Source organism: Rhizobium sp. 21-4511-3d, assembly GCF_053522545.1.
Map to the genome: position 1 here is coordinate 1 of NZ_JBNWCF010000025.1, position 49227 is coordinate 49227.

Sequence of the window (49227 nt, forward strand, 5' to 3'; positions counted from 1 at the left end):
ATCCTCAACGCCATCATCAGGGACAACAAACCATGGCAAGACGCTTGACGCAGAAGACAGTCGCTCTCCCCTCGGGGAGAGGGTAGGGTGAGGGGGCTCTGGGTGCGGTCTATCAATTGCCGGTTTGTCGCGATCGATGAGGGAAAAGAGCGAAGGTGGTTTAATCCTGCATCCACCCCTTGGGCATCCCACACATCCTCCCTATCTCTCCAGTCACACCCATTGGAGATCCCGATGTCAGGCAAGCCCATCAAGATTCCCGGACCCGATCATCCGATCAGCGTCGAGCGCAATCCGGCGCGCGTTGTCGTCAAGCTCGGCGGCAAGGTGATTGCCGATACGCATGATGCGTTGACGTTGCGGGAGGCGTCCTATCCGCCGGTACAGTATATTCCGCGCAAGGACGTCGACATGTCGCTGCTGTCGCGCACCGATCATTCCACCCATTGCCCCTATAAGGGCGATGCGTCCTATTACAGCATCGTGCCGGGTGGAGAGCGGTCGAAGAATGCGATCTGGACCTATGAGACGCCCAATCCCGCGGTTTCCGGGATCAAGGATCACATGGCCTTCTATTCCGACCGCGTCGATTCCATCGAGGAATTGCAGGCGCCTGAAGCAGGCCAGTTCTGACAGGAAGAACGCGCGGCCCGAGAGGACCGCGCGCCTGACTTAATCGTTGGTGCGAACCAGACAGCGCACCAGGCCTTCCAGCGAGACGCGGCCGGCTGGCATGCCGTTTTCACCGGTGACGGTCGCCTGGGTGACGTTGTTTTCCGTCATCACGCGCATGCCTTCCTCGACATTGTGGCTGCCGGGAATGCGGACAGAAGGTTCGCCTGCGGGATTGCTCAGCGGCTCCATCAGCGCGTCGATGCGGATGACGCGGCCGCGGTTCACTTCCTTGACGAAGGCCTCGATATAGTCGTTCGCCGGGTTGAGGACGATATCGGCCGCCGTGCCCTGCTGGATCACCTCGCCGTCGCGCAGGATGGCGATCTTGTCGCCGAGGCGCAGCGCCTCGTCGAGGTCGTGAGTGATGAAGACGACGGTCTTCTTCAGTTCTTTCTGCAGGTCGAGAAGCACGGTCTGCATGTCGACGCGGATCAGCGGATCGAGCGCCGAATAGGCTTCGTCCATGAGCAGGATGTCCGCATCGTTGGTGAGCGCGCGGGCGAGGCCGACGCGCTGCTGCATGCCGCCCGAAAGCTGGTTCGGGTAATGGTTGGAGAAGCCCTCCAGGCCGACCCGCTTGATCCAGATATCGGCGCGCGCCTCGCGCTCGGATTTCGGCACGCCCTGGATTTCCAGGCCGTAGACGGTGTTCTGCAGCACGGTGCGATGCGGCAGCAGGCCGAACTTCTGGAAGACCATCGCCGTCTTGTGGCGGCGGAATTCGCGCAGCTCTTCCTCGTTCATCTTGCAGACGTCGGTGCCGCCATAGAGCACTTCGCCCGATGTCGGGTCGATCAGCCGGTTGATATGGCGGATCAGCGTCGACTTGCCGGAGCCGGAGAGGCCCATGATGACGGTGATGCTGCCGCCGGGGATGCTGATGTTGATGTCCTTGAGGCCGAGGACGTGGCCGTGCTCCTTGTTGAGTTCGGTCTTCGACATGCCCTTGGTGACGGCTTCCACGAAGTCGCGGCCGCGGGGGCCGAAGATCTTGTAGAGGCTGCGGATTTCAATCGATTGACTAGCCATGCACGATTTCCCGGTGCTTCTGCAGGCGCAGACCGTAAGCCTGGCTGATGCGGTCGAAGATGATGGCGATGCCGACGATGGCGAGACCGTTGAAGACGCCGAGGGTGAAATACTGGTTGGCGATCGCCTTCAGCACCGGCTGTCCCAAGCCCTGGACGCCGATCATCGAGGCAATGACGACCATGGCGAGCGCCATCATGATCGTCTGGTTGATGCCGGCCATGATGGTCGGCAGCGCCAAGGGGAGCTGGACGTTGCGCAGCTTCTGCCAGCTGGAGGAGCCGAAGGCGTCGGCAGCTTCCAGCACGTCCTTGTCGACCATGCGGATGCCGAGATTGGTGAGGCGGATCATCGGCGGCAGGGCGTAGATGACGACGGCGATGACGCCGGGCACGCGGCCGATGCCGAGCAGCATGACGACCGGGATCAGGTAGACGAAGCTCGGCATGGTCTGCATGACGTCGAGCACCGGATTGACGATACCCTGCATGCGGTTCGAGCGCGACATGCCGATGCCGATCGGAATGCCGATGACGATCGAGAGCACCGTACAGACGAAGATCATCGACACGGTCTTCATCGTATCCTGCCACATGTCGAACCAGCCGATCAGGAGCAGGGTGACGACGCAGCCGATGACGATCTTCCAGCTGCGGCTGGCGAGCCAGGCAATGCCGGCGACGGCCAGTATGACCACCGGCCACGGCGCGCCGGTCAGCAGCCGTTCGGCCCAGATCAGGAAGCTCTGCAGCGGGCTGAAGAGGGTTTCGATGCTGTCGCCATAGGCGCGGGTGAAGCCGCGAAAGCCTTCATCCACGACCCTTTTCAGGTCGCGCAGCATGTCGTCGTTCATCGTCGGAAATTTCCAAAGCCAATCCATGTCGGTCCCCATGGCAAAAGCAGCGGCGGCCCATTCTTGTTATGGCCGTCGCTTGAAAACATCGGGCGGGCGGCGCCTTGCTGTCAAGACGCCGCCCGCTTGCGAGATTTGAGGGATCAGAGGGAAGCCTTGATCTTTTCGGCTACGTCAGGGGAGACCCACTTCGTCCAGAGATCTTCGTTCTCCTTGAGGAAGTGCTTCGCACCGTCTTCACCGGTTGCCTGGTTGTCGCTCATCCAGGCGATCAGCTTGTTGACCGTGTCGTTGGTCCAGGCACGCTTGTTGAGGTAGTCCATGGCGGGGCCGGCGCGATCGGCAAAGGTCTTGCTGACGAGGGTCTGGACGTCGTCGGCCGGCCATGCGTTCGGCTTCGGATCGGCGCAGTCGGCGACCGAGGTGCAGCGCTTCCATTCGGCGGCGTCATAATCGACGCCGAAGCCGAGCTTCACCATCTCGTACTTGCCGAGAAGCGAGGTCGGAGCCCAGTAGTAGCCGACCCACGGCTGCTTGCCTTCATAGGCCTTCGCGATCGAGCCATCGAGACCTGCGGCAGAGCCGGTGTCGACGAGCGTGAAGTTGGCCTTGTCGCCGCCGTTCGCCTTGAAGAGCTGCGTGGTGACAACGGTGCCGCCCCAGCCCTGCGGGCCGTTGAAGACAGCGCCCTTGCTCTTGTCCTCAGGAGCCGGGAAGAGTTCGGGATGCTTGAAGAGGTCAGGGATGGTCTTGATATCAGGATGGGCGTCGGCGATGTACTTGGGGATCCACCAGCCCTGGATGGCGCCATCGGAGAGGATCTTGGCAGCGGCGACGACCTTGCCGCCTTCGAGGCCACGCTTGACGAGCTCGGGCTGCAGGCTGACCCAGGCTTCCGGCGCGATGTCCGGCTCGCCCTTTTCAGCCATGGAGGTCAGGGTCGGGACGGTGTCGCCGGTGACGATTTCGGCGGTGCAGCCGTAACCGGATTCGAGAATGACCTTGTCGAGATTTGCAGCAACTTCGGCAGACTGCCAGTTCATGCTTGCAATGGTGACGTTGCCGCATTCAGCAGCGGAAGCCGCGCCGCCCATAGCCATGAGGCCGGCAGCGAGGACGGTTGAAGCCAAAAGTGCTTTCATTTTTTTGTTCCCTCTGGTCGCGGTGTGACGTGAACCCGGGCGCTGGCAGCACCGCGTCCGCCAGCAGGTCTATTGAGCCTGCATAGGGCGTCCAAGCGCCATTCCGATTGCGTCAGAATATGGCGCATTGACGCATTCTTTCAACGATTGCTTAAATGCCTTGTCGCGATCGGAACAATCGTCCCGTATGCCCCGAAACGGTGGTGCACTTTCGCCGCAGTTGACATCCCGTTCATAGAGGCAGAACAGGGGCTTATAAAATTCCTATCAATGGCCCGTGGGTTCCGCCGGCCGGAAGTATCCAATGGACACAGTTCACGCTCCTCGGGATAGCGTTCTCAAGCATCCCGGCTATCTCAATTTCGCCGCCTCCCGGGTCTTCTCGTCGCTTTCCTTCCAGTGTGCCGCAGTCGCCATGGGCTGGATGATCTACGACAAGACGCATAGCGCCTTTGCGTTGGCGCTCGTCGGCTTCTGCCAGTTCCTGCCGATGGTCATCCTGACCTTCGTGGTCGGCCATGTCGCCGACCGTTTCGACCGCCGGCGCATCGGTCTGATCTGCCAGCTGATCGAGGCCGCGACGGCCGCGGTGCTCGCCGTCGCCGTCTGGCAGGACTGGCTGACACCCGCCGGTATCCTCGTTGCGGTGACGATCATGGGCGCCACCGTCGCCTTCGAGCGGCCGACGATGGCAGCACTCCTGCCGAACATCGTGCCGTCCTCGATGCTGCAGCGGGCCGTGGCGACCTCGACCTCGATGATGCAGACGGCGCTGATCATCGGTCCGTCGCTGGGCGGTCTGCTCTATGGCGCCCATCCGGTTGCACCCTTTGCCGTCGCTGCGGTGATGTTCACGGCCGCCAGCATCAACGTCATCTCGATCCGCATGACCTGGACGCCGTCGAAGCGCGAGCCGGTGACGCTGAGCTCGGTCTTTGCGGGTGTCTCCTTCATCAAGAGCCGGCCGGTGATGCTCGGCACGATCTCGCTCGATCTCTTCGCCGTCCTGCTCGGCGGCGCCACCGCGCTGTTGCCGATGTTTGCCCGCGATATCCTGCATGCCGGTCCGTGGGGCCTCGGCCTGCTGCGCGCCGCACCGGCGATCGGGGCGCTCGCGATGTCGATCGTGCTGGCGCGCCGTCCGCTGACCAGCAACGTCGGCATGAAGATGTTCGGCGCCGTTGCGGTCTTCGGTCTCGCGACGATTGTCTTTGCGGTCTCCACCAACATCGCGCTCTCGGTCGCCGCACTGCTTGTCGTCGGCGCCTCCGATACGGTCAGCGTCGTGGTGCGCAGCTCGCTCGTCCAGCTCCTGACGCCGGATGAGATGCGCGGGCGCGTCAATGCTGTGAACTCGCTGTTCATCGGCACGTCCAACCAGCTCGGCGAATTCGAATCCGGCATGCTGGCGGGCTTCATGGGGCCGGTCGCGGCCGGGATCATCGGCGGCGTCGGCACCATTGCCGTCGTGCTCCTGTGGACGCGTCTGTTCCCCGATCTCGCCAAGGTGAAGACGCTGCAGGGATAGCCGTTCCGCGTTTTTCTTTTTCCGGCCTGTCGGTTTGACGGGGCGTCATTCGTCCTATGTCCATCGACAGACGAAAAGGAGGAAGAGACATGGCTTATGTGGATGGCTTCATCGTGCCCGTGCCGAAGGACAAGCTTGAGGCCTACAAGGAATTCTCCGCCTATGCCGGAGCGATCTGGAAGGAATTCGGCGCCCTCGAATATGTCGAGTGCGTCGGCGACGACGTACCCTATGGCGAGGTGACGTCCTTTCCGCGGGCGGTGCATCTCAAGGAAGACGAGATCGCCGTGTTTTCCTGGATACTCTATCCGTCCCGCGAGGTGCGCGACGAGATCAACAAGAAGGTGATGGCCGATCCCAGGCTCGAAGGCGACAAGTGGCAGATGCCATTCGACGGCAAGCGGATGATCTATGGCGGCTTCAAGGAGCTGCTGCGCCTCTAGACGCCATTGACATCGGGCATGCGGCGCGACAGGTGACCCGGAGCTGATAACCGGAGCCTGCCGCATGCCAGTCACCTCGATCACGGTCGCGACCCGCGGCCAGGGCCTCTACGAATTCACCGATGAGGCGGCCGCCTTCGTGCGGGCGCAGGACGCGGAGGAGGGGCTGCTGACGGTCTTCGTGCGGCACACATCCTGTTCGCTGCTGATCCAGGAAAATGCCGATCCGGATGTGCGCACCGACCTCAAAGCGTTCTTCGCGCGCCTCGTGCCGCCATCGTCCGATCCGTCGATGCGCTGGATCGTTCACACGATGGAAGGGCCTGACGATATGCCCGCGCATATCAAGTCGGCGCTGACGCAGGTGTCGATCGGGATCCCCGTTCTCAACGGCAGGTTGGCGCTCGGGACATGGCAGGGGATCTATCTTTTCGAGCATCGCGACCGGCCCCATCATCGCGAAATCGTGTTTCATTTCAGTGGCTGAACTGAATCTGAATGCGCAATTCGAACACCATTCAGAATTAGCTCTCTATTGTCGAATCATCCCCGCAAGGGAGTTCGACTGCACATTGAAACGAGGAAAACCCCACATGACCAACTTTATTGCCAAGGCTTCCTTCGCGGCATTGCTTGCCATCGCCTCCATTCCGTTCGGCACGACTGCTGCGTCGGCAGCAAGCCCTGACCGCGGCGCTATCGTCGATGTCCAGTATCGCCCGCCGATGCGCGGTTGCTCGCCGATGGAAGCCGTGCGCAAGGCACGTTGGACCGGTCTGCGCGATGTTCGCGTGACCGCCGTGACGCCTCGCCGCGTCGTGGTATCCGGCCGTGACCGCCGCGGCTGGGACAGAATGACCTTTGCGAACGTTCGCGGTTGCCCGCTGATCCGCCGCTAACAGTAGCAGCCGCCGGTCTCCCCGGATGCGGCGGCACAGAACCGCCCTTTGCCAAGGTCTCCCCGGATTGCGGCAAGGGCGGTTTTTTTTATGCCCTGAAACGAAAAAAGCCTCGCACGGGCGAGGCTGAGTTCTAGGCCGCCTCGGGGAAAAGAAGAGGCGACGGGGAGTTATCTAGTACCCCGCGGTACGGTTGCAAAGGACACTTTTGTCTATTCCGGTACGCTTTTGCTTCATTCATTCTGATGCTGGTATCAAGAATGCTGATAGCTCCCGGAAGCCGGGCTTTACGCTCGAATGAACAGGGCTCCGACGAGCCCGAAAACCGCGATCGATTGCAGGATGAACATCGGCAGCTGGTCAGACATGGTTCCCTCCCGTGGGGCGATGCGGAGATGTTCTGTTTGTCGGGAGACCCGGGCTCCGCTTCTGCCGGGCCTCCGTCATGCCGTCAGCGGCAGCGCTTGACCGTCTTGGTGACGGTGCGCTCGCCATTGTCATGCGTGACGCTCTTGGTCACGCAACGATCGCGTTCGCGGTAGGCGCCGATGGCGACGCCGCGGTCGCTGATCCTGATGCTCGGGCGGACTTCGCCGCGGTCTTCCGTATAAACGCGCTTCTTGACCGTGACCGTATCGGCCATGGCCGGAACGCTGAAGGTGAATGCTGCCACCGCAGCCATCGTAGCACAAATCATCTTTCGCATTATCGAATACCTCCGTCTTAGCGATGAAGAGGGAACGGCGGGTGCTCCTGTCGGTTCCGGGCGGCGGATAACCTTCGGGAACAGGCTGTTACGGAAATTTAGGGCTGCAGGAGGGAACCCGGATTGATCGCTGCAGGCGAAAGACGGCGCGAAACGCTTGTCCGCGGCGGTGCGTTGGTGATAGCGTAATATTTCTTGGAATATAACGCTTCGGGTTCGATATGCCGCCTCTGGCCGATTACAGCCGACCAAAGACAATCTCGTCCAGCGAGCTGTCGCTGCTTGCCGGGGGCAGGCCGCAGGCGCCAAGTGCCGTGAAGGCGCAGCGACGCAAGACCTGGGAGATCTCGCCGACCTTCCATTGCTCGATCATCGGAACCTGCCTGACGGCAGCCGAATTGCGCCAGCTGATCGTCAAGCTCGGCGATGCCGACGCGAAGACGGCCAGCGATCACGCCCTGCATGGCCGCGGCGTGCGTGCCGCCGGTCAGCGCGATATTGCCGGCAAGCTGTTGAACAAGGCGCTGGACCGGCGCCATGAGACGGTGCTCAAGCGCTTCGCGCGGCTGACGACGGCGGCGGAGCTCCGGGCGATGTGGGATGCCTGCCTCGACGAGGGCGAGATCTCCGGCGCCTATTGGGCCGTCATCAGCCATCCCGCCACCGATCATGCGCTGCTGCAGGACGTGTTCGGCGAGGTGCATATGCTCTCGCATCTGGTCGGCAGTTCGAGCCGTCTTGATTTGGCGCGGCTGCGCGCCCTGCAGAATGAAGTGGCCGTCAAGGACGAGAAGATCGCCCGGCAGGAAGAGCGGCTGCGGTCTTCCGCCGAGGAACGGAGCGTGCTTCGGCGCAGGATCGATGCGCTGGAGGATATCGTCGTCAGGGTCAATGCGGTGAAGGCGAGTCAGGCTCCGGAAGCGGCTGGTGCCGTCGAGGCCGCGGTACTGGAAAAGCTGGAGGCTGCGCGCGAGCGGACCGAGGCGCTGGAGCGGCGTCTGGCGGAGGCGGAGGCGCAGCTGCGCGCGGCGGCAAAGCGCGAGGCTGCCGCTGCCGAGGATAATGCCGCGCTGCTGCGCGAGAACCATGGCCTTGAGCAGGCATTCTCCGGCGTTACAGAACACGGCGCCACGCAGTCCATGTCGCTGGCTGGGACGGTCGTGCTTTATGTCGGTGGGCGCAAAAGCCTGTTCGACCGGCTGCGGAGCTTTGCGGCGCGGGCAGGGGTGGACCTGCTGTTTCATGATGGGGGCATGGAGGAGGCGACGTCGCTGTTGCCCGGGCTCGTTGCCCAGAGTGCGGTGACGGTGTTTCCCGTCGATTGCGTCAGCCATTCGGCAGCGGGCATCGTCAAGCGTCATTGCCGGGATGCGGGCAAACCGTTCCTGCCGTTGCGCTCGGCCAGCCTTGCGAGCTTCATTGCGGCGCTCGGCGACATATCGGATGTGATCGCCGAGAGCTACGAGGCCGATGCGCCGCGCCGGAGCGCATCGGCATGAGCAATCTCGGACTGAGCCTGCCGCGAAGCATTTCGCTTCGGGAGCAGGTGACGGATACGCTGCGTCACTCCATCCTGTTTGGCACGCTGAAGCCCGGCCAGAAGCTGATCGAGCGGCAGATCTGCGAGGAGATGGGCATCAGCCGCACCGTTCTGCGCGAGGCGTTGCAGCATCTCGATGCCGAAGGGCTGCTGATCAACGGGCGGCGGGGCCGCTCGGTCGTTGCCATCGGTATGCAGGAGGCGCGCGAGATCGACGACACGCGCCAGGCGTTGGAGCGGCTGATTGCCGAGAGCTTTACCCGCAATGCCGGGAAGGCGGAGATCGCCGAGTTGCGCGTGCTGCTTTCCGCCATGGAAACGGCGGATGACGAGCGCGAGGCGCTGATCAAGGAGACGGAATTCTTCGCCCGGCTGGCCGATGGCTGCGGCAACAAGGTGGCTGCCGGGTTCTTCCGGCAGCTTAGCGGCCGCGTGGTGATGCTGCGCGGTGTTGCGGAACGGGACGGTGCGGACCGGAGGCAGCGGACGGCCGGAATCCGGGCGATCGTCGAGGCGATCGATGCCGGTGATGCGGAAAAAGCCGGCACTCTTTGCGCATCGCGTGCGGCGGCGGGTGCCACTTATCGGTAAAGTGGAACCTTTTGACGCAGTTCGCGTTATTCCTCGACAGGAGGACACCCATGACAAACGACTTCAACAGACCAAACCCGACTTCGCCTCCGGGCGAACGCCGTTCGTCGATGACGATGTGGATCGGCATTGCCGCGGCGATTGTGATCATTGCACTGGCTGCGACCTACTGGCCGCGGTCGGGTCCGGCACCGGCGACAGCGCCTGCCGGGGAGACGTCGACAACGACGACGCCTGCTGCACCGGCGACCCCGCCGGCCACCTCGACCGCGCCGGCAACGCCGCCTGCGGCAGAGCCTGCAGCCCCGGCAACGCCGCCGGCCGCCGCACCGGCGCCCGCAGCGCCTGCTCCGGCAGCCCCCGCACCGGCAACGCCGCAATAACCCCGCAAGGCAACGCCTTACTGACAATGAAAAGCCCGGTCTCAACGCCGGGCTTTTTCTTTCTCCACGCTCAGGCGGTGGTTCGCCATTTCTGCCAGAAGGGCAGGATATGATCCGCCGTCAGCGGCGCCATTGGCAGGTCGCCCGGTGCGGCCGGTGACACCCAGGCGATTTCCTCGATCTCGCTGCCAGCCGAAATTTTCGGATCGTCTATGGTGATCAGGAAGAGATCGGCATGGACGCGATGATGCGGTTCGTTTGCTGCGATCGCCTGGAATTCGCCGATCGGCTGCAAGGCATCCTGCTCGACCCTCAGGCCAATCTCCTCGTACAGTTCCCTGATCAGGGCCGCCTCCGGCATCTCGCCGGGCTCGATCTTGCCGCCGGGCTGCATGAAGACCTCGGTGCCGTTCTTGCGCACCAGGAGCACGTCGCCATTGCGGCGTGCGATCAAGGCGGCGGCGATCTTGATGACTTTCATCGCTTGCTGTCTCCCGGCTCTATCGTCTCGTCCTCTCCGGGATAACCACTCGCGGCGGCTGACGCAATGAGGTCAGGCGTTTTGACAAGGGCTGGCCGCCGCGGCTAAGGTCGCCGCAAATCACGGAGGAAAACCCATGAAAATCAGCGCGCGCAACCGTCTCAAGGGCAAGGTCGTCGAAGTCACCAAGGGTGCGACGACGGCGCATGTGCGGATCGATATCGGCAATGGCGCCATCGTGACCGCCTCGATCACCAACGAGGCCGTCGACGAGCTCGCCCTGAAGGCCGGCGGCGACGCCTATGCCGTCGTCAAGGCATCCGACGTCATGGTCGCCGTCGACTGACCGGCGTCAGGCTTTCTGGCAATAATGCGCACTGCCGCTGTCGCCGGTTTCGAAGTCGCCTTTCTGCGGCGGCGCGATCGGTTTGAACAGCGTGCGGTCCGGCTTGAGGTCGAGGAGCGGCGTGCCGTCGAGGCAATCGAGGCCGCGCACCAGAAGGGTGCCGTCTTCGACGCTCTCCAGCTTGACGATGGAGGTGCCAATCGGGTTCGGCCGCACCGGTGAGCGCAGCGAGAATGTGCCGTGCACCTTGCCGTTGCTCGCCGGGCTCTGCAGCACCAGATCGCGGCGGGACCGATCGAGCCAGTAAAGCACTTCCAGCCGCTCGAATGCCTCGACGCCCTTCAGCGCCGGGATCCATGGCTCGAAGATTTCGATCCGGCAGACGGGGCCGTCATGGCGGCCCTGCCGCGGCGTTTCCATGCGCGAGGTCCAGGGCGTGCGGATGCTGCCGATGAAGACCAGACCGGCATCGCGCGCCTCCGGCGGATCGATCGCTACTTCGTTTTCCCGGAGTTCGTTTTCGCGGACCATCGTCTTTCCTTTCTAAAGCGAGAAGCGGTCGAGGCGTGGGGCGCAGATGCGGGCGCTGCCCTCGAGCTCGCCGATCACGACATCGATATCGTAGAGTTCCTTGAGTGCCTTCGGCGTCAGCACCTCGGCGGGCGGGCCGAGTGCCGCGAGCTTGCCGCCATTGAGAAGCGCCACGCGGTCCGCAGCCAGGAAGGCGTGATCGGGATTGTGGGTCGAGAGCACGATCGACAATCCCTTTCGGGCAAGGGCGCGGATATGGGCAAGCACCCGCATCTGGTTGCCGTAGTCGAGGCTTGCCGAGGGTTCGTCCATCACCAGGATTTCGGGCTCCTGCGCCAAAGCGCGGGCGATCAGCACCAGCTGCCGTTCGCCGCCGCTGATCTCGGTATAGGGCTTGGAGGATAGGCCAGACATGCCGAGGCTTTCGAGCGCACTTGTCGCCACCTGCCGGTCGTGGCGCGAGGGCATGGCGAAAGGGGCGATGCGGGCGGCACGGCCCATCAGCACGACATCGACAACGGAGAAGGGGAAGAGCGCGGCATGGGCCTGCGGCACATAGGCGATGCGCGTGGCCCGCTCCCGTCGCGGCCAGGCGGACAGTGGCTTGCCGTCGAGCAGGATCTCGCCGGCCTTGACCGGCAGGAGGCCGAGCATGGTCTTGAACAGCGTCGTCTTACCGGCGCCGTTCGGGCCGAGCAGGGCCAGCACTTCGCCCGTCATCAGCGACAGCGTCAGATCGCTGCCGACGATCCTGCTGCCATAGCCGAAGGCGAGGGACCGGAGATCGAGGCTCATTGCCAGCCTCGCTTCCCAGATGTCAGCAGCCAGAGGAAGAAGGGCGCGCCGACGACAGCGGTCAGGATGCCGAGCGGGACTTCGATGGTGGCGATGCTGCGGGCGAGCATGTCGACGACAAGCAGATAGGCGGCGCCTGCGATCATCGAGGCCGGCAGCAGGCGGCGGAAATCGGGACCGACCAGCATGCGGGCGATATGCGGGATGATCAGGCCGATCCAGCCGACGATGCCGGTGATCGAGACCGTGGCTGCGGTGATCAGCGTGGCGCCGCAGACGAGGGCGAGGCGGGTGCGTCTGGTATCGACGCCGAGCGTCTGCGCTTCCTCGTCGCCGAGCGTCATGACGTTCATCCGCCAGCGCAGCAGCACCAGCGGCAGCAGGCCGAGCAGGACGGCCGGGAGGATCGAGAGCACGTCGAAACGGGTGATGGCGGTCATACTGCCGAGCAGCCAGTAGGTGATCGCCGGAAGCTGGTCATAGGGATCGGCGAGGATCTTGATCAGCGAAATCCCGGCTCCAACAAGCGCCTGGATGGCGATGCCCGCCAGAACCAGCGTCAGGGCCGGATCGCGGTGGCGGACGGCCGCACCGATCGCATAGACCGCGGCGACCGAGAGCAGGCCACCGGCGAAAGCCAGCGCCTGGATGGCAAGCACCGGCAGCGAGAGGAAGATGCCGAGAACGGCGCCGAGACTGGCGCCGACCGAGACGCCGAGAATATCCGGTGAGACCAGCGGATTGCGGAAGATCCCCTGATAGGTGGCGCCAGCCGCGGCAAGGGCCGCGCCAACGACGACGGCGGCGGCGACGCGCGGCAGGCGGACATTCCAGAGCACGGTTGCCAGCATCGGATCGTCGGTCTTGCCGCCGAAGAGCGGTTTCAGCGCTTCGGTCAGCGGCTCGGGTCCGCCGCCATATTTTCCGGTCATCATTGAGAGCAGTGCCAGCAGCAGGAGACCGGCGAGGCTGAGCCAGAGCCAGCGATGGCTTGGTGCCTCCGTCACTTCTGCTGCTGTTTCTTCCGCTGTGGTCATTTCGATTGCGCGCCGGAGCCCTTCAGCAGCATCGCCAGCTGATCGTCCGTCAGGTCCACCTGATAGAAGAGCGTGAAGAACTCGCGCACGTCAACCTTCAGATCTCCGGTGAACTGCTTGGGATAGAAGAGATGCTCGAGCCAGCTGATGCCGATCAGCCGGTTGATGCCGGGCGGGGAGTCGAACCAGCCGAAGGGAAGGTTCGGGGTGACGAAGACGCGGTTGTTCTTGACCGCATCGAGGTCCTTCCAGAGCGGGTCGGACTTGACGCTGGCCGCGAATTTTCCCGAAGCGGCGAGGATGGTATCCGGCTTCCACGAGAGGATCTGTTCGAGCGACACCTGCGTCAGGCCGCCTTTACCGGCAGCCGCGGCGACATTGATTGCACCGGCGGCGCCGAGGATTTCGAGGTTGATCGAGCCCGACAGGCCGGTTTCCAGACCTTCCGGTCCGCGGCCATAGTAGACGCGGGGGCGATCGCTTTCCGGGATCGAGGCGAGCTTGGTGTTGAGGTCGGATATCTTCGCCGCGGCATAGGTCGCGAGCTTTTCGGCACGGTCGCCGGTGCCGAGGATGTCTCCGGCCTCGCGCAGCGTTTCGGCGCTGCGGGCAAAGCTGCCGTCGATCAGCACATAGGGAATGCCGGTCTGCGCCTGCACCTTGTCGGCAAGCGAGGCATATGTCGGGTTGACGGTGCCGACATCGATGATGATGTCGGGCTTTGCGGCGAGCACAGCTTCCATATTGGCCGTGCCGCCCTTGCCGGTCAGCTGGCCGAAGGTCGGGAGATCGCGGACAGATGGCATCAGGAACTGCTTTTCGGCATCGCCCGGCTGACGCACCCAGCCGGTGAGCTTGTCCGGCGCCAGCACATAGACGAGCACCGAAGCCGGCGGCCCGGCGGCCAGCACGCGCTTCACCGTATCGGGGATTTCGACCTTGCGGCCGGCGGCATCGGTAATGGTCCGGGCCTGGGTTTCGGCCGCGGTCAGGCTGAGCGCGGCGAGGAGGAGGGCGGCGAAGAACTTCATGGCGGTTGGCGGCTCGCTTGGATCGGAACCGCACTATGGCATAGCGTTATATCTGTTGGAATATCTCCAGTTGCCGTGGAGAGACGTCGACCGGCCTTGAAGCGCGGGCGGGCGCGCGCCTATATCTGGCGCAACAGGAAGGCAGGCATCAGATGTTTCAGACGGCAACGATCGATCACGCGAACAAGGCGGAATTCTACCGCGAGCTGGCGCAGCAGCTGGAAGCGCTGCTGACGGGCGAGAGCGACATGATCGCCAATGCGGCGAATACTTCGGCACTGATGTTCCAGATGATGCCGGAGCTGAACTGGGCGGGGTTCTATCTTCTGAAGAGCGAGGGCGAACTGGTGCTCGGGCCGTTCCAGGGCAAGCCTGCCTGCGTGCGTATTCCGGTGGGCAAGGGCGTTTGCGGCACGGCGGTCGAACGGAAGAGCTCCGTATTGGTCGAGGACGTGCATGGCTTCCCAGGCCATATTGCCTGCGATGCCGCGTCGCGTTCGGAGCTTGTGGTGCCTTTGATCCATGAGGGACGCGTCATTGGCGTCATCGATCTCGACAGCCCTGTGCCGTCGCGCTTCGATGCCGAGGATCAGGCCGGCATCGAAAAGCTCGCGGCAATCTTCATCGCCGCGAGCTTCTGATTTTTACATCCGCCGCTGGCGGCTGAGGGATGAACCGTTGGCAAGGCGTGCGCCATCCGGCGCGCGCAGGCCGCGGTGCTTGCTTGTGAACACCCATTCGACATTGCCGGGCTCGAACGGCCGGCGCGGATTGCGCAACGCCAGCTGGCGCTCGGCGAGGCGGCGGGGCAGGCTGTCCATCATATCGTTGATGAAGGCGTCCGGGGATTCCCGCCAGCGGGGCGCGACAGCCACGTCGAGGCCGCCATAACGCGAGAAATCCGGGTGTCTCGGGGAATAGCAGGCGCCGATCATCCACGCATGCTGCGATTTCAAAAAACGTTCTTTCAGGGTCATTCCGTCGTCTTTTTCGGCCGAAGCCTTATTATGTCATGTGTCTATTTGTCCGGCGCATCGTCAACGACATCGGCTTGCGGGCGGTCACCACCGTTCGCAAGTTCTGTCGTCCACGTGCCGTCCGCACGCTGAAAGGTAATCTCCGCATCCTGACCGCCAAGCTGCTGCCGCTCTGCGGCTTGCTTTGCCGCGGCCAATGCGAGTTCGTGAGTTGGAAAGGCTTCAGACCAGACATCACCCAGGCGGTAAGCCCAGGCCTCGTCGTGTTCGCCGACGTGGTACGTAATCGACATCGGATTTTCCTTCAAGTGTTTAATGGTGATTTTTTCGGGGCAGCTGCCATGCGCAGGGATGAACGCTTATGGGCCAGCCTTGTTCCGGGCGCGAGGCATGCGTGGGGCTGGATAAGTCGGGAAGGGCGTCTTGCGGTGGCGTGGAACGCTTCGTAGGCTGAGTGCGTTGAAGGATTCGCTTCAATAGATTTCAACAGGACCCCTATGCGCGCTCAATCGAAGCCGTTCATCGTAGAAGTCAAATCGTCCCGTCGCGTCGATCGCAGCAAGGAAAAGTCGATTTGGGGCAATATCGATCTGTCGGCGATCGCCGGCGAGGTCGCGCCCGAGGCCGCCGAGGCACCGCACGCCGCTTCCGAAGAAGACGGACGCGCAGCACTGCGCTAGCGGGCGCCCGCCGGCAATCATCATTTCTTGTCGGTTGGCTTCTTGTCGACGCGGCCTGGAGAAATCGGATCGCTCGCCGGGAAGGTCTCTTCGAGCGCTTCCTCGAGATAGTCATCCTGCTCCTTGACGGTCTTCTGTTCCTTGGCTGGCTTTTTCTTGTCGGTCATGGCGCGATCCCTTCTGATATCCTCAGCAGATAGGGCGCATCAGGCCATCGCCAAGCAGCGAGGCCGGTGATGTGCCGGCCCCGTCTTGCCGCGTAGTCAGTGGTCGCGGCGGTAGCCCGGCGCCATCTGGTCGAAGTGATAGGCACGGACGCGTGACGAGCCGTGGCTGTCGTCGCGGGCGCCGATCGCCGGATTTTCCTCAGGGAAGGCTTCGTCGGCGACGGCGAGATCGTCGGCGGCATTGCCCTTGTTCGCCATGCCGGCAAACGAGCTGTTGCTGGCTTCCCAACCTTCGCTGCGCCACATGTCGGCGCGTTCGTCCATGTCGATGCTGCCTTCGTCATCGAGAATGTCGTGGGCCATATCGTGCTGGGCGTCGTCGACGCTGACGGAAACGAGGAAGCCGCCGCGGTGCAGGCCTTCGGCATAGACGGTGCGGTCGTCATCAGGGAAGAACCAGTCTTCGAGAGCGGCCCAGAAGCCGGAGCGTTCGCTGACGCCGGCTACCGCCGCATTGTCGGCTTCGTAGCCGGGCATGAAGCGGATGTTGTTGCTCGCAATGCCGGCATCCTGCAGGCGGCTGACGGCCTTTTCTGCATCGGCGCGGCTGTCGAAGAATGCGGTCAGAGTATTATAGGCCGAGCCCCTTTGGCCGGTCGTCAGATTGTCGCTGTAGAGATTTGCCATTGCCGTTCTCCTCCGGTTTTGCCGGAGCCGCGCCCGATGCGGGCTCCCGGCTTACCTGCCGGGTCTAACGGGGATGATCGGGCATTGTTCCCTCTGCCATCTTCTCCACAAAGATGAATGCTAGATGAACGGAATGCGCCATTGCGCGTTTCACCATCAGGAGGAACACGACGATGTTCAGCTCATTCATTCAATCCAGCAAGCTTGTCGGCGCCACATTGGTTGGAGCGGCCGAAAGCGTGTCCTCAGCGATCGCCTACGGTGCCGGCATGGAAGATGCCCATATCGAGGTCGTCGAGGAAGCCGGAACGATCTTCCTCGAAGGCACGGCGCCGAGCGCCTCCGTCATCGAACAGGCAGGCGAGATCGCCCGCTCGATCGTCGGTACACATGTCTGCAATCTTGTGAGAATGCCTTAGCAGGCAGGGCGTTCAGTGAACGGGCGACGAGACGCTGATGCTTCCCGTCGTCATCGGTTCGGTCAGGTTGCGGCCGAACGGGTTCAGCATGACAAGGCCCGCCATGATGACGGCCAGAACTGAAACCACGAAGACCGGCGACTTGAGCAGCATCTGACTGTTCCCCGAAGTAAGCTAGAACACATGCGGCGGCCTAAAGTTCCCGCTGGCCGGGAGCATAGCGCATTTTTCCGCCGTGTCATGATGGAACATCATAAAGATGATCGGCAAAGGAAGCGTAAACCACCAGCGACAAGCTGCGAAAACCAAACTGCAACTGGGCCGTTTACCCCCAGGAGGTTTTCGCCATGGACAAGAATTATTGGCCCGATCCCGTTGCCCTGAAGCTCCCCGAGCTCGGCATCCGCACCGTCGAGAACACGTATGACGCAGCCGCCTATCTGATGGAGGAATGGCCGGTCGATCACGGCGAGGCCTATGACCGGGCGCTGCGCATGTGCCTGCTCTCGATTCGAGGAAAGAAGCAGCCGGCCACCGCACGCCGCGCCTTCATCGATGCGGCAAATGAGGCACATATCCACATAAAGCTTGCGGCCTAAGACTTATGGTGATGCTGCACCGCAAAATTTAGTGGGTGCATCGCGAAAAAGCTGCGCGGGAGAGTCGGCATTACGCCAAAAGAATCAGTGGCGAAATAACACACCTTTTTGACGGATATGTCATGTCCCCAAATTTTCCGATACCGCTTGTCGGCGCAATTCGCTAATATAGCAGATAGTTTGGTATGAGCCTCGACTACGGTGAATGCACGTAAACGTGCATTGAAATGGTTGACCGTCAGGTGTCCTATCAATTCACGAAACATATGATTTCCCAACGGGATGCAAGATCGCGGCATGCGTGATCGGGCACCCTGGAGGCTGTGGCACAACCCGCAATGGAGGCCCCATGCTGAATGAATCGTTGTTCGATGCGTTTGCGAGGAGTTACGAAGCGCGACGCGAAACGGATATGTCGATCGCCGACTATCTGACCCTCTGCAAGAAAGATCCGATGGCTTATGCCAACGCCACCGAGCGGCTGCTTGCAGCGATCGGCGACCCTGAAATGGTCGATACGGCAAAGGATGCGCGTCTCGGACGCATCTTCATGAACCGGACAATCCGCAGCTATCCGGCTTTCAACGGTTTCCACGGCATGGAAGAGACGATCGAGCGGATCGTATCCTTCTTCCGGCACGCGGCCCAGGGGCTCGAAGAGCGCAAGCAGATCCTTTATCTGCTCGGCCCTGTCGGCGGCGGCAAATCCTCCCTTGCCGAGCGGCTGAAGCAGCTGATGGAGGCTCACCCCATCTATGTGCTCAAGGCCGGCGATGAAATAAGCCCAGTCTTCGAAAGCCCGCTCAATCTCTTCGATCCCGCCACCATGGGCGAAATGCTGCTGGAGCAGTACAAGATCCCGACACGGCGGCTGACGGGGCTGATGAGCCCCTGGTGCCTGAAGCGCCTCGACGAATTCGGCGGCGACATCTCAAAATTCCGGGTTGTTCGCATGCAGCCGTCACGGCTGCGCCAGATCGCTATCGCCAAGACCGAACCCGGCGACGAGAACAATCAGGACATCTCCTCGCTGGTCGGCAAGGTGGATATCCGCAAGCTGGAGCACTACTCGCAGAACGATCCGGATGCCTACAGCTATTCCGGCGGCCTGAACCGCGCCAACCAGGGCATTCTCGAATTCGTCGAAATGTTCAAGGCGCCGATCAAGATGCTGCATCCGCTGCTGACGGCGACGCAGGAAGGCAACTATATCGGTACCGAAAATATCGGCGCCGTGCCTTTCTCCGGCATCATTCTTGCCCACTCGAACGAAGCGGAATGGCAGACGTTCAAGGCCAACAAGAACAATGAAGCCTTCATCGACCGCATTTGCGTCATCAAGGTTCCCTATTGTTTGCGAGTGACCGAAGAAGAGAAGATCTACGACAAGCTCATCGAGGGATCAGAACTGGCCGATGCGCCCTGCGCACCCGGCACGCTCGAAATGCTTGCCCGCTTCTCGGTTCTGTCGCGGCTGCGCAAGCACGAAAACTCGACCTACTTCTCGAAGATGCGGGCCTATGACGGCGAGAGCCTGAAGGAAACCGACCCGCGCGCCAGAAGCGTCCAGGAATACAAGGATGCGGCCGGTGTCGACGAGGGGATGGACGGGGTTTCGACCCGCTTCGCCTTCAAGATATTGGCATCGACCTTCAATCACCATACGAGCGAAGTCGGCGCTGATCCGGTGCATCTGATGTATGTGTTGGAGCAGGCGATCCGCAGGGAGCAATTCCCCGACGAGACCGAGAAACGCTACATGGAATTCATCAAGGCCGATCTGGCGCCGCGCTATGCGGAGTTCATCGGCAACGAAATCCAGAAGGCCTATCTCGAATCCTACTCGGATTACGGCCAGAACCTCTTCGACCGTTACGTCGACTATGCCGACGCCTGGATCGAGGACGTCGACTTCAAGGATCCCGATACCGGCCAGCTGCTCGACCGCGAGCTTCTGAACCAGGAACTGACGAAAATCGAAAAGCCTGCGGGGATCGCCAATCCTAAGGATTTCCGCAACGAGATCGTCAAGTTCTGCCTGAGATCGCGGGCCAACAACGGCGGCAAGAACCCGTCCTGGACGAGCTACGAGAAGATCAGGGAAGTGATCGAAAAGCGGATGTTCTCGCAGGTCGAGGATCTCCTGCCGGTCATCTCCTTCGGCTCGAAGAAGGATGGCGACACCGAGAAGAAACATAGCGAGTTCGTGTCCCGGATGACGGAGCGCGGATATACCGAGCGGCAAGTGCGCCGCCTGGTGGAGTGGTACATGCGCGTCAAACAGGCGGGTTAATGTAAAACTGGAGCCAACATGCACATCGTCGACCGCCGGCTGAATCCGCGCGGTAAAAGTCTGGAAAATCGTCAACGGTTCTTGCGGCGTGCCAAGAGCGCCGTGCAGCAAGCGGTGAAACGCTCCCTGCAGAACCGGAACATCCGTGATGTGCTCGATGGCGGCGAGATCAGCCTGCCGATCGACGGAATGACCGAGCCGAGTTTCCGGCGCGGTGAGGGGGGCATCAGCGATCAGGTGCTCCCCGGCAACAGAGCCTTCGTCGAGGGCGACATCATTCCGCGGCCACCCGGCCGCGGCGGCGGCAAGCCGAAGGAAGCCGGCGAGGGGGATGGCGAAGACAGCTTCCGCTTCGTTCTGACCCGCGAAGAATTCCTCGACGTCTTCCTCGACGATCTGGAGCTTCCCGATCTCGCAAAGCGACGGCTGAGCGAAACCGAGGAATTCAGCCCGGCACGGGCAGGCTTCTCGGTCTCCGGCTCCCCCTCCAACATCGCCGTCGCCCGCACCTCGCGGCTTGCCATGATGCGCCGCATCGCGCTGAAGCGCCCACGCACCGAGGAAATCGAGGCGCTGAAGCGCGAGATCGAGGAGACCGACGACGAGGAGAGAAAGGCGGCCCTGGAGGCCGAGCTCAAGTCTCTCAACGAGAAGAGCAAGCGCATCCCCTATATCGATCCGCTCGACGTGCGCTACCGCCGCTTCGAGGACGAGCCGAAGCCGGTCGCCAAGGCGGTGATGTTCTGCCTGATGGACGTCTCGGGCTCGATGTCCGAGCATATGAAGGATCTCGCCAAGCGCTTCTATCTGCTGCTCTATCTGTTCCTGTCGCAGCGCTACAAGAAGGTGGAGATCGTCTTCATCCGCCATACCGACCGCGCCGAAGAGGTCGACGAGGAGACCTTCTTCTACGGTCCCGCCACCGGCGGCACGCTGGTCTCCAGTGCGCTTGCCTGCATGCGCCAGATCATCGCGGCGCGCTTCGATCCGGCCGAGTGGAACATCTACGCGGCCCAGGCCTCCGATGGCGACAATTCCTATTCGGACGGGTCGACCACCGGCCAGCTGCTGCAGCACGAGATCCTGCCGCTCTGCCAGTACTTCGCCTATATCGAGGTCGACGAGGAAAGCGGCGACTCCTCCGTCTCGCGCTCGCCGCTCTGGGCGCTCTATGACAGCATCCGGGCCGCGGCCCTGCCGCTATCGATGCGCAAGGTTTGCCGGAAGAATGAAATCTTCCCTGTGTTCCACGATCTGTTCCAGAAACGCGACGGAGAAAAGGTGGCGCCATGATGGCTGCGGCAGTGAAGGAAAGACTGCTCTTCGAGGGCGCCGACTGGGACTTCTCGACACTGCAGCGCATCCACGATGCCTGCGAGGAAATCGCCCTCAAGGAACTCGGCCTCGACGTCTATCCGAACCAGATCGAGGTGATCACCTCGGAGCAGATGCTGGATGCCTATTCCTCGACCGGCATGCCGCTCTTCTACCGCCACTGGTCCTTCGGCAAGCATTTTGCCCATCACGAAGCCTTCTACCGGCGCGGCATGCGCGATCTCGCCTATGAGATCGTCATCAATTCCTCACCCTGCATTTCCTACCTGATGGAGGAAAACACGGCGACGATGCAGACGCTGGTCATCGCCCATGCCGCTTTCGGCCATAACCACTTCTTCAAGAACAACTATCTCTTCAAGCTCTGGACGGATGCCGAGGGCATTCTCGACTATCTCGATTTCGCCAAGGGCTATATCGCCCGCTGCGAGGAGCGCTACGGCGAGATCGCCGTCGAGCGGACGCTCGATGCCGCGCACGCGCTGATGTCGCACGGCGTCCACCGCCATGCCGGCAAGGTGAAGCTCAATCTGCGCGAGGAGCAGAAGCGCGAAGAGGAGCGCCGGCGCCACGAAGAGCAGATGTTCAACGATCTCTGGCGCACCGTGCCTGCGGGAAAGGCGGCGAGTGCCGCCGATATCGACCTTGAGCGGCGGCGCGCCGCCCTCGGCCTGCCGCAGGACAATCTCCTCTATTTTCTCGAGAAATCGGCGCCGCGGCTGCAGCCCTGGCAGCGCGAGATCCTGCGCATCGTTCGCCATGTGGCGCAATATTTTCACCCGCAACGCCAGACCAAGGTGATGAACGAGGGCACCGCCACCTATGTGCACTACCGGATCATGAACCGGCTGCATGACAAGGGGCAGCTGAGCGACGGCAATTATCTCGAGTTTCTGAAATCCCACGCCAACGTCGTCTTCCAGCCGACCTATGATGACCGCCGCTTCTCGGGCTTCAACCCCTATGCGCTTGGCTTCGCGATGATGCAGGACATCGAGCGCATCGTCACGCAGCCAACCGAGGAGGACCGCTCCTGGTTCCCCGATATTGCCGGGCGTGGCGACGTGATGGGCGTGCTGCGCGGCATCTGGGCCGATTACCGCGACGAAAGCTTCGTGGCGCAGTTCCTCAGCCCCCACCTGATCCGCCAGCTGCGGCTCTTCCACCTCTATGACGATCCGGAGCAGGAGGAGGGCATCCTCGTCTCGGCGATCCACGACGAACGCGGCTACCGCCGCATCCGCCGTCAGCTCGCTCGCGAATATGATATCGGCTGGACCGACCCCGGCATCGAGATCGTCGACGTCGATCTCGCCGGCGACCGCCGCCTGCTCGTCCAGCACCGCGTCACCAACGACTGGATGCTGCAGGAAAACGACACAAAACTCGTCCTCCAGCACCTCGCCGACCTATGGGGCTACGACGTGCTCTTACAGGAAATCGATGGCGAGGACGCGATCGTTGCAGAGCATCACGCTAGCCCGCGAGGCAAGCTGTTCTAACGCTCAGGACGCCTTTTCGATGGCACCCTGCGCCGCGACCCTGCGAAGGTGATCGTCGACCCTTCTAGTGATCTCTTTCTTGGCTTCGTCCCTGGTGCCGAGATCGACGGCGTAGCTCTCCCGCAGCAGGTACCAGAAGCGGTGAAGCTCCTCACGGGACAGGGCGTTGCGGCCCGGTTGAAATTGCCGGTCGAAGTCGCCTGCCGTAGCGCAGACAAAGCAGGCGCCCATGTAATCGGCGCGGCCGAAAACATAGACGGGCTTCTCGTGCAGAAGCGCCTCGGCGCCGACACCGGAATTGACGACGCAGACGGCGGCCGCGCGGGCGATGATCGCGTGGATGCTGCCTGACGCGACGGTGATGCGCCCCGAGCTCTGCGCTTCTGCGAGATAGCGACCGACGGCTGCCGATCCGCAGAGCGGGTGGCGTTTGACGACGACGGCGTAGCCGCGCCTGGCGCAGGCGACGATGACCTCATCGAGCATCTCCATCGGCGTGAAATGCGCCAGCTCCTGAACGGAGTCGCCGACCATCTGCAGGGCGACGAAGACGAACCGCTCGGGCAGGGGCGTTTGCGTATCGAGCGGGTCCTGGCGGTATTTCGAAATGTTGTTGGCGATGATGCGCTGCTGATCCTTGCGGAAATAGTTTTCAGCGACGGATGCATCCACGTCTGCGAGCGGCAGGTCCGCAGCCTGCTGCTTGGAGAAATCCGACCAGCCGGAATAGCCGCCGGTATCGAAGCTGAAGCGCGAGGGGCGATCGGTCTCCTTGAAATGCAGGCCGTTCTTGCCGCCCGACACCGTGTGATAGGCGAAGAAGGGAAGGTGCAAGTCCTCCGTTCCGTGCAGCTTGACCTGGCCGCGGACCTGATAGGACATGCCGAGCGCATCGAGATGTGCGGCGATGGTCTGCAGCACGAAGCGGATATCGGCACGGAAACCGGGATAATCGATCTTGTTGGCGCGCAGCGCTGCCGAGGGGATGACCAGCACGGCATCGGCATCATCAGGTGAAGCCGCGAGCATACCGGCGCGCGCCAGGATATCCTGGTGTGCCTTGCCGATCAGGGGCGACATCGCCTCGATCTCACCGAGCCGGATGCGACGCTCCAGGCGGCTGGCCGCCGTATCCATTCCCCGGCGGCGGAGCGCTGCGATGACCTGCTTGGCGCCTTCGAGATCGAGGAGCCACATTGAGGCATCGACAGCATGCTGGGCGTAGCGCGAGAGCGCCCGGTCACTCTTCTGGATCGCCGCGCGATCCCGCGCGATCCTCTCGATCGCGGTGCGCAGAAGGTCCGTTCGCCCGGCGCTATCGGCCGAGGCGGCGACGGAAGAGGCGTATTGAAACATCGGGCGATCGGCATCGTCGGCAAGCCGCCTGATGCCATCCTCGGCAAACTGCTCGTGGTGTCGCCCCTCCAGCAGAAATGCCCGCTTCAGTTCGGCCGCCTGCACGCGTGCCGGAAAGCTCTTCCGGATGATGTTCAGCTTATCGAGGGCTTCAGCCGATTTGCCATCGGCCCAGAGAAGTGCCGCGTCGAGAACCGGAGCGAGATCAGGATCGAAGTGACGCGCAGCCTGAAGCGCGCGGGCATGCTTCGCATCGATATGGACGAGGATTTCCTGGAAGAAAAGCCGCATCGCATCGGCGCCCGGCCGGTCGTGCTTCGCAAACGCCGTGAGGATCATAGCCGCCTTGCGGTAATCCCTCTGCAGGCAGGCAACATAGAGCCGGCCATCGCAAATCCGCTGACGCTGCGCCCGCATCGGCAGGATGCGTGTGAGGCAGGCGAGGACCGCCAGCAGCGCGCCGACCGCGCCGAGATGCTTCTTGCCTTCGATCAGGTCCTGGACGAATTCCGACACGCGGTCGGTGAGATAGTTCATGGTTTTACGTCTACCTGCGGAAGAATGCCGTCTGGAGGCGGATTCTGACCTAGCCTGTCGCGCTGCCGGCTGCAACCGCAGCGTTGCATTCAGCGAGGGTCCAGCGGGCTTGCGGTGCCGACATCCTTCCAGATCTGCCGCCGCATCCCGAGCTTGACCATGCAGTCCTCGACAAACCAGCCGATGACTTCCTTGCGGCCACGCACGAAAGGCAGGATGGACGTGTCGAGGCTGACGACCGGGAGAAAGGGGTTCGGCCGCTGCGACGCATAGATCTCGACGCGCACGGAGGGGCGGGCCGACTTGCCGCGGGCGTGAAAACCGAAGGTATCGCCGACGACCAGCGTGTTGGCGGGCACGGCAAACTTGGTGGGTTGGGGCAGACGCAGGAGATGAAGGTCTTCGGCCGGGATACGGAAGGAGCCGTTGTCGCCACGCTCGGAGGCAAGAATGCTTCTGCGCTTATGCCAGGCGAGCCGCCTTTTCGTCAGCTTGTGCGACCCTGCGACATAGGTGAAGGGGCCTTCGTCCTCAGGTACGTCATAGAGGAAGAACCAGGCCTTCACCGTGGAGTGAAAGGTATCCATGTGCAGGTCGGTCTGCGGATCCTTGCCCTTTCCTTCGTCCGTTTCGGAGCCGAATATCGTCTGGATGCTGATGACCGGCTCGGCCTTGAAGCCGCCGATGTAGCGAAGCGGATTGCTCCAGGCGTTGCTGTCGACCAGCGCTCGAATGGCCGGATAGTCCCGCAAGACCTCCGGCGTCAGCGAGAGGCGGCGCGTCACTGCCTTGCCCTGTGTCATCTCCCGGGCCGGCGCGCGCAGCGCCTCTACTTCGGCACGAAGTCTGGCAAACATTTCCGGCGGCAGGAAATTGCGTCTCTCGATATAGCCATTCTCGGCGAAGAAGACCTGTTCGGCCTTCGGGATGAGATCTGAGAGACGCTTGCGCCGGGCAGCAGCAATCTTCGCCGCCGCCTTTACCCTCCAGACATGCAGGCCTTTCCTGTTCAGCCGGACGCTGCCGAGGATAGGGTTTTCGATGAAGCGCTTCTCGCCGGTGACGATCTGCAGCGCATAGACAGGGAGCATCAGAATCTTGAGTGGCGTCCACTTCGGTCCCGGCATCATCCCCCTCCCGCACTATTTCAGAGCGCGCTTAAGTTGACCTGAATTGCCAGCCGGTGCAAGCTTTGGAAGCCATGGGCCATTCATGATCCGTCGTCATCAACGCAGCGGGCGGAGTTTCATGCAGCTCGATTGGAGCTATATCCAAGCCAACTGGGACTGGGCGGGGCATATGGTGGAAGCCATCGCCATCGCCGCTGTCTTCGGGCTGATCATGCGGTTCGTCTTTCGGTGGCGCATGGCGCTGATGCTGGGACTCGCCTTTGCCGCCGGGCATTTTCATGGGCGGGAGAAGCGCGATTTCGAGATCAGCCAGCATATGCCGCCGCCGCAGCTTCGCGGTTACTTCTTATGGGAATGGAGCTGGGACCAGGCCACAGATTTCTGGCCAGCTGCTATTCTCTGCCTAGTTTTTCTCATGGCGGTCGGCTGGCGTCTCAGAGGAAACAGCGGTTGAAAGACCGCTGCCCGGCGCGGCATCAACACGGAGCATGCGATGGTACGCACTATGGCAATGTTCTTTCTGACCCTGCTTGCTGTGTCCTGCAACGCATCGCATGCGGTGCGCCGCCCATCCGTTGCCGATTACGAAATGATGTCCGATGCGCGGCTTTGCAGTGCGGTCCTCAACCGTGATCGTACGGTTCGGCTGGCGCGGGCGGCGCGTGGATTGAGCTGCTGAGGCGCGTTCACATTCCCGTGATCGTGAGCACCCACGACAGTCCATCGCCGCCCAATATAACAACCCGCATTCCCGGTTAAGGGTCTGTTAGGCTTAACGGCGCTAGCTAGGAATCAATCGCGGAAATAGCGCGCCGGCTTTTCCTCCGTGATCCCTGCATTGCCCCATGTCGATTATTCATGCCGTAACCTCCCGGAGTGGCCGGGTTGTCAGACTGACCTTCGGTTCCGGATCGCGCGAGAAGCGTTTGCGATCCAGTGGCCGCCGAGACAAGCAGACGCGATCGCGTATCTTTACGCTCGCGGGCGCTCTTCTCATGGTCTTTTCTACGATGACCGGAAAGCTCGTCTATTATGCGATGCTGACAGACGATGAGACGTCGAGCATCCCGCCGAACGCTATTGTCGCGTCGCGGCCGGATATCGTCGATCGCAACGGGCAGGTGCTCGCCACCGATGTCCGCACCGTCTCGATGTTTGCCGAGCCAATCCGCGTCGTCGATGCCGACGAGGCGGTGGAGAAGCTGACGCAGCTGTTTCCCGATCTCGATCGCAAGTCGCTCTACCAGAAGCTTTCCGACCGCAAGTCGCACTTCACCTGGCTGCGCCGCCAGCTGACGCCGAAGCAGCAGAGCGAGGTTCTGGCGCTCGGCCTGCCGGCGATCGGCTTCCGGCCAGAGGTTAAGCGCTTCTATCCGGCGGGCCGCACGGCCGCGCATATTCTCGGCTATGTCGATATCGACAATCACGGTGTGGCCGGCATGGAGAAATATCTCGACAACCAGGGGATGTCCGACCTCGCCTCGACCGGGCTTGCCAGCGACAACAGCCTGGAGCCGGTGAAGCTCTCGATCGATATCCGCGCCCAGAACATCGTCCATGATGTCGTGACGGACGCGCTGACCACCTATCAGAGCAAGTCGGCGGGGGCCGTCATTCTCGATATCCATACGGGCGAGGTGATCGCCATGGCCTCGGCGCCGGATTTCGATCCGAACGATCCGAAGGCGACGGGCGGGGAGGGCTGGCTGAACCGGATGAGCAACGGCACCGACGAGATGGGTTCGGTGTTCAAGACCTTCTCGATCGCCATGGCGATCGACACCGGGACGGTGAAGCTCAGCGACAGTTTCGATGCCAGCGCGCCGCTGCATTATGGCGGCTTCACCATTCACGACGACCGCGATGTGCCGCGGCGTGTTCTGTCGATCCCCGAGATCTTCCGCTACTCGTCCAACATCGGCACCGCCCGGATGATGGACAAGGTCGGCATGGATATCCAGAAGGACTATCTGACCCGCTTCGGCCTGCTGTCACGCATGCAGACGGAGCTGCCCGAGGTGAAGGCGCCGAGCCAGCCTAAGGTGTGGAAGAAGATCAACTCGATCACCATCGCTTTCGGCCATGGCGTGGCGACGACGCCGATGCAGACGGCGGTCGCGGGTGCAGCGCTGATCGACGACGGCAAGCTGATCGAGCCGACCTTCTTTCCGCGCACGCAGGAAGAGGCGGAAAAGACCGAATCCCAGGTGGTCAAGAAAAGCACCAGCGACACGATCCGCTATCTGTTCCGCCTGAACGGCGAGCAGGGCACCGGCCGCGCCGCCGATGTTCCGGGCTTCCATGTGGGCGGCAAGACGGGGACGGCCAACAAGGTCATCAACGGCGTCTATTCGCACAAGCTGAGCTTCAATTCGTTCCTCGCCGCCTTCCCGATGACCAACCCGAAATATGTCGTGCTGTCCTTCATCGACCAGCCGCTGACCGGCGTGCACAACCTGAACCTGGCCGCCGAAACCGCCGCCCCGATGGTGCACGACATCATCGCGCGGACCGCGCCGCTGCTCGGCGTCGAACCGGATTTCGGGCAGAACCTGCTGGCGGGCTATTGAGGGCTTTTGGAACGGCCACGTGATCTCGTGGCAGCAGCGTGACGTCAATCGGCCGCCCGACCCCATTCTTAAGTTAATGGCAGTCGCGTTCTGTCCGTGCCTTTATATCATTCAGGCCTGGACGCAAGGCAGCAGATCGATCCCGCCCAAGAAAGAGGCGGCGTCCTCAATGGACTGAGACGTCATCGTCCTCGACGAAGGAGGCGATGCCATCGCGGGCAATCGTCGCCAGAAATTCATCGAAGGCTTCCCTGTCGGTCGCAAACGGCTCGTCCCAGCGAATGAGATCCTCATTCTGCGTGACGACCTCCATCGTCCAGTCTTCCTGGCTGCCGGCCTTGCGGAAGATATCGACGAGCACGGTGATATCGCCTTCGGTGAATTCGCCGGAAAGTTCGGAATGTTCGAGCTTGGGGGATTTGGGTGGTTTGGTCATGGGGGTGATGTTTAGGGGATATTGGGGTTGGTGGCTAGTCGGTGATTTACCCGTTGGTCGCTACTGTTTAAGCGGCTTTGGCGCCCCTATGCTCATGGCGATAAATAGCCTCGGATTAGTGATGGATGTAACGATCTGTCAGTCCACCCCCAGCGACCGCATCGGTCTATGCAACTTATTTGTGTTCTCCCGTGACTGTCTGAGCTGCGACACTTGCTGATTTCGACCTAGAGTGGCAGCGTGATGCTACATAAGTTTTGGGGGCGAGTATGAAGATTTATCCTGTGCCGTTGCATATAGGTGATGACGAAGGCTTTACGTCTGAAAGAGACATTTTCGGCAAATCGCAACTTGCTAAGGCGATGTCTCATCTCGTGGCGACTATAGAAGATCCTTTGGTAATCGCCTTTGATGGCCCATGGGGCTCAGGAAAGACCACGTTCCTAAGGATGTGGGCGGGTGAGCTACGCAAAAGCGGTCACCCGGTTATCCTCTTTGATGCGTTCGAAATGATTATGTCGAGGATGCCTTTGCTGCCTTGGCGCGCGAGATTGTAGAGTTAGCCGAAGAGAGAGCATCTCCGAAGAGCATGTTGGCGCAAGGGATGAAGGAAAAGGCGGCGCACTTGGGGGCTATGCTACTTAGAGGAAGCGCCAAGGTTGGTCTCAAAGTTGCTGTACGCGCGGCAACGGTCGGTTTGGCTAGGTCGGAAGACTTTGCCGAGGTAGGAAAGGACATTGGGGCGGAGGCAGAGGACGTAGCCGAAGCTTATATGGATCAGCTGCTTGATAAGCCGCGAAAACAAAAAGAAGTCGCAGAGAGCTTTCGCAAAGCCCTTACCGATTTGCCGGGTCTAATGTCACCTGACGGAGCGACCGCCCATAGACCCCTGATATTTATCATTGACGAGCTCGATCGCTGCAAACCGCATTTCGCTTTAGCTTTGCTTGAGCGTATCAAGCACTTCATGGCCGTACCAAATGTCCACTTTGTGCTTGGTGTTCATCTGCCCCAGCTTGAGAGCTCCGTTCGATATGCTTACGGGGACACCATCGACGCAAGTGCATACCTTCAGAAATTTATCAATCTGACGGTTCTCAATGTTGAAAACAGTGAGGGGCGGAGGCGTGGCGATTTACACAAATATGCTAGCCACCTCGCAGATACGCTTGCGATCAACAGCGGCAGAGACAGAGACAGCCAAGTTGGGTCTTCTGTGGAGACAATTATCCGCCTCATAAACTATGAGCAGATGAGCTTCAGGACATTGGAGCGCGCATTCTCTGTGCTCGCCCTCGCTGTCGGGCTTACACCGGAGAATCGGCTTCAACTAGGTGCGATTATGGGGGGATTGATAATGATGAAGTTGTTGCGCCCCGATTTGTTCAAGAAGGCAAAACGCGGTGATCTAAAGCTTGAGGAGGCGAAGCAATTTCTGCGGTTTAGTCCGGATGAATATCGCGAAGGTCAAATGGGGTGGGAGGAGGAATGGTGGACCTATCTCCTTGCAGACCCGCTTCCGGAAGAGCTGAAAGACTTTGGTAAGTCTCTATCTTTTCGCTACAGTTTTCGGGATAGGTCCGACATCGTCAAATACACCGCGAACGATGTCGTTGACCGGCTATCGCCAGCATGAGGCAGAAAATCATGGTGGGCCCGGAGGGACTCGAACCCCCAACCAAGCGGTTATGAGCCGCCGGCTCTAACCATTGAGCTACAGGCCCTGGCGCAGGCGCCTGCGCTGGCTTCGGGGCAATGGTTCCCCGCAGCGGTTTCGCTCTAGCGTAATTCGGATGCAGCGACAAGACGTTGCCGCAATAGCTTCACAATCAATGGCCAAAGAAGAGAAACGGGGTAGCGACAACCAAGGAGTGAAACATGGCGCTGCAGAATACCAGGAAACTCGCGCTCGGTCTTTTGATCACGGCGGCGGCCGTGCTGCCGGTGACGGCGGCGGCGATTGCCGATGATTCAAAGCCGCGCGAAGCCGTGATCATGGTTTCGGGGGATGGGCAGTCTTCGGTGGCGCCCGACATGGCGATCGTCAATCTCTCCGTCGTCAAGCAGGCGAAGACGGCGCGCGAGGCACTCGACGAGAACAACAAGGCGATGACCGAGGTTCTGGCGGCGCTGAAGAAGGGCGGGATTGCCGAGAAGGACCTGCAGACCGCCGGTTTCTCCGTGCAGCCGCAATATAACTATCCGCAGAGCGCCGACGGCCAGCCGAAGCAGCCGGAGCTGATCGGCTACCAGGTGTCGAATGGAATCACCGTGCGCGTGCGCGATCTTTCCAAGCTCGGCGGCATCATCGACCAGTCGGTGACATTGGGGATCAACCAGGGTGGCGACATCAGCTTCACCAACGACAAGCCGGAAGGCGTCATCGACGAGGCGCGCAAGGATGCGGTCGCCTCGGCGCTGAAGAAGGCGAAGACGCTGACGGAAGCGGCGGGCGTCAAGCTCGGCCGGATCCTCGAAATCAGCGAAAACAGCGCCCGCCCGATGCCGCAGCCGGTCTATCGCGCCGCGATGATGAAGGAGGCTGCCGATGCCTCGGTGCCGGTTCAGGGCGGCGAGAACACCTATAATGTTACGGTCAATGTCACCTTCGCGCTCGAGCAGTAAGCGCTGACATCGGCTTCCGGTGGTAAAAATAGCCGTTGGTATCGTTAAGCGATATCAACGGCTTAACTGTTTCTGGCGGCGGCTTTTTCCAAGGCGTGGGCATAAAAGGCTTTATCACGCGAGTGTTACACTATAAAATCGATCGTGTTATTCGGCCGCGCGAGGGAACCCGAGTTCTGTTTTCCGCATTAATTCCCGGCCGATGAGGAGGAAATGGCTTCATCCCTGCCAAGAGGAGACAGACATGACGAATGCCTTGCCGCCACTTCACAACGGACACGCCCCGTTCACCCTTCAGGAACTCTTCCGTGAGGCTCTTTATGCCTTCGAAGAATGGGATACGGAACTCACAGAACCGATCGTGACCTTCGAAGGGAAGGTCCTGCCGATCAGCATGGTGTTCGAAGCCATGCGCGAATGCGACGACATCGTGCCGATGAATATCGTCGGTGCCGTCACCGAGCGGCTGACCAAGCCCTGGGAAGGCGAGGGTCCTCTCGACCAGATGACCTTCTCGACAGCGGCGCGCGTCATGCGCGTTCTGGTTCGCAAACGGCTTCTCGCCAATGGCGGGACCGATGTCGTGGCCGTCACCGGCCGCGCTGCACCGCGCGAATCGCGCGAATAGCACCCAAATTGCAGGATCGCCGTCAGCTGGCGATCCTGCCCCGCTTCCTGCGGGAACCGCTCAGGCTTCCAGCCGTTGATGACGATAGGAAGGATGGGCATCATGCTGAAATCATTCGTACGGGAAATTCTCGGAACCGAGCCGCACACGGTCTCGACGCCGCGCTGCCTCAGGCCGTTCGGCGGCAAGAAGCGCGTGCTGCTGGTGTTTGCCGATGCCGAAGACGACCGGGCATCGCGCCAGGACGATCTCTTGCGCAAGGCGCATCTGCGGTTCATCGAGGAAGATATCGAGGTCTTCAACATTGCCGGCGGCGGCGTGTTTCCGCTGTTCGACGATCCGCATGATCTGGATGCCGACGAGCTGCGCGACACGCTCGATGGTCCGCAGCCGGGCGAGTTCGGGCTGATCCTGCTCGATCGCGACGGCCGGGTGAAGCTGCGCGCCAGCGAGCCGATGCGGCCCGAGGAGATCATCGGGGCGCTGGCCACCATGCCGCACTAGGCGCTCTCGTCCGGGCAGAGCTATCACTACGATTTCGCTTTACTTTTTTCTGCGCCCTGCGGATGTTCTCTCCTAGTCGTATGAGGAGAGGAGTGCCTGTGATGACCATCGAGGATGATCTGGTTCGCATCGCCGAACAGGAAAAGGTGCTCGCCTTCGACAGCTTCGACTTGACGAGCGCCTGGCAGCTCGGCAAGCTCCTGCAGGAACTTTCGACCGACCGGGGGCTGAAGGTGGCGATCGATGTGTCGCTGCATTCCATGCAGGTCTTCTACGCGGCACTGCCGGGCGCGACGCCCGACAATGTCCAGTGGGTCCGGCGCAAGCGCAACATGGTGTTTCGCTATCTGAAGAGCAGCTATGCCTGCGGGTTGAAGCTGAAATCGGATGGCAAGACGATCGAGGATAACGGGCTTTCGAGCGCCGATTACGCCGCCCATGGCGGCAGCTTCCCGATCAATGTGAAGGGCACGGGCTGCATCGGCGCGGTCACGGTGTCAGGCCTGCCGCAGCGCGACGACCATAATCTCGCGGTCGAGGCGCTGGCGCTGATGCTGGCGAAGGATCTGGATTCGCTGCGGCTCGGATAGGGCATGCGGCCATTCCCGCCGGAGCGGGAATGGTTCTAGTGCTTAGTGCTTAGAGCTTGCCGCCGGCTTCGATGATGCCCTTGGTGATGCTGCCGGTCGCCGGGAAGAGCGGGATCAGGCAGGCCTGCAGGGCGTGGTAGATGTCGCCCTTGCCGGGGAAGAGGCTGTGCGAGGGCACGAGGTCTTCGGTCAGCTCTTCGTGCCACCCGCCGTTCTCGTGGTCGATGAAGCAGCGTTCGATGACGTTCCAGACCTTGCGGTAGCTTTCCTCGTGGAAATCGCTCGGCAGGTGCTCGTTGAGGAAGTGGGCGGCGGCTGCCGCTTCGCAGGCCGGCCACCAGAGCTTGTTGCGCTTGGCGGGCTTGTCGTCCCAATCGAGCGTATAGAAGAAGCCGTCCTTGTCATTGTCCCAGCCGAGCGCCATCGACTGCGAGAACAGGCCCTTGGCGGCATCCGGCAGCCAGTCCAGCTTCTTGCCGCCGAGAACCCAGAGCTGCAGGATGAGGCGGGCCCATTCCAGCGAGTGGCCGGGCGTGGTGCCGGCCGGACGGAACATTTCGTTCGGGTGGTAGTAATTCTTGTCGAGGCTCCAGTCGGCGCCGAAATGCTCGGCGACGCGCCAGCCGACCGAACCCGCCGCGCGGCGAATGACGAGATCGGCGATGCTTTCGGCCTTGGTCAGATATTCGCGGTCGCCGGTCGCCTCGAAGGCGGCCATCAGCGCTTCGGTCAGGTGCATGTTGGAGTTCTGGCCGCGGTAATTGCCGCCATCGAGCGGCTGCCAGTCGGCGGTGAATTCCTCGGCGATGGCGCCGTGCCTGGCCTCCCAGAAGCGGGTGTTCAGGACTTCGGTGATATCGGCAAGCATGCCGTCGGCCAGCGGATGGTCGATGGTCTTGGCCGAGGATGCGGCGAGCAGCACGAAGGCGTGGCCGTAACCCTGCTTGTTGGAATCGACAGGACCGTTATTGTCGAGGGACCAGAAATAGCCGCCGTTCTTGCGGTCGCGGTGGTGGTTCCAGAGATAGTCCATGCCGTGGTCGACGACATCGGCGGCGCCCGGGCGGCCGAGCAGGGTGCCTGCGGCAAAGCAGTGGACGGCGCGGGCGGCGATATGGATGCTGCGCACCTGACCCTCGGCGTCGAGCGGCTTGCCCTGATCATCGAGATCGTAGAAGCCGCCCTTCGGGTTGACCGACTGGTGCTGGAAGAAATCGAAAAGGCCGTTTGCCTGGGCCAAGAGCCAGTTGCGGTGATAGGCGCGGGTCGTCCAGTTTCCGAGACCGCTGCTGCCGTTTGCCGATGCCATGTCGCTCCTCCGATTTCATGCACAAAGCCTTGCGGAACGCCTATATAGAGGTCCGCCGAGTCTGTCACGCCGCCCCGCCTTGTAATCCATTCTTGTGACAGGCATATATTGACATAAAGATATCTTTATGTGATTTCATCACCCTGGTCTTGAACGACGCAAGGAGTCCGCCCGTGTTCGACAATCTTTTCGGTCCCGATGGGGCAAAACGCGACGGCAGTGAAGTGTTCGCAGCGCTTAAGAAAGCCGCTAGCGAGCGCATCCTCGTTCTCGACGGCGCCATGGGCACGCAGATCCAGGGGCTCGGCTATGATGAGGACCAGTTTCGCGGCGACCGGTTCATCGGCTGCGCCTGCCATCAGAAGGGCAATAACGACCTTCTGATCCTCAGCCAGCCCGCCGCGCTGGAAGAGATCCATTATAAATATGCCAAGGCAGGTGCCGATATTCTCGAAACCAACACCTTCTCCTCGACCCGCATCGCGCAGGCCGATTACGAGATGGAAGGCGAGGTTTATGCGCTGAACAAGGAAGGCGCCGAGATCGTGCGTCGCGCGGCACTTCGCGCCGAGCGCGAGGATGGCCGCCGCCGTTTCGTTGCCGGCGCCATCGGCCCGACCAACCGTACGGCTTCGATCTCGCCCGACGTCAACAATCCAGGCTACCGCGCCGTCTCCTTCGACGACCTGCGCATCGCTTACGGCGAGCAGATCGACGGCCTGATCGATGGCGGCGCCGATATCATCCTGATCGAGACGATCTTCGATACGCTGAACGCCAAGGCGGCGATCTTCGCCTGCGAGGAGCGCTTCGAGGCCAAGGGCATTCGCCTGCCGGTGATGATCTCCGGTACGATCACCGACCTCTCGGGCCGCACGCTCTCCGGCCAGACGCCGTCGGCTTTCTGGAACTCGGTACGCCACGCCAATCCGTTCACCATCGGCCTCAACTGCGCGCTCGGCGCCAACGCCATGCGTCCGCATCTGCAGGAGCTTTCGGGCGTTGCCGATACCTTCATCTGCGCCTATCCGAATGCCGGCCTGCCGAACGAATTCGGCCAGTATGACGAAACGCCTGAACTGATGGCGGCGCAGATCGAGGGCTTTGCCCGCGAAGGTCTCGTCAACATCGTCGGCGGCTGCTGCGGCTCGACGCCGGAGCATATCCGCGTCATCGCCGAGACGGTTGCCAAGTACAAGCCGCGCCCGATCCCTGAACATCGTCCGTTCATGTCGCTGTCGGGCCTCGAGCCCTTCGAGCTGACCAAGGACATTCCGTTCGTCAATGTTGGCGAGCGCACCAACGTCACCGGTTCGGCCAAGTTCCGCAAGCTCATCACCAATGCCGACTACACGACGGCGCTGGATGTTGCGCGCGACCAGGTCGAGAACGGCGCGCAGGTCATCGACATCAACATGGACGAGGGCCTGATCGATTCCGAAAAGGCGATGGTCGAGTTCCTGAACCTGATCGCCGCGGAGCCGGATATCGCCCGCGTGCCCGTCATGATCGACTCGTCGAAGTTCCAGATCATCGAATCCGGCCTGAAATGCGTTCAGGGCAAGCCGATCGTCAATTCGATCTCGCTGAAGGAAGGCGAGGAGAATTTCCTGGCGCAGGCGAAGCTCCTGCATCGCTATGGTGCGGCCGTCGTCGTCATGGCGTTCGACGAAACCGGTCAGGCCGACAGCTACGACCGCAAGGTGGAAATCTGCCGCCGCGCCTACAAGCTGCTGACGGAGGAAGCCGGCCTTTCGCCTGAGGACATCATCTTCGATCCGAACATCTTCGCTGTCGCGACAGGTATCGAAGAGCACAACAATTACGGCGTCGATTTCATCGAGGCGACACGGACGATCCGCAAGGAGATGCCGCTCGTCCATATCTCCGGCGGCGTCTCGAATCTCTCCTTCTCGTTCCGCGGCAATGAGCCGGTGCGCGAGGCGATGCATGCCGTGTTCCTCTACCACGCCATCCAGGCGGGGATGGATATGGGCATCGTCAATGCCGGCCAGCTGGCCGTCTACGACCAGATCGATGCGGAGCTGCGCGAAGCCTGCGAAGACGTGGTGCTGAACCGCCGCGCCGATAGCACCGAGCGGCTGCTGGAGGTCGCGGAGCGTTTCCGCGGCGCCGGCGGCAAGGAAGCCAAGGTTCAGGATCTCTCCTGGCGCGAATGGCCGGTCGAGAAGCGCCTCGAGCATGCGCTGGTCAACGGCAATACCGAATATATCGAGGCCGATACCGAAGAAGCACGCCAAAAGGCGGCGCGTCCGCTGCATGTCATCGAGGGTCCGCTGATGGCCGGGATGAATGTCGTCGGCGATCTCTTTGGCTCGGGCAAGATGTTCCTGCCGCAGGTGGTAAAGTCCGCCCGCGTCATGAAGCAGGCCGTCGCCGTTCTGCTTCCCTATATGGAAGAAGAGAAGCGGCTGAACGGCGGCAGCGAGCAGAAATCTGCCGGCAAGATCCTGATGGCGACCGTCAAGGGCGACGTGCACGATATCGGCAAGAACATCGTCGGCGTCGTTCTCGCCTGCAACAATTACGAGATCATCGATCTCGGCGTCATGGTGCCCGCCACCAAGATCCTTGAGACGGCTGTTGCCGAGAAGGTCGATGTCATCGGTCTTTCCGGCCTGATCACGCCGTCGCTCGACGAGATGGTGCATGTGGCGGCCGAGATGGAGCGTCAGGGCTTCGATATCCCGCTCCTGATCGGCGGCGCGACGACCAGCCGCGTGCACACGGCGGTGAAGATCCATCCGGGTTACAGCAAGGGCCAGGCGATCTACGTGACCGACGCCAGCCGCGCCGTGGGTGTGGTCTCGTCGCTGCTGTCGCCCGAGAACAAGGATGGGTACGTCGCCGATATACGCGCCGAATATGCCAAGGTTGCTGCCGCGCATGCGCGCAGCGAGGCCGAGAAGGTGCGCCTGCCGCTCTCGCGTGCCCGCGAAAATGCCCATCAGGTCGATTGGTCTGCCTACAAGCCGACCAGGCCGAGCTTCCTGGGAACCAAGGTTTTCGAGGACTACGATCTCGCCGATATCGCCCGCTATATCGACTGGACGCCGTTCTTCCAGACCTGGGAACTGCGCGGCCGCTATCCGGCCATTCTTGAAGACGAGAAGCAGGGCGAGGCGGCGCGCGCGCTCTGGAACGATGCACAGGCGATGCTGAAGAAGATCATCGACGAGAAGTGGTTCCGCCCGCGCGGCGTGATCGGCTTCTGGCCGGCGAACGCCGTCGGCGACGATATTCGCCTCTTCAAGGATAATGCCCGCAAGGAAGAACTCGCGACCTTCTTCACGCTGCGCCAGCAGCTGTCGAAGCGCGACGGACGCCCGAATGTGGCTCTCTCGGATTTCGTCGCGCCTGAGGCGACCGGCCTCGAGGACTATGTCGGCGGCTTCGTCGTCACCGCCGGTATCGAGGAAGTGGCGATCGCCGAGCGCTTCGAGCGGGCGAACGACGATTACTCGTCGATCCTCGTCAAGGCGCTGGCCGACCGCTTCGCTGAAGCCTTTGCCGAGCGCATGCACGAGCAGGTGCGCCGCGAATATTGGGGCTATGCCAAGGACGAGACGCTCTCGAACGACGAGCTGATCACCGAGCAATATGCCGGTATCCGCCCGGCACCCGGCTATCCGGCGCAGCCCGACCATACCGAGAAGAAGACGCTGTTCGAGCTTCTCGACGCGGAAAACACCGCCGGCGTGAAGCTCACCGAGAGCTATGCGATGTGGCCCGGGTCTTCCGTCTCGGGTCTCTATATCGGCCATCCCGACTCCTACTATTTCGGCGTCGCCAAGGTGGAGCGGGACCAGGTGGAAGATTATGCCGCCCGCAAGGGCATGGAGGTCACCGAAGTCGAGCGCTGGCTCGGACCGGTGCTCAACTATGTGCCGGCCAAGGCGAGCGACGAGATCGAAGACGCAGCCTGATTTCGGGCTGCAATCTTCAGAGATTGAATCAAGAAGGGCGGAAAGTGATTCACTTTCCGCCCTTATCTTTTTGAAATAATGGTAATTTCTCTCTACGTCGTGAGCTCCACCAAGATCGCCGTCGTGTCGTCGCTTTGCTTGAAGCGGGGATAGCGCAGGCCGTCGGGATCGACTTCGCGTTCCAGGCGGCGAAGTTCTTCGATCATCGGGCGCAGTCCTCTGTCGAGCGCCGTGCGGACAAGGCTTGCCGCATCGTAAAGCGCATAGAGGACGACGAGGTCGGCCAGGCCGTCGCTGCAGATGATGGCGTGCGCCCGGGTTTTGACCGGTAGCGGCTCATGGACGAGGTGGTCGGCTGCCTCGGGAACGAGGCCGAGCGTCCAGATGCCGCCGGGCGTGTTCTGGCTCTCGCGATGGCGGCGAAGTGCGGCGAGCGTCTCGGGGTCGGCGAGGGCGCCGCCGCCATTGTTGATGCCGCCGGTGCGGGCGATGTGGTTGCGCGCATGTTCCTGCTCCCTTGCATAGGCGCCGGGTATCGCGGTGTGGAGGCTTGCCGAACCGTCTTCCTGAAGCAGGAAGACGCAGGAGTCGCCAAGACCGTAGAAGGTGAAGGCGTCGTGCGTCGCGTGCACCATCGCAAAGGCCGAGAGCGGCCAGGCGTAGCGGGGGACGTCGGGATGGCTGCCGGTGAAGCTCTTGAGGGCTTCCTCTGATACCGCGCGGGCGATATCCGGAATTGCGGTGTCGCGGGTGATGCTGCGTTGAAACCCGTCTGCGAAACGCGCGGCAATCCAGGCGGCGTCGCTGCCATCAGGATCGACATATTGCCGATCCCCGAGACCGGTCGCGCCGTCGATGACGAAGGCGCAGGCGTCGTTATGACCGAGGCGGTCTTCATTTGCCTTTGCCGGATTGCCCGGATCGGAAACGGCGTCGAGGACGGAAATTCTGGGTGCTGTCGTCATGACCTCAAGCAATAGCCTCAGGCGAGCGGCTCTTCAATGCGATCGGCGCTATTTGCGGGATCTGAGACTGCGTGATCCTATCTGCCTGCCGCCATAGAAAATGCCAAGGATTACGACCGTTCCCTCGGCGACTGTAAATGCGATGCTGACGCGGCGTTTGTAGCCGACTACGCGGAGGCCCTTGCGGATATGGTCTTGCCGGCTGCCGCGTTCCGGAAATGTCGTCAGCTCGATGCAGAAATCACGGATGCCGGAGATGAAATTCCAGGCGGTGGCAGCGCCCGCCTGATCGGCGATATAGTCGTAGAGTTCGCCGAGTTCGCGCTCGGCTTCCCGGTGAAGGACGACCTTATATTCGGCCACCTACTTCTCTTTCGCCAATCTGGCCTTGTGTCTCTGCTCGATGTTGCTCAAGGCGGTGTCGAGCGATACGCCGGGCTCGATGTCGCCTTTGATCTCGTCGAAGCGGGCCGCGACTTCGTCACGAAGCCACTGCTCCCGGCCATCTTCATAGTCTTCCAGCAGGCGCAGGCCGGCGCGAACGACCTCGCTGGCGTTGTTGTAGCGGCCGGATTCAAGCTGCTTCTTGATGAAGCGCTCGTAGTGTTCGCTGAGTGCGATGCTTGCCATTGCTTTCTCCATCGCTTGGTCGGCGATGGATGATAGCAATAGATAACATTGAATAACAGTCTAGCTCGCGCCGATCGTCAGTTCCGCGACGAAATCATAGGCGTCGCCGCGGTAGAGGGAGCGGGTGAATTCGACAGCGCGGCCGGAGGCGAGGTAGGAGATACGCTCGATCGACAGGCCGGCGGCGCCGACGGGGACGCCGAGGAGGTGGGCGTCGGCTTCCTTCATGTTGGTGGCGGAGATGCGCTGGACGGCGCGGGTCGGGCGGACCTGGCGGCGTTCTAGCTCGGCATAGAGCGAGGTGGTGACGACGGACGGGTCGGGCAGGAATTCGCCGGAGACGCTGGCGTTTTCGATGGCGAGCGGCTGGTCGTCGGCGATGCGCAGGCGCGAGAGGCGCGAAACCTTGATCTCGGTGCCTAGCCCGAGGATCATCATTTCGTCGGGCGAGGGTGTGTGGATGCCCTTGTGCAGCCATTCGGAGCGCGAGGTCATGCCGCGCCGGGCCATGTCTTCGGTGAAGGATGTCAGCTGCGACAGGCGCTGCTCGACCTTGGAGACCGGTTTGGCGACGAAGGTGCCGGAGCCGTGACGGCGCACCAGCAGGCCATCGGCGACGAGATCGTCGATCGCCTTTCGGACGGTGACGCGGCTGACGGCGGCGAATTCGGCGATGTCGCGCTCGGGGGGCAGGGCGTCGCCATGGCCGAGCGTGCCCTTGCGTACGGCTTCTTCCAGTGTGCGGCGGAGCTTGACGTAGAGCGGGCCGGTGCCGCCGGCCTGGACGCGTTCGGGCGAGAGGATGGTGGAGAGATCTTCGGTCATGCCGCACCCCGCGTCTCGACGTTCAGGCGCTTGACGGCCAGCTCGACGGCGCCCTGCAGCACGTCACCCTTCGGTTCGGCGAGCAATGCCAGATGGCGCTCGGCAAGCCAGGGGCGATAGGCATTGGCGAGGCCGCCGAGCAGGCAGATCGCCGGGCATCCGGGCCAGATCAGTGCGTCGAGGTTTTCGCCGATCGCAGCCGCGGCATCGCGGACGATGCCGGCGGCCACGTCGTCGCCATTACCGGCATGTTCGAAGACGGCGGGCGCATAGCGCGCAAAATCCTTGGGTTTCGCGACATGGGCGAATTCGACGAGCTTTTCGGGATCGTTTGCGAACTCGGCCATGACCTTGGCCGTGAGGGCGGAGCCTTTGCGCACCTTGTCATATGCGAGCAGCGAGCGTTCCAGCAGGTCGCGGCCGAGGCGCGCGCCGCTTGCCTGGTCGCCGACGATGAAGCCCCAGCCGCCGATGCCGCTGACCTTGCCGTTGCGGCGCGCGTTATAGACGGAGCCGGTTCCAAAGGCGCCGATCACGCCGTCGGAATCGCCGAGCGCGCCCTGCAGCGCGATCAGCGCATCGGTGACGACCTTGCCGTCGGCGAAGGGAAGGGCTTTCTCGATGCGGTTGCCGTAGTCGCCGACATTGGCGCCTGCGACGCCGACGACGGCGGAGACGCTGGAAACGGTTTCAGGCGCCAGTGCGGCGTCGCGCAGCGCCTCTTTCGCGGAGAGAATGATGTTCTCGAGCGACCCTTCGAGATTGGACAGGATATTGGCGGGGCCGGCGGTACCGCGGCCCAGAATCTTGCCGGTCCGGTCCGCGACCGCGGCGCGGCAGCTCGATCCGCCGCCATCAATGCCGATTGCCAGTTCCGTCATCGGACCCCCGGATAACGCTGTTCCCGTCGTTTTTTATTACCATACCAAAAAAATACCATTTACCAAGCAAAATTGGCTCGAAAATTTCATATTTCTATCGTGTTGATTTTAAATAATAAAAATTTTTTATGAAAATTCGGACCGCCAAAAGTTAAATTCGGCTGGACAATTGGTATTTTTTTGGACTTAATTCTGAAAAAGGGAACAGCAAACAGGGGCAAATTTACACCGGCACGAAAATCAGCGGCCGGGACGCTCCTGAAGACGATTGTATCAGGCTTGGGATCGCCTATCGGGCAATCCGCCGCCCCGCAGTCATCAGCTCTTCCCCACGAGAATACCGCGCCCCGCTTTGCGTATTGGGAGGGTGCAGTCCGGCCGGAGGCCTTGCGCCTTTTTCGCCGGTTCGAGCTTAAGGGACCGCCAGCCCTGGCGATCCTCGAAAGGGGGCGTTGGGTGTTTCCTCAGACACGCCGATCGCTTGTTTCAGAACCAAAGAGGCGCCGGATGGCGCTTAAAACAGGAGAGGGAAATGAAAAACACTGCTCTGAAAAGCCTGCTGCTGGCTTCGAGCCTGCTGACATCCGCCGGTTTCGCCTATGGCGCCGATGTGACGCTGACGGTCGAAAGCTGGCGTAACGACGACCTGCAGATCTGGCAGGAAAAGATCATCCCGGCTTTCGAAGCCAAGAACCCGGGCATCAAGATCGTCTTCGCTCCGACCGCCCCGACCGAGTACAACGCTTCGCTCAACGCCAAGCTCGATGCGGGTTCTGCAGGCGACATCATCACCTGCCGTCCGTTCGACGCTTCGCTCGAGCTCTTCAACAAGAAGCAGCTGGCCGATCTGACGAGCCTCCCGGGCATGGAAAACTTCACGCCGGTTGCCAAGGCTGCCTGGTCGACCGACGACGGCAAGTCCACCTTCTGCGTGCCGATGGCCTCCGTCATCCACGGCTTCATCTATAACAAGGATGCCTTCGACAAGCTCGGCATCGCTGTTCCGAAGACGGAAGACGAGTTCTTCGCCGCTCTCGACAAGATCAAGGCTGACGGCACGTTCATCCCGCTCGCTATGGGCACGAAGGATCTCTGGGAAGCCGCAACCATGGGCTACCAGAACATCGGTCCGAACTACTGGAAGGGTGAGGACGGCCGCGCCGCTCTGATCTCCGGCAAGCAGAAGCTGACGGATGCCGACTGGGTCAAGCCTTACGAAGAGCTTGCCAAGTGGAAGCCTTACCTCGGTGACGGTTTCGAAGCCCAGACCTACTCGGACAGCCAGAACCTCTTCACGCTCGGCCGTGCAGCGATCTACCCGGCCGGTTCGTGGGAAATCGCGCTGTTCAACAGCCAGGCTCAGTTCAAGATGGGCGCATTCCCGCCGCCGGTTCCGAAGGCTGGCGACCAGGGCTACATCTCCGACCATCCGGATATCGGCGTCGGCCTGAACGCCAAGAGCGCGCATGCCGAAGAAGCCAAGAAGTTCCTGTCGTGGGTCGCTTCCAGCGAATTCGCCGACATCTACGCGAACTCGCTGCCGGGCTTCTTCAGCCTGAACTCCAACCCGGTCAAGATGAGCGATCCGCTGGCTCAGGAATTCGTTTCCTGGCGGGGCCCGTACAAGTCGACCGTCCGCTCGACCTACCAGATCCTGTCGCGCGGCACCCCGAACCTCGAAAACGAGACCTGGGTTGAATCGGCCAACGTCATCAACGGCACCGACACCCCGGCCGTTGCCGGCGAGAAGCTCCAGAAGGGCCTCGACAGCTGGTACAAGCCGGGCAAGTAACGCGAAAACCCCTCCCCAACCCCTCCCCACAAGGGGGAGGGGCTTTTGCCGCAGCGTGCCTGCGGCAAACGGCAGGGAGGGAAGCATGCCGCGAGTTGTCTTCCCCCTTGTGGGGAAGATGGCCGGCAGGCCAGAAGGGGTCTTTCGTCATGCCCACGGCATGACGTTATAGAGGGCACCTGACCGTCCCCGAGATTCATCTGCGCTGCGCTTCGACGTCAGCCAATAGCAATAAGGCGAGGGCCAATGAGCGAAGCCGCAAACCCTGACATCACTCCGATCAAGCGCCCCGTTCGCTGGCATATTGGCGTCTTTCTCTTTCCGGCATTCGTCGTCTATTCGGCGATCATGATCCTGCCGCTGATCGAAACGCTCAGGCTTTCGTTCTACAATCTGGTCGATGGCCAATCGACCTTTGTCGGGCTCGCCAACTACAAGGTGCTGTTCGGAGACGCGCGCTGGGCGCACGACTTCTGGAACGCGCTGGTCAACAACCTGATTTTCTTCGTCATTCACATGTGCGTGCAGAACCCGATCGGCATTGCGCTGGCAGCACTCCTGTCGACGCCGCGGCTGCGTTTCGTTGCCTTCTACCGCACCGCCATGTTCCTGCCGACGCTGCTCTCCTTCGTCATCGTCGGCTTCATCTGGAAGCTGATCCTGTCGCCGATCTGGGGTGTTGCGCCCTGGCTGATGGGCCTTGTCGGCATGAAGGGGCTGTTTGCGCCCTGGCTCGGCCAGTCCGGTCCGGCGCTGATCGCCGTCTCGCTGATTTCCAACTGGCAGTATATCGGCATCCCGATGATGCTGATCTATGCGGCGCTGCTTTCGATCCCGGAAGAGGTGATCGAGGCTGCCGAATGCGACGGCATTACCGGCTGGGCGCAGTTCTGGAAGATCAAGCTGCCGCTGATCCTGCCGGCGATCGGCATCATCTCGATCCTCACCTTCGTCGGCAATTTCAACGCCTTCGACCTTGTCTACACTGTGCAGGGCGCGCTTGCCGGCCCTGATATGTCGACCGACATCCTGGGCACGCTGCTCTACCGCACCTTCTTCGGCTTCCAGCTGCAGCTCGGCGACCGGTCGATGGGCGCGACGATTGCCACCGTCATGTTCGTCATCATCCTTGCCGGCGTTTCCTTCTATCTCTTCGCCATCCAGCGCCGCATGCGCCGGTACCAGTTCTGAGGAGCGCGACATGTCCAACAAAGCCCGCACTTCTCCCATCCGCACCGGCCTCGTGCATCTGGCGCTCATCGGCTACACGCTGATCGCGATCTTCCCGGTGTTCCTGACGATCATCAACTCGTTCAAGGATCGCAACGCGATCTTCCGCTCGCCACTGCAGGTGCCGACGCCGTCGACCTTCAGCCTTGTCGGCTATCAGACGGTTCTGGGGCAGGGGGACTTCGCGCTCTATTTCCAGAACAGCTTCGTCGTCACCATCGTGTCGATTTTCCTGGTGCTGCTGTTCGGCGCCATGGCCGCCTTTGCGCTCTCTGAATATCGTTTCAAGGGCAATACGCTCGTCGGTCTCTACATGGCGATCGGCATCATGATCCCGATCCGCCTCGGCACGGTGGCGATCCTGCAGGGCATGGTGGCTGCCGGTCTCGTCAATACGCTGACGGCGCTGATCCTCGTCTACACGGCGCAGGGGATACCGCTGGCGATCTTCATTCTCTCGGAATTCATGCGCACGGTCTCCGATGACCTGAAGAATGCCGGGCGCATCGATGGCCTCTCCGAATATGCGATCTTCTTCCGCCTGGTGCTGCCGCTGGTGCGGCCTGCCATGGCGACGGTTGCCGTCTTCACGATGATCCCGATCTGGAACGATCTCTGGTTCCCGCTGATCCTGGCGCCGGCCGAAGCGACGAAGACCGTTACGCTCGGCAGCCAGATCTTCATCGGTCAGTTCGTGACCAACTGGAACGCGGTTCTGGCGGCGCTGTCGCTGGCGATCCTGCCGATCCTCGTTCTCTACGTCATCTTCTCGCGGCAGCTGATCCGCGGCATCACCTCTGGAGCAGTGAAATGAGCAGTTCTCAGAAGCCCGTCCGCGTCCTCGTCGCCGGTCTCGGCAATATGGGCCGTAGCCACGCGCTCGCCTATCACAACAACCCGGGCTACGAGATCGTCGGTCTCGTCAACCGCTCGGCGCCGAAGCTCGATCCGGCTCTCGCAGGCTACAAGATCCATCCGGATTTCTATGCCGCTCTTGCCGAGCTGAAACCCGATCTCTGCGCCGTCTGCACCTATTCGGACAGCCATGCCGATTATGCCGTTGCCGCCTTCGAGGCTGGCTGCGACGTCTTCGTCGAGAAGCCGCTGGCAACGACCGTTGCCGATGCCGAGCGGGTCGTGGCGGCTGCGAAGAAGGCCGGGCGCAAGCTCGTCATCGGCTACATCCTTCGCCATCACCCCTCGTGGATCAAGCTGATCGAGGAAGCGCGCAAGCTCGGCGGCCCCTATGTGTTCCGCATGAACCTCAATCAGCAGTCCAGCGGCCCGACCTGGGAAACGCACAAGTCGCTGATGCAGACGACGCCGCCGATCGTCGATTGCGGCGTTCACTATGTCGACGTCATGTGCCAGATCACCGATGCGAAGCCGGTGGAGGTGCGCGGCATGGGCCTGCGGCTCTCCAACGAGATCGCGCCTGACATGTACAATTACGGCCACCTGCAGGTGATCTTCGAAGACGGTTCCTGCGGCTGGTACGAGGCCGGCTGGGGACCGATGATCTCGGAGACCGCCTTTTTCGTGAAGGATGTGATGTCACCGAACGGGGCGGTGTCGATCGTCATGGATCCGAACGCCAAGTCCGACGATATCGACACGCATACCAAGACCTCGGTCATCCGCCTGCATAGCGCCGAGACCGGTCCCGATGGCAAGTTCATCAAGCCGGATCAGGATATGACGATGGCGGGCGAGCCCGGCCATCAGGAGCTCTGCGACCGCGAGCAGGCCTTCATGCTGAAGGCTATCCGCGAGGATATGGACCTCACCCGCCACATGGGCGACGCCGTGGCGTCGCTGCGCATCTGCCTGGCCGCCGACGAGAGCGCGCGCACCGGCAAGCCCGTCAAGCTGTAAGGAATTCGACTTTGGGATCGCTTCAACTCAAATCCATCCGCAAGACCTACGGCACTCATGAGGTGCTGAAGGGCATCGACCTTGAGGTCAATGACGGCGAATTCGTCATCTTTGTCGGCCCCTCCGGCTGCGGCAAGTCCACCCTGCTGCGCAGCATCGCCGGTCTCGAGGATGTGACCTCGGGCACGGTGATGATCAACGGCCGCGACGAGACACTGACGCCGCCCGCGAAGCGCGGCATCGCCATGGTCTTCCAGTCCTACGCGCTCTATCCGCACCTGACGGTGAAGGACAATATGGGCCTCGGCCTGAAGCAGGCCGGTACGCCGAAGGACGAGATCGAGAAGCGCGTTACCGGCGCTTCGAACATGCTGTCGCTCGCGCCCTATCTCGCCCGCCGTCCGGCCGAGCTTTCGGGCGGCCAGCGCCAGCGCGTCGCGATCGGCCGTGCCATCGTGCGCGAGCCGGAGCTCTTCCTGTTCGACGAGCCGCTGTCGAACCTCGATGCTGCCTTGCGCGTCCAGACCCGTCTCGAGATCGCCAAGCTGCACCGCCAGCTGAAGGCGACGATGATCTACGTCACCCACGACCAGGTCGAGGCGATGACGCTTGCCGACAAGATCGTCGTGCTCAATGCCGGGGCGATCGAGCAGGTCGGTTCGCCGATGGAGCTCTACAACCGCCCGGCCAACACTTTCGTCGCCGGCTTCATCGGCTCGCCGATGATGAACTTCATCGCCGCCGACAAGCTCGGCGACGGCCAGGCGAAGACCGTGGGTATCCGGCCGGAACACCTGACGCTGTCACGCGACAGCGGCACCTGGAAGGCGAAGATCGTCCATGTCGAACATCTCGGCGCCGACACCATCGTCTATCTGGAATCCGACCAGTGCGGCCTGCTGACGGCGCGCCTCTTCGGTGAACATCAGTATGAGCCGGATGAGGTGGTGTTCGCGACGCCTGACAAGGCGCATATGCACCGGTTCGATGGGAATGATCAGGCGATCAGGTAGGGATCGAGTGTAGGAGCCAGCGGGCCCGCAGCACTCATAAATAAAGGGCGGCGTTGCCAACGCAACGCCGCCCTTTCTCGTATCAAGCCTTCTGCGCCAGCCGGTCGGTCAGTTCCTCGATCCCGACTTCCGCCTCGACGCTGTCGCCCTTCGCCATCAGGTAGAGACCAAGCACGAAGGCCAGCGCTGCGATGAACAGCAGGTAGTAGGCGTGCGCCATCGGGTTGACGGGCAGAAGCGAGGCGACGGCGAGCGGGGTGAGGCCGCCGAAGATGGCGTAGGAGACGTTGTAGGAGAAGGAGAGGCCCGTGAAGCGGACACGGGCCGGGAAGGCGCGGACCATCACATAGGGCACGCCGCCGACCATGCCGACCGCAAGGCCCATGATCGCATAGAGCACGAAGAGTACCGTCAGCGAGACGGCCGCATAGGTGTAGAAGGCGAAGGTCGCGGCGGCGAAGAAGATGCTGGAGAAGACGAAGAATTTGCCCGAGCCGGTGCGGTCGATGATGGCGCCGGCGGCTGCCGTGCCGAAGATCAGGAACAGCGTGCCGAAGCTGGTGGCGGCGAGCGACTGCTGGGCGGTGTAGCCGTAGAGCTTCTGCAGGAACGTCGCGGTCATCAGCGTGGTGACGACGATGCCGGCCGACAGGATCCAGGTGAGCAGCATCGAGATGATCACGCCGCGCGGGTAATCGCGCAGCACCGCCTTCAGCGGCAGTTCATGGGCCAGTGACCGGCTTTCCTTCATCTCGGCGAAGATCGGCGTTTCCTGCAGCCAGCGGCGCAGATAGACGGCGATGAGGCCGAAGATGCCGCCGAGGAAGAAGGGGATCCGCCAGGCATAAGCGGCGACATCCTCGGGCGTGAAGACCGAATTGATGATCGTCGCGATGAACGAACCGAGCAGGATGCCGAGCGTCAGACCCGAGCAGAGGAAGCCGCAGGCGAAACCGACGCGGCGGAAGGGGACGTGTTCGGCAACGAATGTCCAGGCGCCCGGCACCTCGCCGCCGATCGCCGCACCCTGCAGGATGCGCATCAGGATCAGCAGAACCGGGGCGGCAATGCCGATCGAGGCATAGGTCGGCATCGCGGCCATGCCGAGCGTCGAGAGCGCCATCAGCAGGATCGAGAAGGCGAAGACCCGCTTGCGGCCGAACTTGTCGCCGAAATGGGCCAGCACGATGCCGCCGATCGGGCGCACCAGATAGCCGGCGGCGAAGATGCCGAAGGTCTGGATCAGCTTCAGCCAGTCGGGCATGTCGGGCGGAAAGAACAGGCCGCCGATAACGGTCGCGAAGAAGACGAAGATGATGAAATCGTAGAATTCCAGCGCGCCGCCCAGGGCCGAAAGACCGAGAGTGCGGAAATCCTGGGAGGTGAGGCGGCGCGGAGCCGCCGGCGATGCCGTGGTGGGGGACATGATGCTGCGCTTCTTTATGGACCGGTAATATGTCGGTCCTTGCGCCATCGGGGCGGGTATTTCAAGGGCAGTGGGGGTGTTTATCGGCCTTGGCCGCGATTGCTGCGGCGCGTGGCGCCCTCATCTCCGGTGCAACGAGTTGCACCTGAAACCTTCGGGCACCTTCTCCCGGGGGGGAGAAGGGTAGCGTGCCGCAGCGTCGATTTACCCTTGTAACTTCCCTTTATCCGCTATCGAGGCTGTAATGCCTATCGCGGTGGCGAGCGAGAGACCGAGGCCCCTCTGGGAC

At 61.8% G+C, this 49227-nt stretch carries 55 protein-coding genes and 1 tRNA gene; 31 read left to right on the forward strand and 25 right to left on the reverse strand.

What is annotated here, in order from left to right:
• Positions 1-234: 234 nt before the first annotated feature.
• On the forward strand, positions 235-633 hold the full coding sequence (locus tag ACQZ5H_RS31540; RefSeq protein WP_449100082.1) for a DUF427 domain-containing protein: 399 nt from the start codon (positions 235-237) through the stop codon (positions 631-633).
• A 39-nt stretch (positions 634-672) separates the two neighbouring features.
• Here ACQZ5H_RS31540 and ACQZ5H_RS31545 read toward each other — a convergent pair whose 3' ends face one another.
• The 3 genes from ACQZ5H_RS31545 to ACQZ5H_RS31555 form a co-directional block, all read right to left on the reverse strand.
• Positions 673-1704, reverse strand: a complete 1032-nt coding sequence (locus tag ACQZ5H_RS31545; protein ID WP_203428492.1) for a quaternary amine ABC transporter ATP-binding protein — start codon at positions 1702-1704, stop codon at positions 673-675.
• The gene (locus ACQZ5H_RS31550) at positions 1697-2584 is read right to left on the reverse strand and encodes an ABC transporter permease (RefSeq protein WP_130277894.1); all 888 of its coding nucleotides are present in this window, start codon (positions 2582-2584) and stop codon (positions 1697-1699) included. The genes ACQZ5H_RS31545 and ACQZ5H_RS31550 overlap by 8 nt, the downstream gene beginning before the upstream one ends.
• A gap of 116 nt (positions 2585-2700) precedes the next feature.
• Positions 2701-3699, reverse strand: a complete 999-nt coding sequence (locus tag ACQZ5H_RS31555; RefSeq protein WP_112715639.1) for an ABC transporter substrate-binding protein — start codon at positions 3697-3699, stop codon at positions 2701-2703.
• 304 nt (positions 3700-4003) lie between these two features.
• Here ACQZ5H_RS31555 and ACQZ5H_RS31560 point away from each other — a divergent pair, with 304 nt between their 5' ends.
• The 4 genes from ACQZ5H_RS31560 to ACQZ5H_RS31575 all read left to right on the forward strand — a co-directional run bounded on the left by ACQZ5H_RS31560 (position 4004) and on the right by ACQZ5H_RS31575 (position 6569).
• Positions 4004-5227 carry an MFS transporter gene (locus ACQZ5H_RS31560; RefSeq protein WP_449100083.1) on the forward strand — a complete coding sequence of 408 codons (1224 nt, stop codon included), beginning with the start codon at positions 4004-4006 and terminating at the stop codon, positions 5225-5227.
• 89 nt (positions 5228-5316) lie between these two features.
• Positions 5317-5670 (forward strand): DUF1428 domain-containing protein, encoded by a 354-nt coding sequence (locus ACQZ5H_RS31565; protein ID WP_112386905.1) that lies wholly within the window; start codon positions 5317-5319, stop codon positions 5668-5670.
• A gap of 64 nt (positions 5671-5734) precedes the next feature.
• Positions 5735-6157, forward strand: a complete 423-nt coding sequence (locus ACQZ5H_RS31570) for a secondary thiamine-phosphate synthase enzyme YjbQ (protein WP_413709860.1) — start codon at positions 5735-5737, stop codon at positions 6155-6157.
• A 106-nt stretch (positions 6158-6263) separates the two neighbouring features.
• Positions 6264-6569 (forward strand): hypothetical protein, encoded by a 306-nt coding sequence (locus tag ACQZ5H_RS31575; protein ID WP_112715633.1) that lies wholly within the window; start codon positions 6264-6266, stop codon positions 6567-6569.
• Between the two features lie 451 nt (positions 6570-7020).
• Here the strand turns inward: ACQZ5H_RS31575 and ACQZ5H_RS31580 are convergent, their stop codons facing one another.
• The gene (locus ACQZ5H_RS31580) at positions 7021-7275 is read right to left on the reverse strand and encodes a hypothetical protein (protein WP_130277896.1); all 255 of its coding nucleotides are present in this window, start codon (positions 7273-7275) and stop codon (positions 7021-7023) included.
• A 221-nt stretch (positions 7276-7496) separates the two neighbouring features.
• Between ACQZ5H_RS31580 and ACQZ5H_RS31585 the strand changes: the two genes are divergently transcribed.
• The 3 genes from ACQZ5H_RS31585 to ACQZ5H_RS31595 are packed head-to-tail and all read left to right on the forward strand — an operon-like array spanning position 7497 to position 9789.
• Entirely contained in the window at positions 7497-8774 is a 1278-nt protein-coding gene (locus ACQZ5H_RS31585) for a DUF2325 domain-containing protein (RefSeq protein ID WP_449100084.1), read from the forward strand.
• The gene (locus ACQZ5H_RS31590; protein WP_449100085.1) at positions 8771-9406 is read left to right on the forward strand and encodes a GntR family transcriptional regulator; all 636 of its coding nucleotides are present in this window, start codon (positions 8771-8773) and stop codon (positions 9404-9406) included. The genes ACQZ5H_RS31585 and ACQZ5H_RS31590 overlap by 4 nt, the downstream gene beginning before the upstream one ends.
• A 50-nt stretch (positions 9407-9456) precedes the next feature.
• Positions 9457-9789 carry a hypothetical protein gene (locus ACQZ5H_RS31595; protein WP_162708661.1) on the forward strand — a complete coding sequence of 111 codons (333 nt, stop codon included), beginning with the start codon at positions 9457-9459 and terminating at the stop codon, positions 9787-9789.
• Between the two features lie 70 nt (positions 9790-9859).
• Here ACQZ5H_RS31595 and ACQZ5H_RS31600 read toward each other — a convergent pair whose 3' ends face one another.
• Entirely contained in the window at positions 9860-10270 is a 411-nt protein-coding gene (locus tag ACQZ5H_RS31600; RefSeq protein WP_449100086.1) for an NUDIX hydrolase, read from the reverse strand.
• Positions 10271-10406: 136 nt separating this feature from the next.
• On the opposite strand from ACQZ5H_RS31600, the gene ACQZ5H_RS31605 reads away from it, so the two are divergent.
• Complete coding sequence (locus ACQZ5H_RS31605; protein WP_449100087.1) at positions 10407-10616, forward strand: TOBE domain-containing protein; 210 nt, start codon at positions 10407-10409, stop codon at positions 10614-10616.
• 6 nt (positions 10617-10622) lie between these two features.
• On the opposite strand, the gene tsaA is transcribed toward ACQZ5H_RS31605, so the two are convergent.
• From tsaA to ACQZ5H_RS31625, 4 genes are read right to left on the reverse strand one after another with little or no spacing between them, the layout of a single operon-like run.
• Positions 10623-11147 carry a tRNA (N6-threonylcarbamoyladenosine(37)-N6)-methyltransferase TrmO gene (gene tsaA, locus ACQZ5H_RS31610; RefSeq protein WP_449100088.1) on the reverse strand — a complete coding sequence of 175 codons (525 nt, stop codon included), beginning with the start codon at positions 11145-11147 and terminating at the stop codon, positions 10623-10625.
• Positions 11148-11159: 12 nt separating this feature from the next.
• Entirely contained in the window at positions 11160-11942 is a 783-nt protein-coding gene (locus ACQZ5H_RS31615) for an ABC transporter ATP-binding protein (RefSeq protein WP_449100089.1), read from the reverse strand.
• Positions 11939-12979 (reverse strand): FecCD family ABC transporter permease, encoded by a 1041-nt coding sequence (locus ACQZ5H_RS31620; RefSeq protein WP_449100090.1) that lies wholly within the window; start codon positions 12977-12979, stop codon positions 11939-11941. Before ACQZ5H_RS31620 ends, ACQZ5H_RS31615 begins: the two co-directional genes overlap by 4 nt.
• Complete coding sequence (locus ACQZ5H_RS31625) at positions 12976-14010, reverse strand: iron ABC transporter substrate-binding protein (RefSeq protein ID WP_449100091.1); 1035 nt, start codon at positions 14008-14010, stop codon at positions 12976-12978. Before ACQZ5H_RS31625 ends, ACQZ5H_RS31620 begins: the two co-directional genes overlap by 4 nt.
• A 152-nt stretch (positions 14011-14162) precedes the next feature.
• Here ACQZ5H_RS31625 and ACQZ5H_RS31630 point away from each other — a divergent pair, with 152 nt between their 5' ends.
• Positions 14163-14651: a GAF domain-containing protein gene (locus ACQZ5H_RS31630; RefSeq protein WP_449100092.1), complete on the forward strand. Its 489-nt coding sequence runs from the start codon at positions 14163-14165 to the stop codon at positions 14649-14651.
• 3 nt (positions 14652-14654) lie between these two features.
• Here ACQZ5H_RS31630 and ACQZ5H_RS31635 read toward each other — a convergent pair whose 3' ends face one another.
• Together ACQZ5H_RS31635 and ACQZ5H_RS31640 are read right to left on the reverse strand one after the other, a co-directional pair.
• Positions 14655-14987, reverse strand: a complete 333-nt coding sequence (locus ACQZ5H_RS31635) for a hypothetical protein (RefSeq protein ID WP_112715610.1) — start codon at positions 14985-14987, stop codon at positions 14655-14657.
• A 41-nt stretch (positions 14988-15028) separates the two neighbouring features.
• Positions 15029-15280: a DUF2188 domain-containing protein gene (locus ACQZ5H_RS31640; protein ID WP_112715608.1), complete on the reverse strand. Its 252-nt coding sequence runs from the start codon at positions 15278-15280 to the stop codon at positions 15029-15031.
• 204 nt (positions 15281-15484) lie between these two features.
• Here ACQZ5H_RS31640 and ACQZ5H_RS31645 point away from each other — a divergent pair, with 204 nt between their 5' ends.
• Positions 15485-15667, forward strand: coding sequence for a hypothetical protein (locus ACQZ5H_RS31645; RefSeq protein WP_449100093.1), 183 nt, complete (start codon positions 15485-15487; stop codon positions 15665-15667).
• A gap of 20 nt (positions 15668-15687) precedes the next feature.
• Here ACQZ5H_RS31645 and ACQZ5H_RS31650 read toward each other — a convergent pair whose 3' ends face one another.
• Together ACQZ5H_RS31650 and ACQZ5H_RS31655 are read right to left on the reverse strand one after the other, a co-directional pair.
• The gene (locus ACQZ5H_RS31650) at positions 15688-15834 is read right to left on the reverse strand and encodes a hypothetical protein (protein ID WP_165402584.1); all 147 of its coding nucleotides are present in this window, start codon (positions 15832-15834) and stop codon (positions 15688-15690) included.
• A gap of 96 nt (positions 15835-15930) precedes the next feature.
• The gene (locus ACQZ5H_RS31655; protein ID WP_449100094.1) at positions 15931-16521 is read right to left on the reverse strand and encodes a hypothetical protein; all 591 of its coding nucleotides are present in this window, start codon (positions 16519-16521) and stop codon (positions 15931-15933) included.
• A gap of 173 nt (positions 16522-16694) precedes the next feature.
• On the opposite strand from ACQZ5H_RS31655, the gene ACQZ5H_RS31660 reads away from it, so the two are divergent.
• The gene (locus ACQZ5H_RS31660; RefSeq protein ID WP_112715602.1) at positions 16695-16940 is read left to right on the forward strand and encodes a BON domain-containing protein; all 246 of its coding nucleotides are present in this window, start codon (positions 16695-16697) and stop codon (positions 16938-16940) included.
• 12 nt (positions 16941-16952) lie between these two features.
• Here ACQZ5H_RS31660 and ACQZ5H_RS31665 read toward each other — a convergent pair whose 3' ends face one another.
• Positions 16953-17093 (reverse strand): hypothetical protein, encoded by a 141-nt coding sequence (locus tag ACQZ5H_RS31665; RefSeq protein ID WP_162708660.1) that lies wholly within the window; start codon positions 17091-17093, stop codon positions 16953-16955.
• Between the two features lie 194 nt (positions 17094-17287).
• On the opposite strand from ACQZ5H_RS31665, the gene ACQZ5H_RS31670 reads away from it, so the two are divergent.
• The 4 genes from ACQZ5H_RS31670 to ACQZ5H_RS31685 all read left to right on the forward strand — a co-directional run bounded on the left by ACQZ5H_RS31670 (position 17288) and on the right by ACQZ5H_RS31685 (position 22669).
• Positions 17288-17539 (forward strand): DUF982 domain-containing protein, encoded by a 252-nt coding sequence (locus tag ACQZ5H_RS31670; protein ID WP_130277906.1) that lies wholly within the window; start codon positions 17288-17290, stop codon positions 17537-17539.
• A gap of 349 nt (positions 17540-17888) precedes the next feature.
• Positions 17889-19832, forward strand: coding sequence for a PrkA family serine protein kinase (locus tag ACQZ5H_RS31675; protein WP_112715598.1), 1944 nt, complete (start codon positions 17889-17891; stop codon positions 19830-19832).
• Between the two features lie 18 nt (positions 19833-19850).
• A complete protein-coding gene (locus tag ACQZ5H_RS31680; protein WP_203428503.1) occupies positions 19851-21125 on the forward strand; it encodes a YeaH/YhbH family protein in 1275 nt (424 codons plus the stop codon).
• Positions 21122-22669, forward strand: coding sequence for a SpoVR family protein (locus ACQZ5H_RS31685; protein WP_449100095.1), 1548 nt, complete (start codon positions 21122-21124; stop codon positions 22667-22669). Before ACQZ5H_RS31680 ends, ACQZ5H_RS31685 begins: the two co-directional genes overlap by 4 nt.
• A 3-nt stretch (positions 22670-22672) precedes the next feature.
• Here ACQZ5H_RS31685 and ACQZ5H_RS31690 read toward each other — a convergent pair whose 3' ends face one another.
• Together ACQZ5H_RS31690 and ACQZ5H_RS31695 are read right to left on the reverse strand one after the other, a co-directional pair.
• Positions 22673-24562, reverse strand: a complete 1890-nt coding sequence (locus ACQZ5H_RS31690) for a capsular polysaccharide export protein, LipB/KpsS family (RefSeq protein ID WP_449100096.1) — start codon at positions 24560-24562, stop codon at positions 22673-22675.
• An 89-nt stretch (positions 24563-24651) separates the two neighbouring features.
• Positions 24652-25689 carry a phytanoyl-CoA dioxygenase family protein gene (locus ACQZ5H_RS31695; RefSeq protein ID WP_449100097.1) on the reverse strand — a complete coding sequence of 346 codons (1038 nt, stop codon included), beginning with the start codon at positions 25687-25689 and terminating at the stop codon, positions 24652-24654.
• A gap of 121 nt (positions 25690-25810) precedes the next feature.
• On the opposite strand from ACQZ5H_RS31695, the gene ACQZ5H_RS31700 reads away from it, so the two are divergent.
• The 3 genes from ACQZ5H_RS31700 to ACQZ5H_RS31710 all read left to right on the forward strand — a co-directional run bounded on the left by ACQZ5H_RS31700 (position 25811) and on the right by ACQZ5H_RS31710 (position 28262).
• Positions 25811-26146: a hypothetical protein gene (locus ACQZ5H_RS31700; protein WP_449100098.1), complete on the forward strand. Its 336-nt coding sequence runs from the start codon at positions 25811-25813 to the stop codon at positions 26144-26146.
• 39 nt (positions 26147-26185) lie between these two features.
• Positions 26186-26371 (forward strand): hypothetical protein, encoded by a 186-nt coding sequence (locus ACQZ5H_RS31705; RefSeq protein WP_449100099.1) that lies wholly within the window; start codon positions 26186-26188, stop codon positions 26369-26371.
• 166 nt (positions 26372-26537) lie between these two features.
• Entirely contained in the window at positions 26538-28262 is a 1725-nt protein-coding gene (locus ACQZ5H_RS31710) for a peptidoglycan D,D-transpeptidase FtsI family protein (RefSeq protein ID WP_130277910.1), read from the forward strand.
• 166 nt (positions 28263-28428) lie between these two features.
• Here ACQZ5H_RS31710 and ACQZ5H_RS31715 read toward each other — a convergent pair whose 3' ends face one another.
• Positions 28429-28698 (reverse strand): hypothetical protein, encoded by a 270-nt coding sequence (locus ACQZ5H_RS31715; protein ID WP_449100100.1) that lies wholly within the window; start codon positions 28696-28698, stop codon positions 28429-28431.
• 269 nt (positions 28699-28967) lie between these two features.
• On the opposite strand from ACQZ5H_RS31715, the gene ACQZ5H_RS31720 reads away from it, so the two are divergent.
• The gene (locus ACQZ5H_RS31720; RefSeq protein ID WP_449100101.1) at positions 28968-29255 is read left to right on the forward strand and encodes a P-loop NTPase fold protein; all 288 of its coding nucleotides are present in this window, start codon (positions 28968-28970) and stop codon (positions 29253-29255) included.
• On the forward strand, positions 29237-30334 hold the full coding sequence (locus ACQZ5H_RS31725; protein WP_449100102.1) for a KAP family P-loop NTPase fold protein: 1098 nt from the start codon (positions 29237-29239) through the stop codon (positions 30332-30334). The genes ACQZ5H_RS31720 and ACQZ5H_RS31725 overlap by 19 nt, the downstream gene beginning before the upstream one ends.
• A 12-nt stretch (positions 30335-30346) precedes the next feature.
• Here the strand turns inward: ACQZ5H_RS31725 and ACQZ5H_RS31730 are convergent.
• Positions 30347-30422, reverse strand: a tRNA-Ile gene (locus tag ACQZ5H_RS31730).
• A gap of 154 nt (positions 30423-30576) precedes the next feature.
• Here ACQZ5H_RS31730 and ACQZ5H_RS31735 point away from each other — a divergent pair.
• From ACQZ5H_RS31735 to ACQZ5H_RS31750, 4 genes are all read left to right on the forward strand, one after another.
• The gene (locus tag ACQZ5H_RS31735) at positions 30577-31323 is read left to right on the forward strand and encodes an SIMPL domain-containing protein (protein ID WP_449100103.1); all 747 of its coding nucleotides are present in this window, start codon (positions 30577-30579) and stop codon (positions 31321-31323) included.
• 244 nt (positions 31324-31567) lie between these two features.
• Positions 31568-31951 carry a BRA0787 family protein gene (locus ACQZ5H_RS31740; RefSeq protein WP_199629219.1) on the forward strand — a complete coding sequence of 128 codons (384 nt, stop codon included), beginning with the start codon at positions 31568-31570 and terminating at the stop codon, positions 31949-31951.
• A 102-nt stretch (positions 31952-32053) separates the two neighbouring features.
• Entirely contained in the window at positions 32054-32455 is a 402-nt protein-coding gene (locus ACQZ5H_RS31745) for a DUF4174 domain-containing protein (protein ID WP_112715757.1), read from the forward strand.
• 101 nt (positions 32456-32556) lie between these two features.
• The gene (locus ACQZ5H_RS31750; RefSeq protein WP_112715580.1) at positions 32557-33045 is read left to right on the forward strand and encodes a heme-degrading domain-containing protein; all 489 of its coding nucleotides are present in this window, start codon (positions 32557-32559) and stop codon (positions 33043-33045) included.
• 49 nt (positions 33046-33094) lie between these two features.
• Here ACQZ5H_RS31750 and ACQZ5H_RS31755 read toward each other — a convergent pair whose 3' ends face one another.
• A complete protein-coding gene (locus tag ACQZ5H_RS31755; RefSeq protein WP_449100104.1) occupies positions 33095-34354 on the reverse strand; it encodes an AGE family epimerase/isomerase in 1260 nt (419 codons plus the stop codon).
• 173 nt (positions 34355-34527) lie between these two features.
• On the opposite strand from ACQZ5H_RS31755, the gene metH reads away from it, so the two are divergent.
• Positions 34528-38301, forward strand: a complete 3774-nt coding sequence (gene metH, locus ACQZ5H_RS31760; RefSeq protein ID WP_449100105.1) for a methionine synthase — start codon at positions 34528-34530, stop codon at positions 38299-38301.
• A 92-nt stretch (positions 38302-38393) separates the two neighbouring features.
• On the opposite strand, the gene ACQZ5H_RS31765 is transcribed toward metH, so the two are convergent.
• The 5 genes from ACQZ5H_RS31765 to ACQZ5H_RS31785 are packed head-to-tail and all read right to left on the reverse strand — an operon-like array spanning position 38394 to position 41602.
• Entirely contained in the window at positions 38394-39266 is an 873-nt protein-coding gene (locus ACQZ5H_RS31765) for a hypothetical protein (RefSeq protein ID WP_449100106.1), read from the reverse strand.
• Between the two features lie 48 nt (positions 39267-39314).
• The gene (locus ACQZ5H_RS31770) at positions 39315-39629 is read right to left on the reverse strand and encodes a type II toxin-antitoxin system RelE/ParE family toxin (RefSeq protein WP_449100107.1); all 315 of its coding nucleotides are present in this window, start codon (positions 39627-39629) and stop codon (positions 39315-39317) included.
• Complete coding sequence (locus tag ACQZ5H_RS31775; protein WP_449100108.1) at positions 39630-39896, reverse strand: type II toxin-antitoxin system ParD family antitoxin; 267 nt, start codon at positions 39894-39896, stop codon at positions 39630-39632.
• A gap of 60 nt (positions 39897-39956) precedes the next feature.
• The gene (locus ACQZ5H_RS31780) at positions 39957-40721 is read right to left on the reverse strand and encodes a GntR family transcriptional regulator (RefSeq protein ID WP_449100109.1); all 765 of its coding nucleotides are present in this window, start codon (positions 40719-40721) and stop codon (positions 39957-39959) included.
• Complete coding sequence (locus tag ACQZ5H_RS31785) at positions 40718-41602, reverse strand: BadF/BadG/BcrA/BcrD ATPase family protein (RefSeq protein WP_449100110.1); 885 nt, start codon at positions 41600-41602, stop codon at positions 40718-40720. The genes ACQZ5H_RS31780 and ACQZ5H_RS31785 overlap by 4 nt, the downstream gene beginning before the upstream one ends.
• A 532-nt stretch (positions 41603-42134) precedes the next feature.
• On the opposite strand from ACQZ5H_RS31785, the gene ACQZ5H_RS31790 reads away from it, so the two are divergent.
• From ACQZ5H_RS31790 to ACQZ5H_RS31810, 5 genes are all read left to right on the forward strand, one after another.
• Positions 42135-43394 carry an ABC transporter substrate-binding protein gene (locus ACQZ5H_RS31790; RefSeq protein WP_449100111.1) on the forward strand — a complete coding sequence of 420 codons (1260 nt, stop codon included), beginning with the start codon at positions 42135-42137 and terminating at the stop codon, positions 43392-43394.
• Between the two features lie 246 nt (positions 43395-43640).
• Complete coding sequence (locus tag ACQZ5H_RS31795; protein ID WP_112715566.1) at positions 43641-44585, forward strand: carbohydrate ABC transporter permease; 945 nt, start codon at positions 43641-43643, stop codon at positions 44583-44585.
• Between the two features lie 10 nt (positions 44586-44595).
• The gene (locus ACQZ5H_RS31800; protein ID WP_130277960.1) at positions 44596-45438 is read left to right on the forward strand and encodes a carbohydrate ABC transporter permease; all 843 of its coding nucleotides are present in this window, start codon (positions 44596-44598) and stop codon (positions 45436-45438) included.
• Positions 45435-46499, forward strand: coding sequence for a Gfo/Idh/MocA family protein (locus ACQZ5H_RS31805; protein WP_112715562.1), 1065 nt, complete (start codon positions 45435-45437; stop codon positions 46497-46499). The genes ACQZ5H_RS31800 and ACQZ5H_RS31805 overlap by 4 nt, the downstream gene beginning before the upstream one ends.
• Positions 46500-46510: 11 nt before the next feature.
• Positions 46511-47512: an ABC transporter ATP-binding protein gene (locus ACQZ5H_RS31810; protein WP_449100112.1), complete on the forward strand. Its 1002-nt coding sequence runs from the start codon at positions 46511-46513 to the stop codon at positions 47510-47512.
• A gap of 82 nt (positions 47513-47594) precedes the next feature.
• Here the strand turns inward: ACQZ5H_RS31810 and ACQZ5H_RS31815 are convergent, their stop codons facing one another.
• Positions 47595-48938 (reverse strand): MFS transporter, encoded by a 1344-nt coding sequence (locus ACQZ5H_RS31815; protein ID WP_449100113.1) that lies wholly within the window; start codon positions 48936-48938, stop codon positions 47595-47597.
• Between the last annotated feature and the right edge of the window lie 289 nt (positions 48939-49227).

What these genes read in the sequence shown, in the direction of transcription:
- ACQZ5H_RS31540 (WP_449100082.1), top strand. Translation starts at nt 235, where the DNA reads ATGTCAGGCAAGCCCATCAAGATTCCCGGACCCGATCATCCGATCAGC.
- ACQZ5H_RS31545 (WP_203428492.1), bottom strand. Translation starts at nt 1,704, where the DNA reads ATGGCTAGTCAATCGATTGAAATCCGCAGCCTCTACAAGATCTTCGGC.
- ACQZ5H_RS31550 (WP_130277894.1), bottom strand. Translation starts at nt 2,584, where the DNA reads ATGGATTGGCTTTGGAAATTTCCGACGATGAACGACGACATGCTGCGC.
- ACQZ5H_RS31555 (WP_112715639.1), bottom strand. Translation starts at nt 3,699, where the DNA reads ATGAAAGCACTTTTGGCTTCAACCGTCCTCGCTGCCGGCCTCATGGCT.
- ACQZ5H_RS31560 (WP_449100083.1), top strand. Translation starts at nt 4,004, where the DNA reads ATGGACACAGTTCACGCTCCTCGGGATAGCGTTCTCAAGCATCCCGGC.
- ACQZ5H_RS31565 (WP_112386905.1), top strand. Translation starts at nt 5,317, where the DNA reads ATGGCTTATGTGGATGGCTTCATCGTGCCCGTGCCGAAGGACAAGCTT.
- ACQZ5H_RS31570 (WP_413709860.1), top strand. Translation starts at nt 5,735, where the DNA reads ATGCCAGTCACCTCGATCACGGTCGCGACCCGCGGCCAGGGCCTCTAC.
- ACQZ5H_RS31575 (WP_112715633.1), top strand. Translation starts at nt 6,264, where the DNA reads ATGACCAACTTTATTGCCAAGGCTTCCTTCGCGGCATTGCTTGCCATC.
- ACQZ5H_RS31580 (WP_130277896.1), bottom strand. Translation starts at nt 7,275, where the DNA reads ATGCGAAAGATGATTTGTGCTACGATGGCTGCGGTGGCAGCATTCACC.
- ACQZ5H_RS31585 (WP_449100084.1), top strand. Translation starts at nt 7,497, where the DNA reads ATGCCGCCTCTGGCCGATTACAGCCGACCAAAGACAATCTCGTCCAGC.
- ACQZ5H_RS31590 (WP_449100085.1), top strand. Translation starts at nt 8,771, where the DNA reads ATGAGCAATCTCGGACTGAGCCTGCCGCGAAGCATTTCGCTTCGGGAG.
- ACQZ5H_RS31595 (WP_162708661.1), top strand. Translation starts at nt 9,457, where the DNA reads ATGACAAACGACTTCAACAGACCAAACCCGACTTCGCCTCCGGGCGAA.
- ACQZ5H_RS31600 (WP_449100086.1), bottom strand. Translation starts at nt 10,270, where the DNA reads ATGAAAGTCATCAAGATCGCCGCCGCCTTGATCGCACGCCGCAATGGC.
- ACQZ5H_RS31605 (WP_449100087.1), top strand. Translation starts at nt 10,407, where the DNA reads ATGAAAATCAGCGCGCGCAACCGTCTCAAGGGCAAGGTCGTCGAAGTC.
- tsaA (WP_449100088.1), bottom strand. Translation starts at nt 11,147, where the DNA reads ATGGTCCGCGAAAACGAACTCCGGGAAAACGAAGTAGCGATCGATCCG.
- ACQZ5H_RS31615 (WP_449100089.1), bottom strand. Translation starts at nt 11,942, where the DNA reads ATGAGCCTCGATCTCCGGTCCCTCGCCTTCGGCTATGGCAGCAGGATC.
- ACQZ5H_RS31620 (WP_449100090.1), bottom strand. Translation starts at nt 12,979, where the DNA reads ATGACCACAGCGGAAGAAACAGCAGCAGAAGTGACGGAGGCACCAAGC.
- ACQZ5H_RS31625 (WP_449100091.1), bottom strand. Translation starts at nt 14,010, where the DNA reads ATGAAGTTCTTCGCCGCCCTCCTCCTCGCCGCGCTCAGCCTGACCGCG.
- ACQZ5H_RS31630 (WP_449100092.1), top strand. Translation starts at nt 14,163, where the DNA reads ATGTTTCAGACGGCAACGATCGATCACGCGAACAAGGCGGAATTCTAC.
- ACQZ5H_RS31635 (WP_112715610.1), bottom strand. Translation starts at nt 14,987, where the DNA reads ATGACCCTGAAAGAACGTTTTTTGAAATCGCAGCATGCGTGGATGATC.
- ACQZ5H_RS31640 (WP_112715608.1), bottom strand. Translation starts at nt 15,280, where the DNA reads ATGTCGATTACGTACCACGTCGGCGAACACGACGAGGCCTGGGCTTAC.
- ACQZ5H_RS31645 (WP_449100093.1), top strand. Translation starts at nt 15,485, where the DNA reads ATGCGCGCTCAATCGAAGCCGTTCATCGTAGAAGTCAAATCGTCCCGT.
- ACQZ5H_RS31650 (WP_165402584.1), bottom strand. Translation starts at nt 15,834, where the DNA reads ATGACCGACAAGAAAAAGCCAGCCAAGGAACAGAAGACCGTCAAGGAG.
- ACQZ5H_RS31655 (WP_449100094.1), bottom strand. Translation starts at nt 16,521, where the DNA reads ATGGCAAATCTCTACAGCGACAATCTGACGACCGGCCAAAGGGGCTCG.
- ACQZ5H_RS31660 (WP_112715602.1), top strand. Translation starts at nt 16,695, where the DNA reads ATGTTCAGCTCATTCATTCAATCCAGCAAGCTTGTCGGCGCCACATTG.
- ACQZ5H_RS31665 (WP_162708660.1), bottom strand. Translation starts at nt 17,093, where the DNA reads ATGCTGCTCAAGTCGCCGGTCTTCGTGGTTTCAGTTCTGGCCGTCATC.
- ACQZ5H_RS31670 (WP_130277906.1), top strand. Translation starts at nt 17,288, where the DNA reads ATGGACAAGAATTATTGGCCCGATCCCGTTGCCCTGAAGCTCCCCGAG.
- ACQZ5H_RS31675 (WP_112715598.1), top strand. Translation starts at nt 17,889, where the DNA reads ATGCTGAATGAATCGTTGTTCGATGCGTTTGCGAGGAGTTACGAAGCG.
- ACQZ5H_RS31680 (WP_203428503.1), top strand. Translation starts at nt 19,851, where the DNA reads ATGCACATCGTCGACCGCCGGCTGAATCCGCGCGGTAAAAGTCTGGAA.
- ACQZ5H_RS31685 (WP_449100095.1), top strand. Translation starts at nt 21,122, where the DNA reads ATGATGGCTGCGGCAGTGAAGGAAAGACTGCTCTTCGAGGGCGCCGAC.
- ACQZ5H_RS31690 (WP_449100096.1), bottom strand. Translation starts at nt 24,562, where the DNA reads ATGAACTATCTCACCGACCGCGTGTCGGAATTCGTCCAGGACCTGATC.
- ACQZ5H_RS31695 (WP_449100097.1), bottom strand. Translation starts at nt 25,689, where the DNA reads ATGCCGGGACCGAAGTGGACGCCACTCAAGATTCTGATGCTCCCTGTC.
- ACQZ5H_RS31700 (WP_449100098.1), top strand. Translation starts at nt 25,811, where the DNA reads ATGCAGCTCGATTGGAGCTATATCCAAGCCAACTGGGACTGGGCGGGG.
- ACQZ5H_RS31705 (WP_449100099.1), top strand. Translation starts at nt 26,186, where the DNA reads ATGGTACGCACTATGGCAATGTTCTTTCTGACCCTGCTTGCTGTGTCC.
- ACQZ5H_RS31710 (WP_130277910.1), top strand. Translation starts at nt 26,538, where the DNA reads ATGTCGATTATTCATGCCGTAACCTCCCGGAGTGGCCGGGTTGTCAGA.
- ACQZ5H_RS31715 (WP_449100100.1), bottom strand. Translation starts at nt 28,698, where the DNA reads ATGACCAAACCACCCAAATCCCCCAAGCTCGAACATTCCGAACTTTCC.
- ACQZ5H_RS31720 (WP_449100101.1), top strand. Translation starts at nt 28,968, where the DNA reads ATGAAGATTTATCCTGTGCCGTTGCATATAGGTGATGACGAAGGCTTT.
- ACQZ5H_RS31735 (WP_449100103.1), top strand. Translation starts at nt 30,577, where the DNA reads ATGGCGCTGCAGAATACCAGGAAACTCGCGCTCGGTCTTTTGATCACG.
- ACQZ5H_RS31740 (WP_199629219.1), top strand. Translation starts at nt 31,568, where the DNA reads ATGACGAATGCCTTGCCGCCACTTCACAACGGACACGCCCCGTTCACC.
- ACQZ5H_RS31745 (WP_112715757.1), top strand. Translation starts at nt 32,054, where the DNA reads ATGCTGAAATCATTCGTACGGGAAATTCTCGGAACCGAGCCGCACACG.
- ACQZ5H_RS31750 (WP_112715580.1), top strand. Translation starts at nt 32,557, where the DNA reads ATGACCATCGAGGATGATCTGGTTCGCATCGCCGAACAGGAAAAGGTG.
- ACQZ5H_RS31755 (WP_449100104.1), bottom strand. Translation starts at nt 34,354, where the DNA reads ATGGCATCGGCAAACGGCAGCAGCGGTCTCGGAAACTGGACGACCCGC.
- ACQZ5H_RS31765 (WP_449100106.1), bottom strand. Translation starts at nt 39,266, where the DNA reads ATGACGACAGCACCCAGAATTTCCGTCCTCGACGCCGTTTCCGATCCG.
- ACQZ5H_RS31775 (WP_449100108.1), bottom strand. Translation starts at nt 39,896, where the DNA reads ATGGCAAGCATCGCACTCAGCGAACACTACGAGCGCTTCATCAAGAAG.
- ACQZ5H_RS31780 (WP_449100109.1), bottom strand. Translation starts at nt 40,721, where the DNA reads ATGACCGAAGATCTCTCCACCATCCTCTCGCCCGAACGCGTCCAGGCC.
- ACQZ5H_RS31785 (WP_449100110.1), bottom strand. Translation starts at nt 41,602, where the DNA reads ATGACGGAACTGGCAATCGGCATTGATGGCGGCGGATCGAGCTGCCGC.
- ACQZ5H_RS31790 (WP_449100111.1), top strand. Translation starts at nt 42,135, where the DNA reads ATGAAAAACACTGCTCTGAAAAGCCTGCTGCTGGCTTCGAGCCTGCTG.
- ACQZ5H_RS31795 (WP_112715566.1), top strand. Translation starts at nt 43,641, where the DNA reads ATGAGCGAAGCCGCAAACCCTGACATCACTCCGATCAAGCGCCCCGTT.
- ACQZ5H_RS31800 (WP_130277960.1), top strand. Translation starts at nt 44,596, where the DNA reads ATGTCCAACAAAGCCCGCACTTCTCCCATCCGCACCGGCCTCGTGCAT.
- ACQZ5H_RS31805 (WP_112715562.1), top strand. Translation starts at nt 45,435, where the DNA reads ATGAGCAGTTCTCAGAAGCCCGTCCGCGTCCTCGTCGCCGGTCTCGGC.
- ACQZ5H_RS31815 (WP_449100113.1), bottom strand. Translation starts at nt 48,938, where the DNA reads ATGTCCCCCACCACGGCATCGCCGGCGGCTCCGCGCCGCCTCACCTCC.